Below are 54,593 nucleotides of genomic sequence, written 5' to 3' on the forward strand. Positions count from 1 at the left end.
TGCTTACGCTGATGAACACGCTGGGTCTGGTCTGCATAGTGCGGCGGCCCCGGCGGTACCGGTCCTGGCTCGGGCAGCCCGGCACGGTCGCCGAGAACGTGCTCAACCGCGAGTTCGGCGCCGAGGCTCCGGACACGAAGTGGGTCACCGACGTGACCGAGTTCCGGATCGGGGACCGCAAGGTCTACCTGTCACCCGTGATCGACCTGTTCGACCGGTCCGTCATCGCCTACTCCTGCGGACCCTCGCCGACGCTGGAGCTGACGAACTCCTCGCTGCGCGAGGCGATCGCCACCCTGCCCGCCGGGGCCGCGCCGCTGGTGCACTCCGACCAGGGCTTCCAGTACCAGCACGCCTCCTGGCGTGCCCTGCTGGCCGACGCGTGCCTGACCCAGTCGATGTCACGGCGCGCCAACTGTCTCGACAACTCGATCGCCGAGAACTTCTTCGGCCATCTGAAGGAAGAACTGTTCCACCACACCAGGTTCGACACCGTCGAGGAGTTCACCGTGGCTCTGCACGAGTACATCGACTGGTACAACACCACCCGTATCTCGACCACGCTCAAGGGCCTGAGCCCGGTCGAGTACCGAGCCCAGGCCCTCGCGGCCTAACCTTTACTTAGCCAGTCCAACTTCCGGGGACCAGTTCACATCCACCTCACGTGGGTGAAGGCGCCCTTCATCGAGATCACTTCAGGGCTTCGCGGGTCGCTTCTGCGATGGGGCGGCGGGGGCCTTCGTCGCCGAGCGTCAGGACGTGTTCGAGCGCCTTCTTGTAGGCGACGTCGAACGCCTCGTCCGCGGACACCGGGATGTGCGGGACCACGCCGACGCCCTCCCAGTTGGTGCCGGAGATCGGGTTGATCGCGCGGCCGTTGGGGATCGACGACTTGAGGTGCGGGCCGACGCGGTAGCGGTCGCCGGGGTGGGCGCCGCCCTTCGTGGTCTCTCCGATCAGGGTGGCGCGCTCGTTCTGCTGCAGGTTGTAGCTCAGCTCCTCGGCGCCGGAGAACGTGCGGCCGCTGGTGAGCACGTAGATCGGCTTCTTGCCGCCGAACTTCGGGCCCTGGACGTGCGGGAGGGTCCAGTACTGCTCGGTGGTGTCTTCGGGGCGGCTGTAGATGTCGTTGAGGTGCACGCGCTCGTCGAACAGGTAGCTGCAGATCAGCGCGACCGTGTTGGGGTCGCCGCCGCCGTTGTTGCGCAGGTCGATGATCAACGCGTCGGTGTGCGCGATCAGGTTCATGGCCGCAACGAACGCCGGCGTGGCGATCTCGGCGTCGTGCAGCAGGCGCAGGTCGAGCAGGCCGACGTTGCCCTTCAGGCGTTCGACCCTGGTGATGCCGAACGCGTCCAGCTCGGCTTCCTTCCGGTAGGCCACCGGATCCCACGCCGACACCTGGCCGGTCTCGGGGACCTCGTCGTGGCTGTACAGCAGGCGCAGGTGCTTGTCCCCGTTGACCGACTGCAGGTCAGCGGTGACGCGAGCGGCGAACTCCTGATCGTCCACATCGGAATAGGCGCCCTCGTCCAGACGGGCGCGCAGGACTTTCGCGATCTCGTTGGCCGTGTCCGGGAACACGTAGTAGGAGGCGAGCTGGGAGCACAGGAGTTCGATCTCTGGTTCGCGCACCGGCACACGATACGAGACGGTCGGCGAACCAACAGCGCATTTTCGGCGTGGGTAAAGACATGGAGCCCAACTGGCAGTTCGATCACATCGATCCGTTGCTGGCCAATCCGTTGAACGACGTCTTAGCCGGCTTGCGCGCGCAGTGTCCCGTCGTGCACTCCACCAAACACGACGGGTTCACGGCCGTGCTCACCTACGACGCGATCAGACAGGTTCTCGGCGACTACGACACGTACAGCTCGACGGACGGCATCGCCATCCCCACGGTCACCGTGACCGGCAAACCACCGATCGACTTCGACCCTCCGTTGCACACCTCGTACCGCAAGATCCTCCAACGGCACTTCACGCGCGCGGCGGTGGCGCAGTACGACGACGTGTTGCGCACGGCCGTACGGCAGCGGATCACCGAGTTGCTCGCACGAGGTGAAGCGGACCTGGTGCCGGAGCTCGCGCACTACCTGCCGCCGGCCGCGATCGCGTTGATCCTCGGCATGCCACCGGAGGACGGCGACAAGTTCCTCGGGTGGCTCGACCGGCTGTTCCTCGCGGCTCGCACCGGCGCGCGGGAGGACGGCGCCGCGGCGTTGCGCGAGTTCCAGGACTACGTCGCTGGCCAGCTCGACCGGCAGCGCGCGACCGGAGCGGACACGGTGGCGCTCGCGATCGCGGGTGGAACCGTCGACGGGCGGCCGCTCACCGTCGACGAGCAGATCGGCATGTTCGTCTTCCTGATCGTCGCCGGGCACGAGACGACCGTGCACGGCCTGAGCACACTGCTCTACTTCCTCGCGACCGTCGACGGTCTGCGCGCGCGGCTGCGCGACGAACCCTCGTTGCTGCCGAAGGTGATCGACGAGTGCCTGCGCATCGAGTCGCCCGTCGTCGGAGTGGCGCGGACGGCCCGCGGCTCGGCGCTGGTGCCGGACGGGCGGGTCCTGGCGGTGCTCAGCGCGGCCAACCACGACCCGGCGGTCTTCGAGCGTCCGGCCGAGTTCGACTGCGAACGCGAGCGGAACCCGCACCTGTCGTTCGGCTACGGGGTGCACCGGTGCGCGGGCGAGCACCTGGCGTTCCTGGAGATGCGCATCGTCGCCGAGGAGGTGCTCAACCTGATGCCGGACTACGAGTTCGCGCCCGGCTTCCGTCCACAGTGGAGCGGAGGGAAGCTGACCCGCGGCATCGAGTCACTTCCCGTTCAGCTGCGCTGATCCCGCGCCGAGGCGTAGAGGCACACCGCGGCGGCCGTCGCGAGGTTCAGGCTCTCCGCGGCGCCGTACAGCGGCACCTTCAGCGAGGTGTCCAGCTTCGCCACGACGTCGTCGGGCAGGCCGTGGGCCTCGCTGCCGAACACCCATGCCGTGGGCTGCTTCAGCTCGCCCCTGGCAGAGGCCTCGACGAGGTCGTCCTTCGCGTAGCCGTCGGCGGCGACGAGCTTCAACCCTGCCTGGCGGCACGCGGCGAGGGCCTCGTCCGCGTCACGAGATCGCGCGATCGGCAGGTGGAACAGCGACCCCGTGGAGGCGCGCACGCACTTGCCGTTGTGCGGGTCGACGGTGTCGCCCGCGAAGATCACCGCGTCCGCACCGGCCGCGTCCGCCACTCGCGTGACGGTGCCCGCGTTGCCGGGGTCGGAGACGCCGTGGAGCACGGCGACGAGACGCGGCGTGCCCCGCAGCGCCTCGCCGAGAGGCTGCGGCACGGCGTCGCAGACCGCGATGAGGCCCTGGGGCGTCACGGTTTCCGACAACGACGCGGCGGCCTTGTCGGTGACCTCGCTGATCCTGATGCCCGCGGCGGACGCGGTCTGGAGCAGCTCGGCGTTGCGTTCCGCGGCCGTGTCCGTCACGAAGAGCTCGTGGACCTGGCCGCCACGCCACGCCAGTGCCTCGCGCACGGCCTGCGCTCCCTCGACGAGGAAACGGCCTGCCTTGTCACGGCCCTGGCGGCGGGTCAGGTGGCGAGCAGCAACGACCCGAGGCGTCCGTTCGGTGAACGGAGCTGCCTCGGGTCGTTGCGCGCGTGACTGCTGGCTCAGGCCTTGTCCCCGGCCGGAGCGTTCACGTCGGTCGGGAGCGCGTTGCGCGCGATCTCGACGAGGGCCGTGAAGGCGGTGGCGTCGGTGACGGCGAGGTCCGCGAGGATCTTGCGGTCGACCTCGACGCCGCCGAGGCGCAGGCCCTGGATGAGGCGGTTGTAGGTCATGCCGTTCGCGCGGGCAGCGGCGTTGATCCGCTGGATCCACAGCTTGCGGAAGTCGCCCTTGCGCGCACGGCGGTCGCGGTACGCGTAGTTGAGCGAGTGGAGCACCTGCTCCTTGGCCTTGCGGTACAGCCTCGAGCGCTGGCCGCGGTAACCGCTGGCGAGCTCGAGGGTGGTACGGCGCTTCTTCTGGGCATTCACAGCCCGCTTGACGCGTGCCACGGGTCCATCCTGTCGATCTCAAGGGGACGGAAGTCGGGGTCCGTCCCGAAAGTTGCTAAGGGGGCGAGCGGTCAGAGACCGAGCAGCTTCTTCAAGCGCGGCGCGTCGGCGGGCGACACGACGGTCGTGCCGGCCATGCGACGCGTCTCACGGCTGGACTTGACCTCCAGGCGGTGGCGCTTGCCCGTCTTCTCACGGACGATCTTCCCGCTGCCGGTCACCCGAACTCGCTTCGAGGTGCCCTTGTGCGTCTTGTTCTTCGGCATTTCCGTCCTCGTCTCGTGCTACCCACCGGGTCGGGGGCGGGCGTGCGTCCTACTCGGCGGCGTCGTCGCCTTCGACGACGTCGTCCTGGTCCTGCTTGACCGGACGCGCCTTGATGTTCTTGTGCGGCGCCAACACCATGATCATGTTGCGGCCGTCCTGCTTCGGGTTGGACTCGACGAAGCCCAGCTCCGCGACGTCCTCCGCCAGCTTCTGCAGCAACCGGTAACCGAGCTCCGGGCGCGACTGCTCGCGGCCGCGGAACATGATGGTCACCTTGACCTTGTTCCCGTGCGACAGGAAGCGGGCCACGTGGCCCTTCTTCGTCTGGTAGTCGTGCGGGTCGATCTTCGGCCGGAGCTTCTGCTCCTTGATCACGGTCAGCTGCTGGTTACGGCGAGACTCACGAGCCTTCTGGGCGGTCTCGTACTTGAACTTGCCGTAGTCCATGAGCTTGCATACCGGAGGTCGAGCCTGCGCGGCGACCTCGACGAGGTCCAGATCCGCTTCCTGCGCGAGTCGGAGTGCGTCCTCGATGCGAACGATCCCGACCTGCTCGCCGTTCGGCCCGACCAGACGGACCTCAGGCACGCGGATGCGGTCGTTGATGCGCGGCTCGGTGCTCACGGGAGCACCTCGGTTCGAGGGACTTGTCATTCACGTCCTTTAAGACTCGTTTGCGCCAAAGACAAGAGCCCCGTCGTCGATGTCGACGACAGGGCCCGCTTCCGACCGATCTCGAACCCGGCTTCGGACACCTGCGTGTCCTGTACCGAGGAGACCGGACCCGGCCACCTCTTGAGGCGGTGAACGCGGGTGGGAGCGGGGCTCCACTTGCCGCTCTCGCACTAACGAGAGCTGGTCGCGTCGGAAATAGTAGCAGACGGCCTCGTCAACCCCCGAATCGCGGGCCTGTGACGTCGGCTTGCTTGAATGTCAGGCGTGACCGATCCGCTTGAAGACAGTATCCGTGACCTGGGCGATGTCCCCAGCATCGAGGTGATCAGCCGGGCCGCCGTGATGCTGCTGTCCGCCTCCGCGGAACGGCTGGGCCTCGCCGACCCCGACCCCGACAACTCCCCTCGCCGCGACCTCGACGAGGCCCGCCGCCTGATCACCGGCCTGGCCGGCCTGGTCACGGCCACGTCGGAGTACCTCGGCCCGCACGCCGCGCCGCTCAAGGACGGCCTGCAGTCGGTGCAGCGCGCGTTCCGCGAGGCCTCCGCCGTGCCGGACGAGCCGGGCCAGGGTCCTGGCGAGAAGTACACCGGTCCCGTCTACTGAGCAGGTAGCCGAACCTCCTGTCCGCTGCTGTTCTCGTTGGCGCGAAAAACCGGGCAGCAACGGATCGGACGTCGATACAGGCGCTAGTCCGCTCGGACGACGACGGGCTCCCACGGCTCCGCCCTGACCTGGAACACCGCGGAGGCGCGTTGCCCGGTGGCCGCCCGGAACGTGATGGCGGAGCCGTTGTGGAGCGGGCCCACGTCCAGGTGCTCGGCAGGGGGCTCGTCGTGCTGCGACAGCCCGAGCACCCTGCTGCCCGGCACCACGGACACCGTGAGCTGCTCGATGACGGCGGGTCCCCCGAAGTAGCTCAGCCGGAACTCGTCGGGCGCGCCGGGCGTGATCGCGAACGTCGGCATGCCCCTGCGGCTGCGTTCGGCGGCGAGGACCTCCGTGAGCTCGTTGACCTGAGCCGTCGCCTGCGCGGCGGTGAGCTGCGCCTCGTCGGCCAGCATCCGTGACGCCGTCGCCGCTTCCTCCGCCTGCGCCGCCGCCTTCCGCGCCTCCTCCGCCCCCTTCCGCGCTTCCTCCGCCGCCGTCTTGGACTGCAGAGCGCTGGACGTGGCCTGCTCGACGGCCCTGCGCGCGGCGCCCGCCTCCTCCTGGGCCCTGGCGGCTGCCTCGTGGGCCGCGCGAGCCGCTTCCTGCGCGTTCTTCGCCTCGCGCGCCTGCCACAACGACACGGCCACCGCGCACATCGCCACCACCGCGGCGATGACTGCCAACGCGATCATGCCTTCACCCCCAACGCTGCCAGCTGCCTGCGGGCCAGTTCGTCGATGACGTCGGTGTTCCCGGTCCGCCACCCGACCGCCGGGTCGTTCGGGAACTTCGCGAGCTGCCTGGGCGAGAGGCTGGTAAGCGCTCTCAGCGCGAGCAGGTCGGGCTTGTCCCTGAGCTTCGCGGTGTTGCCCGCCTTGCGCGCGTACCGCAGGCGCAGCGGCAACCAGGTGATGAGGAGGAACAGGACCGGAACGACGATCAGAGCGGCCGCGAGCCAGAACGCGGACTCCTCCACGACGCTGATCTGCGCGTGGCCCGCGTCGGTGAGGGTCTCGCCGGCCTTGGTGCCGTTGCCGAGTGCTCCCGCGAGGTCGTTGCCGACGAGCGGAAGCCCTCGGGCCTTGTTGGCGGCGTTGGTGAAGACGTCGCGGATGTTGCCGCCCGCGTTGACCAGGCCGTCTCCCGGAGCTCTCAGCTGGAGCACCCAGTCGTGGACGGTGGTGGCCACCCAGATCCAGAGGGCCACCCAGCCGACGGCGAGGAGGTCTGCGATCAGTTGACGCGTGAACCTGACAGGTCTGTCCGCGTACCACTTCATACGAGGATGTTGCCATGTGAAGCATTCGGTGCCGAGCGACCGGGTCAGTGCGCGGTGGTCATGAGCCGGGCCCAGTGCTCACCCGACTGCCGCCCGATCCAGCCGCCGTACAGCAGCGAGTACCGCCGGTCTGGCCGCGCCCAGAACGCGTTGACCTTCGCGATCGCCTCGTCACGCGGCAGTCCGAGGTCCTCCAGCGCGGTCGCGGTGTCGGCCATGACGCACAAGTGGTTGTCGTCACAGGGATACAGGAACTCGGCAGGCTCGTTGCTCAGCGCCAGCAACGGTCGTTCGTCGTTCTCGAACCCGGACGCGACGGGCGTCCCGAAGGTCACGGTCGTGGTCACCGGGACGGCGGCGTCGTGCGGCTCCGAGATGGAGAACATCGCCGTGGCGGGAAGATCGGACGCCGATAGACATGCTCGCGCGTACACGATCGACAGGCCCAGCAGTTCGGCGAGGTCGTCACCGCGCAGGTCGCGGTCGGGAGCTTCGCGCACGACGGCGGCGAGCTCCCGCGGCAGTTCCGGTTCGCCCGGCCTGATCGCGTGCAGCGCGGCCCGCATCCGGAAGTTGGCCTTCTCGGAGATCAACGGTGTCCTCCAACTGCCGAGGGCGCACCCCCGAGTGGAGGCACGCCCTCAGCAAAGCAGTTGGTGCCGCAACCGGCACGACCAGGTCAGTCGACGACGGCCAGCGCGTCGATCTCCACGAGCAGACCGGCCGGAAGTCCCACGTAGACGGTCGTGCGCGCGGGCGCCGGGTCCGTGACGAACTCGCCGTAGACCTCGTTGAGCTCCGCGAAGTGCGCGGTGTCGGTGAGGTAGACGCGGATCATCACCACGTCGTCGATGGACGCGCCGCCGGCGGCGAGCACGGCGTTGAGGTTCGCGAACGTCTGGCGCGTCTGCTCGGCCACGGTGGTGCCGACGATCTCACCGGAGGACGGATCGAACGCCACCTGGCCGGCCACCTGAAGGATGTTGCCCTTGCGCACACCCTGCGAGAAGCGGGCCACCGGCTGCGGAGCGTCGGCAGTCTTGATCTCAACCTTGGACAACGTGTTTCCCCTTATCTTGGAACATAACCGCATTCCACCGAAGCGGCTTCGGCGGTGGCGAGCAGGTCTGGCAGGTGGGACAGCAGACCGTCGTAGTCGAGCAGCACCTTCGGCACGGACATCGACACGGCCGCGAGCACCTCGCCCCGCGAGCCCTTGATCGGGGCGGCGATGCAGTGGATGAAGTCCTCGTGCTCGGCGTTGTCGACGGCGTACCCGTTGGCGCGCACGCGTTCCAGCTCGGCCAGGTACGCCGTCGGGCCGGTGATGGTGTTCGCGGTCAGGCGCGGGAACTCCATGCCCGCCAGCACCTTCTGCAACGCCGGTGCCGGCAGGTCGGCCAGCAGGACCTTCGCCACCGCCGTGCAGTGCAACGGCGCGCGGCGGCCGATCCGCGAGTACATGCGCATCTGGTGCCTGGACTCGTACTTGTCGATGTAGATCACCTCACCGTCCTCGTAGGACGCGAGGTGGACGGTGTGTCCCAGGCGGGAGTTGAGCTCGCGCAACGCGGGCTCGGCCGCACGGCGGACGTCGCGTTCCTCCAGGGCGCGGTTGGCGAGGTCGAACAGCGCCGTGCCGAGGCGGTAGTGGTGCACGCCGTCGCGTTGCACGAACCGGTGCGACTCCAGCGTGCGCAGCAGCCGCAGCGTCGTCGACTTGTGCACGCCGATCACGCCGGACAGCTCGTCCAGCGTCTTCGGGCCCGTCGCGAGCTCGCTCACCAGCGTGAGCGCGCGGTCGAGGCTCTGGCTCATCTACACCTCCAGGCGGGCGGACGCCCAGGTCTGCGGGTCGGCGTGCAGCAGCGGATCTGTCACGTCGTCCGGCAAAGGATCTCCGACGTCCTCCGCGGTCAGCAACGCGGACGCCGCCTGCAGGTGCCCGGCGCGCAGCCGCACCGACGACGACTGGTCCGCCAGCGTGGCCGCGAGGAACCCGGCCGCGAACGCGTCGCCGGCGCCGACCGGTTCCACGACCTCGACCTTCAACGCCGGTTCGAAGTGCGACGAACCGCCTTCGAGCAGGGTCGCGCCGTCCGCGCCGTGCTTGACCACCAGTGAGGCCGGGCCCGGCAGCAGCTGCCGCAACCTGGCCGGATCGCCGGTGCCCCACACCAGTTCCGCCTCGTCGGAGCCCGCGAGCACGATGTCGGCCAGGTCCGCGAGCTCCCGCAGCACGCGCGGGTCGCGGTCCGTCCACAGCGCGGGCCGCCAGTTCAGGTCGAACGAGATCCGGAAGTCCTGCCGCGGCCGGCGCAGCAGCTCGCGCATCAGCGCGAGGCACGAGTCGGACAGGGCGGCCGTGATCCCGCTGAGGTGTACCAGTTTCACCTCACCGAGGCCCAGCCGGTCGATCATCTCGAGCCCCATCCCGGACGCGGCGGACCCGCGCCGGTAGTAGCGCACCGGGCTGCCGTGCGGTGAGGCCTCCTTGACGTAGAGGCCGGTCGGGCGGGTCGCGTCGACGCGCACCCGTGAGACGTCCACGCCGAAACTCCCGACGGTGTCGAGCACCGCCAGCCCGAACGAGTCGTCGCCGACCGCGCCGACCCACGCCGCGTCGACACCGAGGCGCGTGAGGTGGCAGGCGACGTTGGACTCGGCGCCACCGATGGCGCGGTGCCAGGTCCGCACGAGGTGCACGGGACCGGGCTCAGCCGGAACCATCATCACCATGGTCTCGCCGAGGCAAACGACACCGCCGACGTGTTCGAACCGCATGCGTGCTCCAGAGGTGTTCGTTGACGGCGGCGCACCCGAATGCTACACACTCCAGCATCACATCGCGCAATGGGAGTTGCAAAATATGCAACAACTGATGGAGATGGACCTCGCGGCCGTCGCCGACATCCGTTCCGAACGGGTCAGCTGGCGGTTCAAGGGACTGCCGTCGGCCACGTTCGGCTCGACCATCGGCGAGGTCGCCGACCAGCGGCTCGACCTCTTCGCCGACGAGTTCGTCGGCCCGCTCGTCGTGCTGGACGCGGACGCGTTGACGCACAACCTGACGACGATGGCCAAGTGGTGTGACAACCACGGCGTCAAGCTCGCGCCGCACGGCAAGACGACGATGGCGCCGCAGCTGTTCCAGCGGCAGATCGAGCACGGCGTCTGGGGCATCACCGCGGCCAACGCCTCGCAGCTGCGGGTGTACCGGGCGTTCGGCGTGAGCCGGATCCTGCTCGCGAACCAGCTGCTCGACCCGGCCGCGCTGCGCTGGCTGGTGAGCGAGCTGGACCACGACTCGCGGTTCGAGTTCAGCTGCTGGGCCGACTCCGAGGCCGGCGTCGCGCTGATGACCGAGACGCTGCAGGAGCTCCAGCCGTCACGGCAGATCGACGTGCTGGTCGAGCTCGGCGCGCCCGGTGGACGTACCGGTGCACGCGATCTCGACACCGCGTTGTCCGTCGCGCGTGCCGTGGACCAGAGCCCGGTGCTGCGACTGGCCGGCATCAGCGGCTACGAGGGTGCACTGGCGCACGACGCGTCCGAGTCGTCGCAGCACATCGTGGACCGCTACCTGACCGATCTGCGGACGTTGGTGCTGCGCATGGCCGACGCGGGGATGCTCGACGAGCTGGGCGAGGTGATCGTCACCGCGGGTGGCAGCCAGTACTTCGACCAGGTGGCGGCGACGTTGACGCAGCCGTGGCCGGTGCCGGTGACGCCGGTGCTGCGCAGTGGCGCGTACATCACCCACGACGACGGCTTCTACCGCGAAATGTCGCCGTTCTCGCGCATCCAGGGCGTGGAGCCGTTCCGTCCGGCCTTCAGGGCTTGGGCCCAGGTGACGTCACGGCCGCAGCGCGACCTCGCGTTGCTGACGCTCGGCAAGCGCGACGCCTCGTACGACCTGGGTCTGCCGGAGCCGCAGCTGGTGCGCCGCAGGGACGGCGCGATCGCGCCGCTGACTCAGGCGAAGGTCACCGCGCTGAACGACCAGCACGCGTTCCTCTCCCTCGGCGCGGAGGCCACGGTCCGCGTCGGCGACTGGGTCGGGCTGGGTCTCTCCCACCCCTGCACGGTGTTCGACAAGTGGCAGCTCATCCCGGTCGTGCAGGGCACGACCGTGGTCGACCTGATCCGCACCTACTTCTAGAAGGAGCGCTCCGATGGACGACGTCGTCCTGCGCGGTCCACTGATCGCCGACGGCACGGGCAGACCCGCGTACCGCGCGGACGTGGCGATCAAGGGCGGCGTCATCTCGTCCATTGGTCAAGGGGCCACGGGAACACGAACGATCGACGCGGACGGGCTCGTGCTCGCGCCGGGGTTCATCGACATGCACTCGCACTCGGACCTGCGGATCCTGGCCGAACCGGATCACCTGGCGAAGGTTTCGCAGGGCGTCACGACCGAGGTGCTCGGCCAGGACGGCCTGTCGTACGCGCCGGTCAACGACGAGGTGCTCGCCACGCTGCGCGGCCAGCTCGCCGGGTGGAACGACGACCCGCCCGGCTTCGACTGGAACTGGCGCTCGGTCGGCCAGTACCTCGACCGCCTCGACCAGGGCATCGCGGTCAACGCCGCCTACCTGGTGCCGCAGGGGACGTTGCGGATGCTGGCCGTCGGCTGGGAGGACCGGCCCGCGACCGACGCCGAGATGCTCGTCATGAAGAACAAGCTCGCGAAGTCGTTGGTGGAAGGCGCTTTCGGCATGTCGTCCGGGCTGACCTACACGCCCGGCATGTACGCGGACACGTCCGAACTGGTGCAGCTCTGCGAGGTCGTGGGGAACTACGGCGGGTTCTACAGCCCGCACCACCGCAGCTACGGCGCGGGCGCGTTGGAGGCGTACGCCGAGATGGTGGACGTCTCGCGGAGGTCCGGCTGCCCGTTGCACCTCGCGCACGCGACGATGAACTTCCCGGTGAACGAGGGCAGGGCGCCGGAACTGCTGGCGTTGCTGGACGACGCGATCGCCGACGGCGCGGACATCTCGCTGGACACCTACCCGTACCTGCCGGGCGCGACGTACCTCTCGGCGCTGCTGCCGTCGTGGGCCACGGAAGGCGGGCCGGACAGCGCACTCGCGAGGTTGTCCGATGTGGACACCCGCGAACGGATCCGCGAGGAGATCGAGGAGATCGGCTCGGACGGGTGCCACGGCGTGCCCGTCGACTGGGACTCCATCGAGATCAACGGGGTGCGCCACGAGCACAACGCGCACCTGGTCGGCGCGAGCGTTCTCCAGTCGGCCGCGCGGCTCGGGCGCAACCCGGCCGACCTGTACTTCGACGTGCTGGTCGACGAACGCCTGGGCACGTCGTGCCTCATGCACGTGGGCCACGAGGAGAACGTGCAGGCGATCATGAAGCATCCGGCGCACACGGGCGGCAGCGACGGCCTGCTCGTCGGCGACCGGCCGCACCCGCGCGCGTGGGGGACGTTCCCCCGCTACTTCGCGCGCTACGTCCGCGAGCTGGGCGTGCTGAGCCTGGAGGAGTGCGTCGAGCACCTCACCGGCCGCGCTGCCAAGCGTTTGCGGCTCACCGACCGGGGTCTGGTCCGCGAGGGTTTCGCGGCCGACCTGGTGCTGTTCGACGCCTCGACGATCGCCGACACGGCGACGTTCGACCAGCCTCGGCAGCAGGCCGCCGGCATCCCGTACGTGTTCTGCAACGGGGTACCGGTGATCGACGACGGAACCGCCACCGGCGCATTGCCAGGCCATTCACTCAGGAGCCGCCCGTGATCAACTGGTTGCAACACACGACACCGGGTCTGCTGACCCTCGCGGTGGTGAGCATCGCGGTGTTGCTGCTCCTCATCATCAGGTTCAAGGTCGAGCCGTTCATCGCGCTGCTCGTCGTCGCGCTCGGTGTGGCCCTGGCCGCGGGCGTGCCGACGGAGACGCTGGTCGGTTCGGCGCAGAAGGCCTCGGACTCGTTGCTGGAGAAGGGCTTCGGCGGCATCCTCGGGCACATCACCGCGATCATCGGTCTCGGCACGCTGCTCGGCGCGATCCTCGAGGCGTCCGGCGGCGCGCAGGTGCTGATGGACAAGCTGATGAGCGTGTTCGGCGAGAAGCGCGCGCCCGTCGCGATCGGCCTCGCGGGTCTGATCTTCGGTGTGCCGGTCTTCTTCGACATCGGCATCTTCGTGCTGGCGCCGCTGGTCTACGTGGCGGCCAAGCGCAGCGGCAAGTCGATCGTGCTGTTCAGCATGCCGCTGCTCGCGGGTCTCTCGGTCATGCACGCGTTCATGCCGCCGCACCCCGGTCCGGTCGCCGCGGCGGGTCTGCTGAAGGTCGGCCTCGGCTGGATCATCATCATGGGCCTCGCGGTCGCGATCCCGTCGTGGTTCGTCGGCGGCGTCCTGTACTCGTACTGGATCGGCAAGCGCATCAACGTGCCGGTGCCGGAGGAGATGCTGGTCGCGGCCGAGCAGGCGAAGTCGGAGAACGGCGACCGCGAACCGCCGTCGCTCGGGCTGGTGCTCTCGATCATCGGCCTGCCGCTGGTGCTGATCCTGGCCGGCACGTTCGGCTCGATCCTGCTGCAGAAGGGGTCGCGGCCGTACTCGATCGCCACGTTCTTCGGCACTCCCGCCGTGGCGCTGACGATCGCGGTGCTGCTCGCGTTCTGGCTGCTGGGCTTCCGGCGCGGCATGACGCGGGACAAGGTCGCGGAGATGGCGGGCGCGTCCCTGCGGCCCGTCGCGATGATCCTGCTCGTGGTCGGCGCCGGCGGCTTCTTCGGCGCCGTGCTGGCCGCGACGGGCATCGGCAAGACCCTGGCCGGCGAACTCTCGGACCTCGGCCTGCCGGTGATCGCACTGTCGTACGTGATCAGCTGCGTCATCCGGATCGCGCAGGGTTCGGCGACAGTCGCGATCGTGACGACCGCGGGCATCGTGGCACCGGTGCTGGCGGACCTGAACTACTCGCAGCCGCAGCTCGCCCTGATCGTGATGGCGATCGCGTCCGGTTCGATCATCGCCTCGCACGTGAACGACGGCGGGTTCTGGATCGTCTCCCGCTACTTCGGCCTTTCGGTGAAGGAAACGCTGCAGTCGTGGACGGTCCTGGAAACCATCCTCTCCGTGGTCGGTTTCGTGGTCGCGGCACTGCTCAGCCTGGTCGTATAACCGGACACAACCAAACAAGTTCGCACGCTTGACAACGTGAGCCCCGCATCACAGGATCGGCGCAATGTTCATTTGTGTTTGATGTGGACGGGACCCGCATGAACAACACGGAGGTCGTGCACCTGCACGACCGCACCTCCAGCGTGGTGATCGACGTCCGGAGCGCCGGCCTGCCGGTCATCACGCACTGGGGACGCACGCTCGGCGACGTCGGCCAGGACGCTCTGCGCGTTCTGGCCGGCGCCGTGTCGGGAGTCGTCCCGAACAGCTCACCCGACCACGCGGTCGAGGTCGCGCTGCTGCCGGACGCGGGTGCCGGGCACTCCGGTCGTCCCGGCCTGCGCGGGCACCGCGGCGGTGAGCACTTCGCGCCCGCGCTGGCGGTGACGTCGTTCTCGGTGGAGGACTCGATCTTCCGCTACATCGCCGAGGACCCGGCGGCCGAGCTGGTCGTGACCGGCGTGGTGGAACTGGCGTCGTCCGGGATGCTCCGGCTGCGGCACACCGTGCGCAACGACGGCTCCACGCCGTACGCGCTCGAGGGCCTGGAGACCGCGCTGCCGACGCCCGCCCACGCCACCGAGCTGCTCGACTTCACCGGCCGGTGGGCTCGCGAGCGTTCGCCGCAGCGGCACCCGTTCCACTACGGCACGTGGGTCCGCGAGAACCGCCGCGGCCGCACCGGGCCCGACGCGACCATCGGGTTGCTCGCCGGGACGCCGGGGTTCTCGTTCCGCTCCGGCGAGGTGTGGGCGCTGCACGTCGCGTGGAGCGGGAACCACGTGACGTACGCGGAGAGCTTCCCCGACTCGACGCCCGTCCTGGGCGGCGGCGAACTGCTGCTGCCGGGCGAGATCATCCTGCGGCCGGGCGAGGAGTACGAGTCGCCGTGGCTCTACGCGGCCTACTCCGGCGAGGGCATCGACGGCATCAGCGCGGCTTTCCACCGCCAGCTGCGCGAGCGTTCCCTGCGTCCTCGTCCCGTCGTGCTCAACACGTGGGAGGCCGTCTACTTCGACCACGACCTCGCGCGGTTGACGGCGCTGGCCGACACCGCCGCCGAACTGGGCGTCGAACGGTTCGTGCTCGACGACGGCTGGTTCCGCCACCGCCGCGACGACACCGCGGGCCTCGGCGACTGGTACGTGGACGAGACCGTGTGGCCCGACGGCCTCACCCCGCTGATCAAGCACGTCCGCTCGCTGGGCATGGAGTTCGGGCTGTGGTTCGAGCCCGAGATGATCAACACGGACTCGGACCTGTACCGCGCCCACCCCGACTGGGTGCTCGGCCCGCGTCCCGGCGTGCTGCCGCCGTCGTGGCGCAACCAGCAGGTGCTGAACATCGCGCACCCCGAGGCGTACGCGTACATCCTCGACCGCGTGTCCTCCGTGTTGTCGGACAACGACATCGCGTTCGTGAAGTGGGACCACAACCGCGACCTGATCGGCGCGCGGGTGCACGACCAGACCGAGGCGTTCTACCGGCTGCTGGACGAGCTGCGGCTGCGGCATCCGCACGTGGAGATCGAGAGTTGCTCGTCCGGCGGGTCCCGGATCGACCTCGGCGTGCTCTCGCGCACCGACCGCGTGTGGACCTCGGACTGCAACGACGCCCTGGAACGCCAGCTGATCCAGCGGTGGACCGGCGTGTTCCTGCCGCCGGAGCTGATGGGCGCGCACGTCGGCCCGACGCATTCGCACACCACCGGCCGCACGCACGACCTGTCGTTCCGGGTCGCGACGGCGATGTTCGGGCACTTCGGCATCGAGTGGGACATCAACTCGGCGACCGACTCCGAACGCGCGGGCCTGCAGGCGGCGATCGAGTACTACAAGGACGTGCGTTCCTTGGTGCACAGCGGGGTTTCGGTGCACTCCGACCACCCGGACCCGGCGGCGTGGGTGCACGGCGTGGTCGCCGCGGACCGGTCCGAGGCTCTGTTCTGCTACGCGCAGCTCACGACTTCGGTGCAGCACAAGCCGGTGCGGGTGCGCTTCCCCGGACTCGACCCCGCACGGACGTACCGGCTGACGTTCGACGCGCCCGCCGGTCTGCCGAGGCTGATCGGGCGGGGAGGGAACTGGGAACCGATCTCGCTGCCCGGCTCGATCCTCGCCGACGTAGGAATCCAGCTCCCGGTGCTCGAACCGGAACAGGCAGTTCTGCTGCGGTTGCGCTAGATCGCGATGAACGGCGCATTCGTCCACCTGACGTGAACAAATGCGCCGTTCATCCTCCCTCTTACCGGCCGGCGCGACTTCCGTCGGCCTTCGTCGCCCACCACTTGCCGCCAACGCCCTGCCCGTTGGCATCGCCGCAGACCTTGTCACCTGAGAAGAGGTACTGCGGCCATCCGGCGATGGTGAGCTGTTTCTTCCCGTCCCGCTCGATCGTCCCCACGAGGGCGGAATCCACGCCCTGCACCTGGAAACCCTCGCTGACGTAAGCGGGCGGCCATTGCACCGCGCAGTCGCCGGAGCAAGTGCTCTTCGACGGGTCCGCGGTGTCGTTGTCGAACCGGTAGAGCGTCATGCCCGCGGAGTCCGTGGCGATGACGCCCAGATCCCCGACGGTCGCACTGGTGAGCGCGATCGCCTTGTTCTGCTGGGCCTTCTTGCCGTCGGTGGCGGTGGCGAACCACTTCGGCACCGTGACGCCCTTGGCCTCACCGGGCTTGGTGTCGTTCTTGAACGTGTACTGCGGCCAGTTCGCGACCGTGAGCTGTTTCTTGCCGTCCTTGCGGGTGATCGTGCCGAGCAGCTTCGGGTCGACGCCCTTCACGCGCGGCTGCTCGCCCTCCACGACGACCGGCGGCCAGCTCTCGGCGCACCCACCGTCGCAAAAGGACTCACCGGGCTTGTCGCCGTCGAACCGGTAGAGCGTGAGGCCCGCGTCGTTGGTCAGCACCGCGCCGAGTCCCGCGATGACCCCGGTGCGGGCGGCGAGCCGGGTGCGTTCACCGTTCTTGCCGGTGACGAACCACTTGCCCTGCAGGCCCTGCCCCTTGGTCTGGCCGGGTTCGGTGTCCTTGGCGAACCGGTACTGCGGCACGCCGTCGACGGTGAGCTGACGGCTGCCGTCCTTGCGGACGATGCTGCCGACCGCATCCACGCCCTCCGCCGTGAAGTTCTCGTCGGCGACGGTCGCCGGTGGCCACGCGGCGGCGCACTCACCGTCGCAAGTGGACTCGTTCGGCTTGTCGCCGTCGAACCGGTAGAGGGTGAAGCCCTTGGCGTCGGTGACGACCGGACCGAGGTCGTCGATCTCGGCGACCTTCAGCGCCACCACGCTTTCCTGCTTCTGCGCGACCGGCCTGCTCTCCGGGACGGCGGTGCAGGCGGTCAGCGGGACCAACCCCAGCGCGACGACCGCAACACCTTTGCGGATCATCATGAACCTCCTGGCTCTTGCCCTCCGACGCCAGACACACGCAGAGAACCCCAGAACGGTTCAATCTTTTTCCTCAGTCGCCCTGACCTGCGAACATGGCGCGTTTGAGGGCAGGAACGGCGCTCGCGGTCCGCAGCACGGTCTTGAAGATCGTCCGTGCGACCGGGCTGCCGTCGGCGAACTGACGGGCCGCCTTCAGCGAGGCGCGGACCGCCGCGAACCCGTAGTCGTACATCTGGGCTTCATACCTGGCGATCGAGTCACCGCCCTCGACGATGCACCGCGCGAGCAGTTGAGCGTCCCGCAACGCGACGTTCGCCCCGATGCCCATCATCGGCGTCATCGCGTGGATCGCGTCACCGAGCAACGTGACGTTCGTGGGCTGCCAGCGCTCGATCTGCTTCGCCGACCGGATGCGCCACTCGCTGACCGTCTCGACCGGCGAGGAGGACACGACCCGTTGCAGCTCAGGGCTCCACCGCGAGATCCGGTGGAGGACCTCGCGTTGCAGGTCCATCCCGTCGTGGATCTCCATGTCCGCGGCGGCGTAGGCCCACATCAGGTACGGCCGGACGTTGTCGAACAGCAGGCCCTCCGAGTCGGTGACGCCCAGTCCGTCGTGCGCGGCGAGGAACATCCCCGCCCGGCCCGCCGGGATGACCGAGTTGGCCCTGACGACCAGCTCCGACGGCAGCCAGGGGTTCTCGTCGAGGAACAGCTTCCCCGCGATCGCCGTGACGCCGACGTCCTCGGTGCCCGCGTGCGGCAGGTACTGCTTGCGCACGCGCGACCGGATCCCGTCCGCGCCGACCAGCACGTCGCACTCCGCCGTGGTGCCGTCCTCGAAGCAGAGCTTGATGTCGCCGTTCTGCTCGTACCGTTCGAACCTCTTCCCGAACTGGACGTCCAGGCCGTCCAGCAGCACCTGCCTGAGCGTGATGCGGCTCGCCGAGTAGTGCTGCTCCGTCTCCGGGTCCAGCACCAGCAACGGCTTGAGCTGGTCCGTCACGAAGCCGAACCCGTTGCCGCCGTGCCCCGCGCTGCGCTCGAACCGCGCCCAGTTCGCCGCGGGCAGGCACTCCCGCAGCGCAGCGGCACCGTGCGGGTTGATGTGCACCCGGTACCCCTGCTGGCGGTCCGTCCGCGACAGCTCGCGCTCGTACACCGCCACGTCCACGCCGGCCTTGCGCAACCCGTGCGCCAGGCACAGCCCGCCGATTCCCCCACCGACCACTGCGATTCTCATGTCGCCAAGTTTCAACCGCTTGGTTGATTAAGTCAACCCGTTGGTTGACACCGGCCGGTCGGCTACCGTGTGACGGTGGATCAACGCCGCTCTCCCAGCGCTTCCGAACGCAAGCGCGACCCGGAACGCACGCGGGCCCGCATCCTGGAGGCGGCCGCGGCGGAGTTCGGCGCGAAGGGCTACGCGGCCACGCGCACGACGGACATCGCGGCGCGCGCGGGCGTGAACAAGCAGCTGATCTCGTACTACTTCGGCGGCAAAGAGGGGCTGTACAAGGAGATCGCCACGAGCTGGCACAACGACGCGGCCGAGATGGCGAGCCAGGAGCAGCCGCTGGACCAGGTGCTCGCGAACTTCGTGGCGACCACGCTCACCGACCAGGGCCGGCTGTGGGCCTGGTCGAACCTCGCCGGTGACAGCCCGCCCACCGACGAGGCTTTTCTGCGCGCCCAGGTCGAGCAGATGCGGGACCGGCAGAAGGCGGGCGAGCTCCCGGCGGACCTGGATCCCGGTTTCCTGCTGCTGGTGCTGATGGCCGCGGCGTCCGCACCGTTGACCCTGCGGCACACCGCGAGCCAGATCACCGGAGAGGACCCGGCGACACCGGAGTTCGCGTCGAAGTACGCGGAACAGCTGGCGCTGCTGGTGCGCCACCTGTCCAGCCGGAGCTGATTTCTTTCCCGGCGGAACCTGACGGAACCACTCGCCGTCTACTCGCAGAACATGACGCGCAGGGTCCAGGGGGAACGCGGTGAAACGCTGGCTGGCGGCGGCAGGTGCCGTCGTTCTGGTGCTGGGACTGGTGATCGGTGGCCTGTGGGTGCACCTGACTCCTGACCACCGCACGACTTTTCTGGTCGACGCTTCAGAGTCGTCCGGCTTCGGTGAGGTGGCGGACGCCGTCGGCACCGCCGCGGCGAACATGTCCGGTGAGGATTCGTTGGCACTGCGCCGGTTCGGTGGCGCGTGCGACGGGTCGAACACCGCTGAGCTCGTCACACCGGGTACCGGGCAGGCGGGCGAGATCGGTGACGCGGCCCGTGCGATCAAGCCTGAGGGCAAGGCGACGTTGCTGAGCGGGATGCTCGCGGCGATCGACGACTTCGCGCGCACGTATCCGTTCCGCGGCTCTGTCTCGAATCGCGTCGTCGTGGTCGCGCGCGGTGGCGCCGACACCTGCGGCAAGAACGCCGACGAGATGCGGGCGATCATGCGGGACCACCTCTCGCGCACCGGCGTGAAGATCGACTTCCGGTTCGTCGGCCACCGGCTGACTCCGGAGCAGGTCAAGGTCCTCAACGCGGTCGCGGCCGCCGCCGACGCGCAGAAACCGCGGCTCACCAAGACTTCGGACGAGCTGGTCACGACGATGAAGGAGATCTCGGCACCCGCGAACCTGCCGGTCAAGACCGCGCCGTGCGACATGGTCTCCCCCGAGTCGCTCGCGGCCAAGTACCTGCCGGAGCCCGGCCTGACGTACTTCGACGTGAAGTGCGAGCAGGACCGCTACGTGCTCGCGACGCTGAACACGCCGAAGCGCGAGGCGCAGGACCTGCCGGTCGTGTTCGAGTTCGAGAACGACACGTGGCAGAAGACCATGGCGCAGACCGACCTGCCGTGCGGTCAGGTGCCGAAGGAGGTCTGGAAGGCGTGGAACTTCGACTGTCTCCAGGAACCGGTCATCTGCCGTGAGGGCCAGCGGAAGGTCACCGTCCTGAGCGGCCGGCTCGACTGCCCGGCCGCGCTCGACGTCGCGGACCGCTACAAGGTGGCGATCGACGCCGGTCAGGTGGCGGGACAGCTCCTGCTCTGGGAGTCCGGTGACTGGACCTGTTCCTGGCCGTACGAAGACGGGCTCGCACACGCGCAGGTGCCGCTGAAGTGCGCCCGGTCGAGCGACAAGGCCGTCGTCCAGATCGGTGACTACCAGCGGTGAGAAGGATTCGGATGAAGCGCTGGCCGGCGGCAGCGGGTGCCGTCGTTCTGGTGCTGGGACTGGTGATCGGTGGCCTGTGGGTGCACCTGACCCCGGACCACCGCACGACTTTCCTGGTCGACGCCTCCGAGTCGTCCGACTTCCGCGAGGTGGCGGACGCCGTCGGCACCGCCGCAACGACCATGCCGGGTGAGGATTCGTTGGCACTGCGCCGGTTCGGTGGCGCGTGCGACGGGTCGAACACCGCTGAGCTCGTCACACCGGGTACCGGGCAGGCGGGCGAGATCGGTGACGCGGCCCGTGCGATCAAGCCTGAGGGCAAGGCGACGTTGCTGAGCGGGATGCTCGCGGCGATCGACGACTTCGCGCGCACGTATCCGTTCCGCGGCTCTGTCTCGAATCGCGTCGTCGTGGTCGCGCGCGGTGGCGCCGACACCTGCGGCAAGAACGCCGACGAGGTCCGTTCGCTCGTCGAGCAGCACACCGCCAAGGCCGGAGTGAAGATCGACTTCCGGTTCGTCGGCCACCGGCTCGCCCCGGACCAGGTCAAGGCCCTCACCGCGATCGCCGCTGCCACCGAGGCGCAGCCCCCGCGTCTCACCAAGACCTCCGACGAGCTCGTGACCACTATGAAGGCGATCTCGGTGCCCGCCAACCTGGTGCCGCAGGAGACGCCCAAGCTGTGCGCGTCGGTGACCCTGGCGGTGCTCCAGCCGCTGCACCCGGTGAAGGACCAGCAGAAGCAGCCCGCGCGCCTCACCGAGCTCAACTGCCAGCAGGACCGGTTCGTGCTCGCCCAGGCGGACCTCGACCCCGGCACCGGCGTGTCGTTCCCGGTCATGTTCGAGTTCAAGGACGAGGCGTGGCACTACGTGGTCGCCAGCTACGAGATGTTCTGCGGCGACGTGCCCAGTGAGGTGTGGGCGAAGTGGGGCGTGGGCTGCGTGCGCTGATGCCGGGCTTTCGCCGCTACTGAGCCTCGCGGCGGCTCGCGGCCTGCGCCTCGAGCTGCTGCTTCAGGCCCTTGAGGCCACCGCGCATCATCAGGTCGTGGTTGCCGCGGAAGAACGGCCTGGCGATCAGCACCAGCCGCCGCAGCAACGCCTTGTTGACCACGACCTCCTGGTCGAACAGGAGGTCCGTGCCGCCGTCCTTGCCGATGATCTCCCAGCTGGCGAAGCCTTCGAGATCACCGGACAACGTGGCGCGCAGGAGACCGGCCTGCTGGTTCCTGATGCTGTGCTTGACCTGCACGACGAGGTCGAACGGCAGGAACGAACGGCACCGGAGCTCGCCGGTCTCGTCGTCGATCTTGGTGGCCGCGCGCACCTCCGGCCACCACACCGGGTAGTTCGCGATGTCGGACAGCACCTCGTACACGGCGAACGGAGGCGCGTCGACGTGCCACACGCTGCGGAAGCGATAGCGGTTGAGTGACACGGCCGCCATCATCCCGGATAGCTCGTTCGAGTGACAGTTTCTCGACCAAACTCACAGGATCGGGAAATTCCTCACGGCGTGGGATCCGGCTCAAGCGGGCCTCGAGCGTCCCACCAGGCCGTTCGTGTTCACTTGCCGGCGAGGCGGGGGAACCGTTCCAGGGTCCGCACCCAGCCGACAGCCGCGGCTCGGCGGAGTGCCTGCTCCGACGAGTCGAGCACCTCAACGAGGTTGACGCGTCGCGCCGTGGGCTCACCGCGCGACGCCTGAAGGATGCGCTCGCGGTGGGCCAGCGCATCGAGTGGAATCATCACCCTGCCGCCGACACCTCCTCGTTCTCGAGCACCTGCAGCAGGAACTGCCCCGTGTAGCTCTTCTCGACCGCGGCGACCTGCTCGGGTGTGCCCTCTGCCACGACCATACCGCCGCCGGAGCCACCTTCGGGACCCATGTCGACGATCCAGTCGGACGTCTTGATGACGTCGAGGTTGTGCTCGATGACGATGACGGTGTTGCCCTTGTCCACCAGGCCGTTGATGACGCCCAGCAGCTTGCGGATGTCCTCGAAGTGCAGACCCGTCGTCGGCTCGTCGAGGATGTAGACCGTCTTGCCCGTCGACCGCTTCTGCAGCTCCGACGCGAGCTTCACGCGCTGCGCCTCACCACCGGACAGCGTGGGCGCCGGCTGGCCCAGCCGCACGTAGCCCAGACCGACCTCGACCAACGTCTTCAGGTGGCGGTAGATGGCGTTGATCGGCTCGAAGAACGTGGCCGCCTCCTCGATCGGCATGTCGAGGATCTCGGAGATCGTCTTGCCCTTGTAGTGCACTTCCAGCGTCTCGCGGTTGTACCGCGCGCCCTTGCACACCTCGCAGGGGACGTAGACGTCCGGGAGGAAGTTCATCTCGATCTTGATCGTGCCGTCGCCCGCGCACGCCTCGCAGCGGCCGCCCTTGACGTTGAACGAGAACCGGCCCGGCTGGTAGCCGCGGACCTTCGCCTCGGTGGTCGCCGCGAACAGCTTGCGGACGTGGTCGAAGACGCCGGTGTAGGTGGCCGGGTTCGACCGCGGCGTGCGGCCGATCGGCGACTGGTCGACCCGCACGAGCTTGTCGACCTCGTTCAGGCCGTTGATGCGGGTGTGCCGGCCGGGGACCTGACGCGCGCCGTTCAGCTTGTTCGCGAGCACCGTGGCCAGGATGTCGTTGACCAGCGTCGACTTGCCGGAGCCGGACACGCCCGTCACCGACGTGAGCGTGCCGAGCGGGAACGACACGTCGATGCCGCGCAGGTTGTGCTCGCGCGCGCCGACGACCGTGAGCTGGCGCTTCTTGTCGATCTTGCGGCGCTTGGCGGGCATCGGGATCTGCTTGCGGCCCGACAGGTACGCGCCGGTGATCGAGTCCTTGTTCGTCAGCAGCTTCTTGTACGGGCCACTGTGCACGACCTTGCCGCCGTGCTCACCGGCGCCGGGGCCGATGTCGACCACCCAGTCCGAGGTGCGGATGGTGTCTTCGTCATGCTCGACGACGATCAGTGTGTTGCCGAGGTCGCGCAGCCTGGTCAGCGTCTCGATCAGCCGGTGGTTGTCGCGCTGGTGCAGGCCGATCGACGGCTCGTCCAGCACGTACAGCACGCCGACCAGACCCGAACCGATCTGCGTGGCGAGGCGGATGCGCTGCGCCTCACCGCCGGACAGGGTGCCGGACGCGCGGTCCAGCGACAGGTAGTCGAGGCCCACGTCGAGCAGGAAGTGCAGGCGGGCCTGGATCTCCTTGAGCACCGCGCCCGCGATCATCGACTCGCGCTTGCCGAGCTTGAGCCCGTCGAGGAAGTCCGAGCACTCCGCGACGCTCATCGCGCAGACCTCGGCGATGGACCTGTCGCCCTTCTTGCCGTGGTGCAGCGTGACCGCGAGGATCTCCGGCTTGAGCCGCGTGCCGGCACACGCGGGGCACGGGACCTCGCGCATGTAGCCCTCGTACTTCTCCCGCATGTACTCGGACTCGGTCTGCTCCTGGCGCCGTTCGAGGAACGGGATCACGCCCTCGTAGTTGGCGTAGTAGGAGCGCTCACGGCCGTAGCGGTTCTTGTAGCGGACGTGCACCTGCTCGTCGATGCCGTGCAGGATCGCCTTCTGCGCCTTGGCGGGCAGCAGCCGCCACTGCTGGTCCATGCGGAAGCCGATGGTCTCGCCGAGCGACTGGAGCAGGCGGGTGAAGTACTCGGCGGTCTGCCCGCCGGCCCACGGCGCGATGGCGCCCTCTTCGAGGGTCAGCTCGTCGTCCGGGACCACGAGCTCGGGGTCGACCTCCTTGCGCACGCCGATGCCCGTGCAGACCGTGCACGCGCCGTACGGCGAGTTGAAGGAGAACGACCGCGGCTCCAGGTCCTCGATCGCGAGCGGGTGGCCGTTGGGGCACGCGAGGTTCTCGGAGAAGCCCCTGATCCGCTTCGGGTCCGTCTCCGGAAGATCCACGAACTCGAGCTCGACCAGGCCGTCCGCCAGCCTCAGCGCCGTCTCGACCGAGTCGGTGAGGCGCTGCTTCGACGACGCCTTGACGCTGAGCCGGTCGATGACGACCGCGATGTGGTGCTTCTCCTGCTTCTTGAGCTTGGGCACGTCGGCGAGCGCGTAGACGACGCCGTCGACCTTCGCGCGCGAGTAGCCCTGCCCCTGCAGGTTCTGGAAGAGGTCGAGGTACTCGCCCTTGCGGCCGCGGATGACCGGCGCGAGCACCTGGAACTTGGTGCCCTGCTCCATCGCGAGCACCTGGTCGACGATCTCCTGCGGCGTCTGCTTGCCGATCGCCTCGCCGCACTGCGGGCAGTGCGGCTTGCCGGCGCGCGCGTAGAGCAGGCGCAGGTAGTCGTAGACCTCGGTGATGGTGCCGACGGTCGAGCGCGGGTTGCGGCTCGTGGACTTCTGGTCGATCGAGACCGCGGGCGAGAGGCCCTCGATGAAGTCGACGTCGGGCTTGTCCATCTGCCCGAGGAACTGACGCGCGTACGCCGACAGCGACTCGACGTAGCGGCGCTGACCTTCGGCGAAGATCGTGTCGAACGCGAGGCTCGACTTGCCGGAGCCGGACAGCCCCGTGAAGACGATGAGGCTGTCCCGCGGCAGGTCGAGATCCACGCTGCGCAGGTTGTGCTCGCGGGCGCCGCGAACGACAAGACGGTCTGCCACTGGGGTCCCTTCGGCTGCGATCGGCGGGTCACTCACGCCACACTCTTCCGAACAAGCGTTCGAAGCGTACTAGCATCGTTCCGGAGGCTGCGACCGACCCGCCGACCATGCTAGGGGCGACCCCTGACAAAAACGGTTCCGGGCGCTGTCGCATTCCCCTGAGCTGGGTTTACTCCTAGGCTGGTCACTTCGATCAGAAGCCTCAACGTCGGGGAGAGGCAACACATGACCTACACGCCGTCCACGCAGCACACGTCGGTACCTGCCCCGCGAGGTGTGCCGGACCGGCACATCAACGCGGTGCGCCAGGCGACGGACGTGCTGTACGAGGTCGTCGAGGAGCTGGACGAGGCCGCGATGCGCGGCCGGAGCCTGCTCCCCGGCTGGACCCGCGGACACGTCATCACCCACCTCGCGCGCAACGCCGACGCGCTGGTGAACCTGCTCACCTGGGCGCGGACCGGGGTCGAGCACCAGGCCTACGCGTCGCGGGCGGACCGCGACGCGGACATCGAGGAGGGCTCCCGCCGGATCCTGCAGGTGATCAAGGCGGACCTGGACTCCGCGTGCCTGCGGTTCGAGGCCGCGTGCCGCGAGATGCCCGCGCACGCGTGGCGTTCCGAGGTCACCGCGCCCAAGGGCCAGGCGATCCCGGCGTCCACGGTGCCGTTGTTCCGGCTGCGGGAGATCTGGATCCACCTGATCGACCTGAACGCCGGGGTCGGGTTCGACGACCTGCCCGCCGACTTCGTGGAGGAGTTCCTCGACGACGCCGTGAAGCAGTTCGAGGGCAGGGTCGACCCGATCAGCATCGAGGTGACCCTGCCCGACGGTGCTCAGCGCATCTGGAAGGTCAACGGCCCGGCGAGCCGCAGCTCGGTGAGCGGGTCGGCGAGCGCCGTCCTCGGGTGGCTGACCGGCAGGACGGACGGCGCCGGCCTGCGCGGTGAACTGCCGGAGCTGCCCGACTGGCTCTGAGTCAGGAGCCTGTAGGCGGGTCGTTCGACGAACCTGGTCATCGCCCAGCCGAGCACCAGCGCCGAGGTGAAGAACCCGGCGATCAGCCACCAGGACCGCAGCCCAACGGCGTGCATGCGGTCCATCACCACGGTGCCGATCTGCTCGTGCACGAGGTAGACCCCGTACGAGATGCCGGCGAGCCAGGTGATCGGCTTGGCGATGGGTTCGAAGAACACCCAATCGGGTCCAGCGGCCGCTGCGCACACCATGAGTAGCAACACAGCGAAGCCGAGCGTAGATCCGTACTCGGTCGTGTGAATCGCCTGGGCTATCAGGGTGGCGACGAGCAGCGCCACGAGGTGCGGGGTCTTCAGGCGGTGCTTCGACCACAGCCAGATGGCGATCCCTGCGGCGAACAACTGCGCCCTGTGCAGCGCGAAACCGTTGTAGACCGTGAAGAGCGTGTGCGAATGGTTCAGCAACGGGCGCAGCAGCAGCGGCGTGATGATGAGCGCCCAAAGGAAGACACGGAGCTTCGTACCTCTTAGGAACTTCACGAGCACCGCACCGGCGATGAACGCCGCGATCTGCACCGGCACGGTCCAGTAGGCGAAGTCGACGATGTTGACGTCCGGGAACCACTGGTTGATCAGCAGCAGGTTGTAGACGACGTCTCTGCTGTCGAGCTGGCTCCACCCCTCCGGCGCGACCCACCGCTGCACCGAGTACGTGAGCAACACCGCCGCCATGTACGCCGGCAGCAGGCGCGCGAGTCTTCTCCACAGGAACTGCGCCGGCTTGCCGCTGTTGAGCGACGCACACGCGAAGAACGCCGAGACGACCATCAGCGTGCTGGCGCCCATCGACATGGGGAACGTGAACGGCAGCGGGCCGAGATCGGGGTGGCTGCTGACGCTGACGAGCGTCGCGTGGTGGAGCAACACGCACCCGATGGCGACGACGCGAAGGACGTCCCAGCTGACCCTGCGGGCCGTCCGGGGCTTTGCTCGTTGCGCTGGAATCACGAGAGGCGGGGACCTGTTCGTTGGTTCTTTCGGCGTACTCGGGGGTCGGAGCTTGATCCTTACTTACCCTATGAGTGAGACCTGTATGCAACCTGAAGGTGTGCGTCTCGCCGCATCGAGCGACTACCGTCTGCCACCGTGGACGTACTCGAGAACTACACCGGTCACGTCGATCCAGAGGGCCCCGCCGCCCGTCGCACGCTGGACGCGCTGACCATCACGAAGATCTCCGTCGGACCGATGGACAACAACGCCTACCTGCTGGTTTGCCGGTCCACGAACGAGGCGTTGCTCATCGACGCGGCCAACGACTACGAGCGCCTGTCCGACCTGCTCGGCCACATCCCGTCACGCCCGCGCCTGCGCACGATCGTGACGACGCACCAGCACGCCGATCACTGGCAGGCGCTGGGAGCACTGGCCGGCGCCCACGGTTCGAACACGGTCGCCCACGAGCTCGACGCCGCCGTCCTGCCCGTCCCACCGGACGTCCAGGTGGAGCACGGCGACACCATCAACGTGGGCGAAGTCCCGTTGTCGATCATCCACCTGCGCGGCCACACCCCTGGCTCGATCGCGGTGCTCTACGACGACCCGAACGGCCACCCGCACCTCTTCACCGGAGATTCACTCTTTCCGGGGGGTGTGGGGAAGACCACGTCCGCGGACAACTTCGCGTCCCTGATCAACGACGTGGAGGACCGCCTGTTCGCCGTCCTGCCCGACGACACGTGGTTCTACCCGGGCCACGGCGACGACTCGACGCTGGGCAAGGAACGCCCTTCACTCGCGGAGTGGCGCGCCCGCGGCTGGTAGTCGCCTCACCCGAAGTGGCTCCCGCGTGAAACGACGCCGGGAGCCACATCGGCTTCGGCCTTGGATTTCACCCGTCCGGTGGGCCACGCCCCGATTCGCAGCCCAGCATGATCGAAGCTGACGCTGCGGAGGGGGCTGCGCCATGTCCTTCAAGCCTTTGATCGCGATGAAGAGCAAGATGGGCGAGTTCGAATCCCTGCTCAACCTGACCGGCCGGAGCAGTCCCAGGGTCGTCGTCGAACTGCTCGACTCCGTTGCGCCCGAAGGCCGTGGGCGACTCATGAAAGCACTGGTCGACGCCTCGGTTCTCCTGGCGCAACGCCTGCGACCCGTGTGGATCGACCTGCACCTGCTCAGCCCGGCGGCGCCGCTCTCCCAGTGCCCCGGCGGCCCGTTCGAGCACCTCGACAACCGCATCGAGCAGGCGCTGCTCGACGAGTGCGGTCTGCTCGCCCCCGACGTCCCGGCCTTGATCCCCGTCGTCTCCGATCTGGCGACGGACGACGAGCTGGGCAGGGTCGCGATGCTCCAGGAGCACCGGCCACGACCGGTCGTGATCCGTTTCCGGCACCTCGACCTCTCCGCGGACCAGCTCGACGACCGCCTCCGGCGGATCGTCCGCGGTGCGCGGATCGACGACAACCCCGTGCACGCGATCATCGACCTGGGCCACGTGGAAGCCGTGCAGCCGCGGCAGGCCCAGGCGGCGCTGTCGCTCGCCAGATCGCTCACCGCGCGCCTCGGACCGTCCTCGACGACGCTGCTCGCCGGGTCGATCCCGGCCGACCGGCACGGGTTCGTGACGGCGGTCCGAGACCGGCCGGAAGTCCTGCTGTGGCGGGAGATCGCGAGCCGCGTGGACGGCGCGGAACTCCACTACGGCGACTACGGCGTGGTCCACGCCCGCCCTCCCGCGCAGGGCACGCCCGGACCGCGCACGATCAACCCGTACCTCTACTACACGGTGCCGAACTGCGTGATAGCGATGCGCCGGCAACTCGCCAGAGACGGCGGCAAGGTGGCGCCGGGCGCGGCCGCCGAGGCCTTCACCGACCTGGCCGACGAGCTCGTCTCCCGGCCGGAGTTCGCCGGACGTGACTACTCCTGGGGCGACGGCGAGCTGGCGGGGTGCAGAAGAGGTGGTGGGAGGACCGCGAGCACGGTGTCACGATGGGTCGCGATCGCGATGTCGCACCACCTCGAACACCTCGCCCGGCGCGCACCGTCCGAGCTGTGACCTGTGCTACTTCACGTCCAGCAGGTCGAGGTACCCGGTGGTCGTGCGCCACAACGCGTCCGAGTACGGCGTGAGCTTGCCCGGAGCCCAGCGGCGGTCGGTGTAGTCCTGGTTCGCCCTGCGCAGGGCGGCCAGGCTCACCGCCAGCTCGTCGTCGACGCGCCGGCGGAGCTCCTCCGGCGTCGGCGCGGCCTCGCGCACCAGCTCGGCGGTGCCGTCGCTGACCGCGACCAGAGCTTCCTGGTTGATGCCGTCCGCGGCGCTCCAGATCAGCGCGGGCCGTTCGATGTAGTGGTTCCACACCGGTGCCTCGTTCGACCGCCACAACGCGTGGATCGGGTTGCGCGACAACCGGGTCGAGTTCGCCCAGTGCTCAGCACCGAGTGGCTCGGTCATCCACGGCACCTCGTCCAACGGCAGGTCGGTGACCAGCGCGACCTCGATGACCTCGAGGTCTCTCGGCACGTCGAGCAGGTCGCCGAACGCCCACAGTTCGACGACCTGGAACCGGAAGAACCCGCTGGGTTGCTCGGCGCACTTCTCCGCGAGCTCAGCCAGGTGGTGCACAGCGCGAGACCATTTCACGGGGTGGATGATGCCTGACCTGGTTGCCGAGGCTCTGGCCCGGTTGGAGGACGTGGAACCGGTGCTGTGTGCGTTCCACACGGTCTTCGACTCCTTCCCCGCGGTGGACCCGTCGCTGCCGCTCGCAGGCACACCCATCGCGGTGAAGCACGGCGAGCGCCGCAGCCACCGTGAAGCACTCATGGCGCTCGGCTGCGTTCCCATCGGTCTGACCACCACGCCCGATGGCACGACCCCCTGGCAGACGTGGGGCCGCAACTCTCGTGGCGTCACACGGAACCCATGGAACCTCGACCGCACACCGGGCGGTTCGTCGGCGGGTTCGGCCGTCGCGGTGGCCTCGGGTGTCGTGCCGCTGGCCACGGGCGTCGACGGCGCGGGCTCGATCCGCGTCCCGGCCGCGTGGTGCGGCGTGTTCGGGCTGAAGACGACCTCGTCGGAACGGGCTGCGGTCGGCGTGTTCACCCGCGATCCCGCCCTGCTGGCGACCTATCTGGGCACGTCGGAGGTCAGCTCGCCCACCGCCGTCTGGTCGCCTGACCTGGGCTTCGCGTCCGTGGACGACGAACAGGCCGAGATCGCGTTCGAAGCAGCGGCACCGTTGCGGCCTCGGTCCGTCGCGCTGACGCTGCCGGATCCCGCCGAGGACTGGTTCGCGGGCCGCTGCGGCCCGAACCCGGCGCTGGACGAGCTGTTCGAGCACGCGGACCTGCTGCTCACGCCGACGACGCCCGGACCGCCGCACGGCCACGACGGTCCGGGCGCGCGGATCAACACCGCGCTGACCTGGGCGTTCAACCTGAGCGGGCACCCGGCGATCAGCATCCCGGCCGGCTTCGACTCCTGCGGCCTGCCGGTGGGCCTGCAGGCCGTGGCGAGGCACGGCCGGGAAGCCGACCTGGTCGCCGCCGCACGCCTGGTCTCGGGCGCGGTGGAGGCCGCGCCCTGGCCACCGCGCTAGGCCGCCACCGCCCGCACCGACCTCAGCGCCGACGCCCACGCCACCAGTTCGTCGAGCATCGCGTTGAGCTCGTCGTGCTGCTGCAACCCCTCCTGCAGCGCGCCACGCCCCAGCACGACCTGAGTGCGCACGGTCGCCACCTTCAGTTCCGCCAGCACCAGGCGCAACTGCTCGACGGCGCGCAGGCCACCGCCTCCGCCCAGGCCCACGAACCCGGCGGCCTTGTCGTTCCACTCCGCGTACAGGTAGTCCAGAGCGTTCTTCAGGACGGCCGGGAACGAGTGGTTGTACTCCGGCGTGATGAACACGAAGCCGTCGTACGACGCGATGCGTGACGCCCACTCTCGTGTGTGTGCGTTGGCGTACTCGCCGAAGAGGGCCGGCACGGGCTCGTCGAGGAACGGCAGGTTCACCTCCGCCAGGTCGATGAGCTCGAACGTCGCGTCGGTCCGGGTGTTGGCGATGTTCAGGACCCACTGCGCCACGGCCTCGGAACGACGGCCGGGACGCGTGCTCCCCAAGATCACTGCGATTCGCATGGCGGCCAAAGTACAACGCTCGTGGTACTTAGTGCAACGGTCGTTGTACTACGATGGCTCCATGCGACCGGACAAGCGGCAGGCGATCCTGCGCGGGGCGTTGAGCGTGTTCGCCAGGGACGGCTACTCGCGGGCGAGCATCGACGCCATCGCGAAAGAGGCCGAGGTCTCGACGCGCACTCTCTACAACCACTTCGCGGACAAGGCCGACCTCTTCCGCAACGTCATCCAGACCAGCTCCAGCCAGGCCGCGGACGACCAGATCGCGCTCATCGAGCGACACTTCCACAAGATCACCGACCTGGAGCAGGACCTGGTCGCGTTCGGCAAGGCCATGGGCGCGCAGCAGGGCAACGCCGAGCACTTCGCGCTGGTGCGGCAGATCAACGCCGAGCTCACGCACATCCCCGCCGACGCGATCGAGGCGTGGCAGGAGACGGGACCGCGCAAGGTGAGGCAGGTCCTCGCGGCGGAGCTCGAGAAGCTCGGGTTCAAGGACCCACAGCGTGCGGCAGTGCATCTGATGGTGCTCACTCTGACCGGAGAGCCCAGCATCAGGGGTATACGTCCCAACGACGACGACATCGCGGCCGGAGTCCGTGTGTTCCTGTACGGGCACGATGTCGAGAAACGGCGAATGGCGGCGACATAGGGCTATGAACACCGACACGCGCGTTGACGACTACATCGCAGGGCTGCCCGAGTGGCAGCAGGACGTCTGCCGCGAGGTCCGCAGGCTCGTCCACGAGGCCGACCCGGACGTCGAGGAGACGATCAAGTTCACGAACCGGCCGTACTTCGTGCTGGACGGCAACATCTGCGCGTTGCTCGGCACCAAGGACCACGTGAACGTGATGCTCTACGACAAGGCGGCCGTGCCGGACCCGGAGAACATCATCACGAGCGGCCACGGGAACAAGACCGCGCGCATGATCTCCGTGTACCGCGACCAGCCGATCAACGCGCCGGCGCTGGTCGAGATGTTCCGCCACATCATCGCGAACAACCGTCGGCGAAAGAGTGTCGGACCCCGTCGGTAGCCTCATGTCGCATGGAGGTCGAGATCTACACCGACGGTGCGTGCAGCCCCAATCCCGGTCCGGGCGGCTGGGGCGCCGTGCTGCGCTACGGCGAGCACGAGAAGGACATGTACGGCGGTGACATCGGCCCCACGACGAACAACCGCATGGAACTGATGGCGCCCATCGTGGCGTTGGAGAGCCTCACGCGACCGTCCACCGTGAAGCTCTACACGGACAGCACGTACGTCCGGAATGGAATCACTTCGTGGGTGCACGGGTGGAAGGCGAACGGCTGGCTCACGAAGGCCCGTGAGCCGGTCAAGAACGCCGACCTGTGGCGCCGCCTGGAAGAAGCCGCCAACAGGCACGAGGTGGAGTGGCACTGGGTGAAGGGCCACGCGGGCCACCCGGAGAACGAGCGCGCCGACCGGCTGGCCGTGCGCGGAGTGGAGGAGGTGACGGGGCGGGAAGTCACGCAGCCCCAGGCAAAACCGAAGAAGGCGGCCAAGCCGAGGCAGCCGCGCGAGCTGAGCGGCGAACCGTGCGGCGCGCCCACCAAGAAGGGCACGCCCTGCCCGATCACGGCCGGCGCGAACGGGCTGTGCCACGTGCACGACCCGGCGTTGCAGTGCGGTGCCCTCACGAAGAAGGGCACGCCCTGCACGATCGCGACCGGCGGCGGGCGCTGCGAGTACCACGAGGACGCGCTCGAGCTGTTCACGTGACCGCAGGAAGGGCCTGTGGCGGCGACGCTCCACCCACCCCCGCGCTGGTCACCTGACCGCAGGAAGGGCCGGCGGTGGCGACGCTCCACCCGCCCCCGCGCCGGTCACGTGACAGCGAGACACCCAGCGGCCGACTCCGCCGGCCACCACCCGCCGTTCACGTGACAGCCAGCGAAGCCAGCAGTCGCAGGGCCTCCTCCGACGGGCTACCAGGTGCCGCCACGTAGGTGACCAGCACCTGCCCCGCGTCCGAGGTCAGCGGTTCCGCGGCCAGTTCCAGCGGCCCGAGCTGCGGGTGGTTCATGCGCTTGAACATCGGCCCGCGCTCACGCACCGGGTGCTCGGCCCACAGCGTGCGGAACAACGGCGACACCTCGGAGATCTCCTCGACCAGCGCGAGCAGCGCCGGGTCGTCGGGGTGCACGCCGTAGTCGGCACGCAGGTAGCCGACGTTCTCGCGCGCGCAGTCCATCCAGCCGACGAACAGTTCCTGCGCGGCCGGGTCGGTGAACATGTACCGCACCATGTTCCGCTGCTCGCGGAAGTCCGTCACCAGCGCCGCGGCGAGCGGGTTCCACGCCAGCACGTCGAGGCGCCTGCCGAAGACCATCGCGGGCACGCCGTGGATCGCGTCGAGCAGCCACCGCAACGCCGGCCGCACCTCCTCCGACGGCACCTCGACCCGCGTGGGCCGCGCCAGCCGGTACAGGTGCGTGCGCTCGGCGCCGTCCAGGCCGAGCGCCTGCGCCAACGCGTCCAGTATCGAGTCGGACGCGTTCGAGGCGCGTCCCTGCTCCATGCGCGTGTAGTAGTCGACGCTGATCCCGGCCAGCTGCGCCAGCTCTTCCCGGCGCAGCCCCGGAACGCGGCGCCGGGACGCCCGTTCCGGCGGATCCAGTGCCGCACGGCGGGCGCGCAGGAACTCCCCCAGTTCGTTCACGGACCCCATCATGCCGGTATCGCTCCGACCAGACCGCCGTCGACGATGAAGTCCTGCCCCGTCACGTAGGCCGCGCGGTCGGACAGCAGGAACGAGACCACGTGCGCCACGTCCTCCGGCTCGCCCAGCCGTCCCATCGGCACCTGCCGGCGGAACGGCTCGGCGTCGTCGGTGTTGTCGCGGAACATGTCCGTCGCGATGTAGCCGGGGCTCACCGTGTTCACGCGAACGTGTGGCATCTCCGCACCGAGTGTGCGCGCCAGGCTGTGCACCGCCGCCTTGCTGGCCGTGTAGAGGGACGCACCCGCGAACCCGCGATGGACCGTCCACGACGCGTTGATCACGACCGACGCGCCGGGCTTGAGACGCGCCTGCTGCACCGTGAAGTACACGCCTTTGAAGTTCGTGGCCAGCACTCGGTCCACGTCCTCCTCGGTGATCTTCGCAAACTCCGCGAACACCCCGATCCCGGCGTTCGCGAACACCCCGTCGACCTCGCCGACCTGCTCCGTCAACGCCTCGACGTCGGCGAGCCTCGACACGTCGGCCACCACGGTCTCGACGCCGAGTCCCTTGCGCGCCAACGCCAACCGCTCCTCCGAACGCCCGGCCAGCACGACCCGAGCGCCCTCCTCCACCAACACCCGTGCCGTCGCCAGGCCGATGCCGCTACCGCCACCCGTGATCAGAAACGTCTTCATGGCGACAACGATCGGCCCGTCCGCGAGGCCGAACCAGACTCGCTGTTTCCTGGGTCTGCCAAGACCAGGCTGAACCACGCGAACCGGCGTAGCGTCTCTCCGTATGCTTCCCGAATCCGCCAGGGCGGTGCTGGAGTCCAACGCACTCGGCCACCTCGTGACACTCGGCCCGGACGGCTCCCCTCAGGTCACGATCGTCTGGGTGGGCCTGGACGGCGACGAGATCGTCTCCGGCCACCTCGCCGCGCACCAGAAGGTCCGCAACATCCGCAACGACGGCCGCGTGGTCCTGTCCGTCGAGACGCCCAAGATCAACGAAATGGGCCTGCAGGAATACCTCGTCGTCTACGGCACCGCGCGCATCACCGAGGGCGGGGCGCCGGAGCTGCTCCAGCGCCTCGCACACACCTACCTCGGCCCAGACGTGAAGTTCCCGCCGATGGACAACCCTCCACCCGGCTTCGTCACGCGCATCACGGTCGACCGCGTGGCCGGCGTCGGCCCCTGGGTTCAGCAGGGCTCGTAGCGGGGGTGGACGGCGGGGAGACGTGGTGATCGACCAGGGCCACCCCGGTCATCGTCACGTCCTCCCGCACCGCAGCGCGAAGTCGCCCCGTTCACGGTTCATCGCGCAGTTCGCGACGACCTCCGCAACGCCTCGTCGCCGAGCAGGCTAACCTCAGCACCTTCGCCAGTCGCGCCATGCCCTCCGCGATCTCCTCCGGTGTGTTGGTGGTGAACGACATCCGGAACGTCGCGTGATCTGGCGTGGTCGCGAAGAACGGCGCGCCTGGCACGAAAGCGACGTCGTGGCGCAGTGCCTCCTTGAGCAGCGCCGCGCTGTCCGCTTCGCCGGGCAGCCGCAGCCACACGAACATGCCGCCGTCCGGATCGCTCCACGTCGTGCCGACGGGAACCGTGCCGGGCAACGCGGAGATCATCGCGTCCCGGCGTGCGCCGTACTCGACGCACAGGCGTGCGACGTGTGCGTCGAGATCGTTGTGCTCGAGATATGCCGCCGCAGCCGCCTGGTCCACAGTGGACGTGTGCAGGTCGGCGGCCTGCTTCACGATCACCAGCGTGCGGAGTAGATCCGCGGGTGCCCGCAGCCAGCCCAGGCGCATGCCGGGAGCACCGATCTTCGAGAAGCTGCCGAGATAAACGGTTCTGTCGCTGATGGAAGCGAGCGGGGCGACCGCCGAGCCCCGGTAGCGGAGCTCGCCGTAGGGATCGTCCTCGACGACCCACAGGTCGTGTTCGGCGGCGATCTCCGCGATCTCCACGCGGCGTTCGGCCGAAAGAGTTCGCCCGGTCGGGTTCGCGAACGTCGGCACCAGGTAGAGCAGGCTGGGCTTCTCCGAGGCCACGACGGACCGCAGCGAGGACGGATCCAGGCCGTCGGCGTCGCCGGCGACGGGCACGATGCGCGCGCCGGCCATCTGGAAGCACTGCAACGCGGCCAGGTACGTGGGTTCCTCCACCGCCACCACGGCGCCCGGTTCCAGCAGCGCGGTGGCCACCAGCGTCAGGGCCTGCTGCGAGCCGGTGGTGATCAGGACGTCCGATGTGGGCAGTCCACGGCCCGTCAGACGGTCCGAAACCAGCGCCCGAAGAGCCGGGTTTCCTTCTGTGGGCGCGTATTGCAGCACTGACCGGTCCCGCAACGCGAGGTCGTAGGCGGCGCGCACACCGTCCAGGTCGAACAGTTCGGGAGCGGGAAGCCCGCCGGCGAAGGAGATCACCTCGGGACGCGAGGTCAGCGCGAGCAGGTCGCGCACCGGGGAGCTGGCCACGGAGAGGGTGCGGTGCATGAACTTCACGGTAATCGGAGGCGCCTCCAGTCAGACGCGGATTTTCTGTCGGTGCCCGCGGCTACCGTGACGACATGGACATCGAGACACGCGCAGCCCAGCCCTACGCCGCCGTCAGGGCCACTGTGACGACGGAGACGTTCGCCAAGGTCGCCGACCGCCTGCCCGAGGTCATGCAGTGGCTGGCCGACCGCGAGTTACCCGTTCTCGGCGCACCGTTCCTGCGGTACTTACGCGTGACCGGCGAGGAGTTCGAGGTCGAGGCGGGCATTCCGACCATCGCGGAGGTGCCCGCCGACGGCGACGTGTTCACGGCAACGCTGCCCGCCGGCCAGTACGCGGTAGCGCTGCACGAGGGCAGCCCGGACGGCCTGGCCGCCGTCACCGACCGGATGCTCGCCGGCACCGCGCGGTTCGACCGGGATGGCGACAGGTGGGGCGCACGCCTCGAAACGTACTTCACCGACCCGGCGGTGCAGCCGGACCCGAGCAAGTGGACCACGGAGGTGGCGATTCGCCTGGCCGACTCGTAGCACACGAGGTGAGGTGGCGCACGGGGTACGCGACCACGGCAGTCCGGCGTCACCAGGCAGCGCTGCATCGGCGGGCAAGCTGTGCCGGTCGAGCGGCGCCGTGCCGATGGGCAGTGCTGTGCCGGTGGGCAGCGCCGTGCCGGTCGAGCGGCGTCTTGGGCGGGCAGTGCTGTGCCGGTGGCAGCGCCACGCCGGTGGGCTGCGCAGTGCCGGTGGCCAAACGCCACGCGGGCGGGCAGCGCCACACCAAGGGCAACACCACACCGGAGGCGACGCTGTGTCCGCAGGCAACGTGACGCGAGTGGGGGCACCACACGGGTAGCGCCATGCGGGCGGGGAGGGCCTGGCCGATGCTCGCCTCTACGACCTTGCCCACCCGGCACGACCTCGCCCACCCAGCGCGGCGTGACCAACCAGCGGCGTGCCCACCTGGCGCGGCGTGGCCCGAGGTTCACTGGCATCGCACGGTCCGCTGTCGGGGCGCGGTTCGTCGTCGGGGGGACTCCGCTGTCTGGACGCGGTTCGCTGTCTGGGCGCGGTCCGCTGTTGGGACACAGCCCTCCGTGTAGCGCCCCGCAGCCGATCACCCACCACTCACCATCGAGGTGGCAGCACTCGACACCTATATGCCAGTCGAGCTATATTGCCCGCATGGCATCTACATTCGCCGTCCTGGCGGATCCGAGCCGCCGGGAGATCCTCGACCTCCTGCGTGACCGCGAGCGCCCGGTCGGCTACCTGGTCGACCGGATGACGCTCACTCAGCCGACCGTCTCGAAGCACCTCAAGGTGCTGAGGGAAGCCGGCCTGGTCGAGGTGCGCACCGACGCCCAACGGCGCTGGTACCGGCTCTCCCCCGGGCCGCTCGCGGAGATCGACGCCTGGCTCGCGCCCTACCGGCGGATGTGGGAGAAGAGCCTGGACGCGCTCGAACGGCGACTCGACGAGATCGAAGGGGACTGACCCGTGGACGTCGAACTGCGGATGATCGAGGGCAGGCCCGTCCTGCGCTTCGAGCGCAGGTTGCGGCACTCGCCGGAGAAGGTCTGGCGGGTCGTCACCGATCCGGCCGAGATGAAGCACTGGTTCCCGGCCGAGGTCGAGATCGACGGCCGGAAGATGCGCTTCACGTTCCCCGAGGCGGCGCCGGTCGACTCCGACGGCGGCGAGGGCGAGTTGCTCGAGTCCGATCCGCCGAAGGTGTTCGCGTTCCGGTGGCTCAACGACGTGCTGCGCTTCGAGATCCTGCCCGACGACGAAGGCTGCCTGCTGGTCTTCACGGCGGTGGTCACGAACAGGCTGTCGGTCGGCCGCGACGCACCCGGCTGGATCACCTGCCTGGACGCGCTGGTCGCTCACGCGGACGGCACGAAGTTCGAGCCGCCGGCGGAATGGCTTCCGCGCATCGAGCACTACGTCAGGAAGTTCGGCCTCGACGAGGGCGTCGACACCCCCACGGGCGTGAAGTTCGTGCGCGACCTCGTCTGGAAGCCGCTCGACGACGTGTGGCAGGTCCTCGCCGAAGGCACCGAGGACGCTGTGCCTCCCAGGGCCGCGCATCCCGGCCTCACACCGGGCGATGTCATCAGGTTCGAGCCGCCGCGCCTGCTGGAGTACGAGTGGCTCCTCGACGGCGAGGCGAAGGGCGTGGTGCGCTGGGAGTTCGAGCACGTGCCGTTGCAGGGCACCACGGTCACGCTGGTCCAGGAGAACGCCCACGGCCCCGAAGCCCTGGCCGCGTGGCACGTGCACCTGGAGCTGTTCTTCGCCGCCACGCAGGGCGAGATCCGCTGCCCCTGGCCTGCCGACCGGGAGGAGGAACTCGCCAAGCGCTACGCCGAGAAGTGACTCACGCGTACCGCACGCTCTCGACCAGGAAGCGCCAGTCCCGAGGGCATCGGCGCCCGAAACGCCGTGCGCTCGCCCGTTCGTACTCCAGCACGGCCCTGCGCAGGGTCCGGGGGTCCGCGGTCAGGTCCTCGAGCTCCTCGATGTCGGCGGCGGTGAGCCTGACCTCGGTGATCCTCGCCGGGTCGAGCCGGGCGATCGACCACCAGCAGGTGGCTGCGGCGTAGTCGTAGCCCAGACCGCGGAACTTCTCCTCTGCCACGAGGAGGTCGCGGACGGCGCTCGCCCTGTCACGGCTGCCGAGCGAGAGTTCCGCACGGACCTGGTGCGACCTCGCCACCGCTTCCGGATATGCGTCGGCCTCGATGACACCGGTGACGAACTCCTTGCCCTCGTTGTACTTGCGAGCGGCATGGCAGAGACGTGCGCGCAACACCATCAGCCACGAGTACCGCTCACCGCCGGGTGTCAGCAGGACTTCCGCGGTCGTCGCCTTCTTCACCGCGACGGTGAGGTTCGCCCGGTCACCGGTCAGCTGGAAGCGCGCCAGCCACCACTCCGCGCTCAGGGAGGCGCACATCCCCGCCTCCTCGCTCGCACGGCCGGAGATCGTGCAGAACCGCTCGATCGCCTGCAGCAGAAGCAATTCGCTCTTGCGCAGGTAGAAGTCACGATCGAACGCCACACCCTCGGCCGCCATGCGCAAGAACACCGTTGCGTGACAGAGGATTCCGCGCGCCGCCGTGTACAGGTCGCGGTACTTCTCCGCGATCTTCGTGCCGTCCTCCGCGGCAGCCGCGGCCCGCACCAACCGGTGCTCGCGCAACAGGTACCACGCCTGCCCCTCGATGAGGATCTTCGCCTCCAGCGCTCCCTCACCGCGCAGGCGCTCGGTCGCGGACAGCGTGCGCAGGCACATCTCGGACGTGCGCCGCACCAGGTCCACGTCACCGTGTGCCTTGGCAGCGCCTACCACCGAGTCGAACGACCTGGCGAGCTCGATGTCCCCCTCACCGATCTCGACCAGCCGCAGCGCCAGCGCGTGCGCCGCCGGCTCGGCCGGATCGAGATCTTCCAGGTCCCGCAACAGTTCCCGCACGCTCGGCGACGCCGTGGACGATTCCACGCTCATCGTCACACCACCTTCCCCACCCCCCGCGCCCGAGAGCGCTTTCACCAGCACCTCGAGCCCGGCTCCGGTGGCCGGGTCGAAGGTGTGAATCACCAGCGACTGCAACACCGCGGGCAACTGGTTCTTGTCGAACCGCGGTGGCACCACCGGCACGACACCGCACCGGTAGGCCTCGTCGTGGTGGTAGAGCTTGTGCCGCAACAACCTCGCCTCGTACCTGATGCCCCTGCGCTCGACGAAACCGTTGGACTCCAGGGCCCTCAGTCCGGCGAGACGACCACGAGCACGGTGCGGTCGCGGAACCCCTCTTCCATCCACGACGTGATGGCCAACGGCCGGACGGCGGGCAGATCACCGTCCCACCACACGTCGAACCCCCGTGACCGCAAGCCGGCCACCAGCGCGGAGGCGGCACAACCGCCGTCGCTGTTGCTGTAACTAACGAAGAGGCCGTTCATCGCCACTCCCCCGCGTCGCGGCGATCCAGCGGGGGGACGAGGTGGGTCGTCTGGTGCTCATGAGGGCCTCCTGGTGGGCGGGGGGTGACCTGCGGCCACCGATCACTCTGGATCGATGAGGCGAGGCCATCGCGCCGGAAGGGCCCTGATGGCGGAAGTCAGAACCGGTCGAACGTCATACGCTGACGACGGCGTTGTCCACTCGCCTCACTTTGCGCTGTGGTGCGGGATAGCGGCGTTGCCACCGGACGGGTGTCTGTTGGCGCAGGCACCCGTCCGACTTCGAGCTGGTCAGCCTCCCAGGTGTTTGAGCCGCTCGTCGATGACGCGCGGCGTTTCGCTGGCGGGCAGTGCGAACTTCTCGAGCTGGAAGAAGTACGTGAGGTACTCCCGCACGACTTCCGAGTCGACCTGGAGCAGCGACGGGCGGTACAGCTCTTCGAGGAACAACGAGTAGTCCTCCTCGTCCTCGCTGATCTCGAGGATGGAGAAGGACCCCTTCATGGCGGGGTGCAGGCCCGCCCCGAACGGGACGATCTGAACGGTCAGCTGGTCGGTCGCAGCCAGGTCCTTGATGTGGAGGAGCTGTTCTCGCAGCACCTCGGCACCGCCGATCACGCGGTGCAACGCCGATTCATCGATGACGAAGAACATTTCCGGCCCGTCCGGGCCAATCAGGTTCTGCCGGTGCATGCGGATGTCGACACCGCGCCGCACGTCCTCAGCATCGTCGCCACCTGCGGCCACGATCGCGTTTGCGTAGCGGCGCGTTTGCAACATGCCTGGAATGACCGACGTCTGGACGTACCGGCAGCGGATCGCCACCGACTCGAGTTCGATGAACTGGGCGAACCCCTTGGGCAGCCCCCGGTACTTCGCCATCCACGCAGGCCGCTTGGTCGCACGGGCGAGGTCGACCAGCTCGTCCACGCGAGCGGGCTCCGTGATGCCGTAGTGCAGCAGCAAAGCCCTCAAATCGGTGACCGATATGCCGCTTTTGCCCTGTTCGATGCGGATGACCTTCGAAGTGGACCAGTCGAGCGCTTCCGCGACAGAGTCCTGGGTGAGCTTCCGGGCCTCGCGGGCCTGCCTCAGCTCACTCAGCAGCTTCCTCTGCTGTGCAACGGGATTTCCCTTAACGGTCAAGGCGCAGCGCTCCCTCTGCGGCACGGATGACTGGCGTGCCTGCCACCATTCTGCCACCTAGCAAGTTGAGTGCAAGTAGTATGCCTGCGGGCAAAGTGAACGTCCTTAAACTGACATGTTTTACACCGACAGGCGTCAAGACACTACATGCCAACAAGATCAAGACAGGCCTGGGCGGGTTCGCCCGATCGAGCGAACCTACGGGCGGAGTGCGTCAGAACGACGAGGCAAGCACCACGAAAGCGGACCACGCGGACGCAGAGAAGCCGAGCAATGCTCCAGACCGATCTTTGCTGTCCCGGACCAGGACGGTTTCCCGCACGTCAACAGCAAACTCAACGCACGAGCTACCAGAGTCACCGCTGTAGGAGCTTCGGATCCACCTGAGCTCTGCCGCCATCGCCGTCCTCCTCGCAGGTCCCCGACAGCCCGACGAGGCCACCTCTGAGGTTAGGTACAACAAGTTGATCGACACACCGCCAGAGGTGCCCAGCGCAGTAGACAGAAAGGTGTCATTTCAAGGACACGCCACGAGCGGAACCTGTTGGCATGACATGGAATCAGAGCGTGGCGAAGCGGTCAACGCCCACGCCGCTGATCAACAACCGCTCCTTGCGGTTCCCCGTCAGCCGCTGCGTCCAGTCGACGAACCCGCCGTCGCCGATTTCCACGCCGTCGAGGAAAACCTTGAAGCACAAGCCCTTGTAGTACCCGGTGCGGCGAGAGGCATCGGACGGCAGGTCGCCGCGCACCACCTCGAACCGAGGATCCAGCACAGTCACACGGATCTCGACGTCCCCACACCCCTCCCGCAAGAACGCGATGTGCTCAGCAAAGTGCTGACGTTCAAAGGCCAGCGACCCCCGGTCACGCCCCGCGGACACCAGCGCGAACAACGTGAAGTGGGCGAACCTCCCGGCACCGCTGAACAACTGCGCCCGCACCACGCGCTGCACCGCCGCCAGCCGCACGTCGTCCGGACCGGTCTGCCTGCGCACCGCGGCTTCCAGCGCCAGCGCGTTCGTCGGGTCGGCGGCCACCTCCGTGCCGCGGATCGTCGACAGCACGTTGTTCTGGTCCATCTCCGCCACGGCCGAGCAGGTTCCCAGCGGTGCCACGGGAGCGAGGCCCAGCACGGAGAACGACGGCGGCAGCGCGGCTAGCAGCCGGTCCTCCGCCGCCCTCAACACACCGAACGGCACGGAGGACGGTGCCACGAAGCGGTCGGAGCGGTACTGCCGCAACACGTCCGGGCCGGACAGCGCGTCCGCGCGCCGCCGCATCAACGCGAGCAGCACGCTGGTGAGGTCGCTGCCCGGCAGACGCGCGAGCCGGTCCAGCGCCTCTTCTCCGCCCAACGCGCGCAGCACCCGCTTCAAGACACCCATGTCCACCATGGTCCGCATCCGGGCGAGCGGATTTCCTGGCTACGGTTGGTCCATGACCGATGCCACGCCAGAGGGTGAACTCTGGGGCCGCAGGGCCGCGCAGCGAGCCGCGCTCGGCGCGAAGATGTCCATGCCCGCGTGGAAGACCGCCGTCGAACGCACGAACATCGGGCAAGGCACCAGAGTCCTCGACCTGGCGTGTGGCAGCGGCGAGTTCTGCGCCCTGGCAACGGAAGCGGGGGCGCGCGCCACCGGGATCGACGCGTCGAACGAGATGATCAGGCTGGCCCGGCGAGCCGCGCCCGCCGCGGAGTTCCACGTGCGTGCTCTGGGGCCGTTGCCTTGGGAGGACGGCACGTTCGACGTCGTGACGGCGTTCAACGCGCTGTTCTTCGCACCTGACCCCGAAGCGGCGTTCGCGGAGGCCGTCAGGGTCAGCAAGGACTACGTGGTCGTGTGCGACTGGCACCCCGAGCACACGAGCGACGTCCTCGCCGTCGGGTGGGCGATCAGGGGACCCAGCGGTCGCCGGCGTCCCGAGATGCCGGAACCGCACGAGAACCTCACGATCGACATTCCTCAGCACTATCCGGATGAGGACACGATGCTGCGAGCCTTCCTGAGCACAGGCGGCTACCAGCGCATGATCGAGAGTGAGGGTGAAGAAAGCGTCGCGGAGAAGATCAAGGCCGCGACAGAACCGTACCGAACCCCAGACGGTGGCTATCAGCTCGAGAACAAGTACCTGATGTCAATCTTCCGCAAGAACGAGATCCCCGGGAATTGAGAATCAGGCGGCGTCGAGCAACGCGTGGCCGGCGCTGGTCAGCGCGGCGGGGCCGGGACGGGTGCTGATCAGGCCCGCGGAGGTCAGGCGCAGGCCGATGAACTGGTCGGCGCAGCACAGGCCGTCGACGAGGAGGGAGCTTCCGGCGATCTCGCACCTGCCGTCGGCAACTGCTCTGAGAACTGCGCGGTCGCGGTGTGTGAGCGATGAGGCGGTCATCTTCTTCTCCTAGCGGTAAAGCGTGTACTTACTAGTACGTCGAAGAAGAAGCACTCGGTTCGACACGATCCTCAGAGAATTCCGCGCGTACCCCCAAAAGACGTACCGCGCGGCCGTGCTCGAAGCGGTCGAGCACCTCCAGGGCGGCCGCCGCCAGCTCCGAAGCCGAGGACGTCGGCGCAGGCAGCTTCATCGCGCGCACCTTGGTGAAGAACGGCACGAAGCGCACCTTCACGCCGACGCGCACCGCAGGGCGTCCCTCGGCGACCACGTCCGCGGCGACCTGATGGGCCAGTGCCACGACCTCGCGCCGGATGTCCTCCAACGACGCGAGGTCCTGCTGGAACGTCTTCTCGTGCGAACGTGACTTCACCACCCACGGCGTCGCGCTCACGACCGTGTCGCCCGCGCCCAGAGCGACCGTGCGGAAGTACGGACCCATCCGCGGCCCGAACCGCTCGGCCAGCGCGTCCACGGGCGCCGACGCCAGGTCGGTGACGGTCGAGATGCCCAGCTCGGAGAGCTTGCGCTCGGTCTTGCCGCCGATCCCCCACAGCGCGGACGTCGGCCGGTGCCCCATCACCTCGACCCAGTTCTCGCGGGTGAGCTGGAAGACGCCGGCGGGCTTGCCGAACTCGGTCGCGATCTTGGCGCGCAGCTTGTTGTCGCCGATGCCCACCGAGCAGTGCAGCCCGGTCGCGTCCAGGACCGCCGCCTGCAGCGACCGGGCCAGTTCGAAAGGATCAGCGCAGGACGCACCGACGAACGCCTCGTCCCAGCCCATCACCTCGACGACCACCGGAAACGACCGCAGCACGGCCATCACGTCCGCGGACGCCGCCTCGTACAACGCGTGGTCCGCGGGCAGGAACACGGCGTCCGGGAGCTTCTTGAACGCGGTCCGCAGCGGCATCCCGGACCGCACCCCGAACTCGCGCGCCTCGTAGGACGCCGTGGCCACGACGGCGCGCTCGGTCGGGTCGCCGTTGCCACCCACCACCACGGGCTTGCCGCGCAACGACGGATCGCGCAGGACCTCAACCGCCGCGATGAACTGGTCGAGGTCCACGTGCAGGACCCAGTCCGCCATGCTGAACAGTATGAAACGGTCCGCCGGAATCCTGCTCTTCAGACGAACCGAGCAGCTGGAGGTACTTCTCGGGCACATGGGCGGCCCGTTCTGGGCCCGCAAGGACGCCGGCGCGTGGTCGGTGCCGAAGGGCGAGTACACCGACGAGGAGGTGCCGGAGGCCGCCGCGCGCCGCGAGTTCGAGGAGGAGCTCGGGCTGCCGGTGCCGGAGGGCGAGCTGATCCCGCTCGGCGAGGCCAAGGGCTCCGGCAAGGTCATCACGGTGTGGGCGCTCGAAGGCGACCTCGACCCGGCGACGGTCACGCCCGGCACGTTCGAGCTGGAGTGGCCGCCGAAGTCGGGTCAGCGCAAGACGTTCCCCGAGGTCGACCGCGTGGAGTGGTTCAGCGTGGAAGAGGCGAGCGCGAAGATCGTCTCCGCGCAACGCCCCTTCCTCGAACGACTCACGGCCAGATAGCGGCGACCCACTCCGGGTGGTCGATGAACGGGTTGCGGTTGTGCTGGTAGCTGGTGTCGATCACGTTGTTGCGGTTCTTCTCGAACGCGTCCGGCGGGTCCTCCAGGCTCCACTGCTTGAGCACCGACAGCTTGCCCATGTACGGCGCGGTCCCGTTGTTGACGGAGTTGTTGAGCTCGAGGTTCGCGAAGCCGTCGGTGCCCTCGTAGCGCACGGCCATGTAGAAGATCATGCGCGCGACGTCGCCCTTCACGGCTTTGCGCGGCTCGAACGAGTCACCGTCGTAGAAGCTGCCGGACGCCTCGGGAACGGCGGAGCCGCCGATGTCGAAGTCCAGGTTGCCGCGGGTCGCGTTCACGTTGACGTCCTCCGGCCGCAGGTGGTGGAGGTCGGTGCCGGGACCGGTGGCGGTGCCGAAGTCACCGTGCGACTTGGCCCAGACGTGCTCGCGGTTCCAGTTGTCGTTGCCGCCGCCGTTCAACGACTTCGCCCGCGAGATGCCGCTGTACAGCAGGATCACGTTCGAGGAGTTGTTCGGGTCCTGGTCGGTGACCTTCAACGCGTCCCAGACCTGCTCGTAGCTGAGCTTGGTCTGCTTGCTGATGATGGTGTTCAGAGCCGACTTGAGCGTCGCTCCGCTCTTGCCGCACGCCGTCGTGTAGTAGGCCTCGCAAGACGACGGCGGCGTTGTCGTTGTTGTTGTCGTCGTTGTTGAGGTCGTGGGCGGCGGTGTTGTGCCGGCGAACGCGAACGCCGTGGACGAGGTCAGACCGGGGTGCGAGAAGTACGCGCTCAGGGTGCCCGTCACGTCGATCTGCTTGCCCAGCAACGACGGGTTCGACTTCATGCCCCAGGACGCGCGGAACGCCGACGGGATCTGCACGTAGATCATGCTCGGCGGGTTCGTCGCGCCGGCCGCGTCGGACAACGCGAGCGCGTAGTCGCTCGGGTAGTTCGACGTGACGACCGTGTTCGTGGCAGTGGGCTGGCCGACGACGTACCCCCTGACCGTCTTGGCCGTCCCGTCCTGCTGGCCGATCGCCTGGGCCACGGTCAGCGGCCCTTCCGCGGAAGCGGCGGTCGCCCCGTACAGGCCGACCGCCGCCAACAAACCGATGACTAACGCCAGTGGGTTCCACCGGACCATGAGTACTCCCCGATCGTGTGAATGTTGTGCACACGATCGGTGGACATGGTCAACGCGCGGTTAACGCTTGATCACGGCACCAGGACGACCTTGCCCGTGGTCCTCCTCGACTCGACGAGCTCGTGCGCCTTCGCGGCGTCGGCGAGCGGCACGACGTGGTCGAGCTGCACCCTGAGCTGCGGCAACGCGGCCAGATCGGCACCGGACGCGGAGACGCTGCCGAAGAGTTCGAACCGGACGCCGAGGTCCACAGCTCGGTCAACGTCAAAACCCGGATTGCCGGGAATGATCGACACGAGCACGCCACCGGGCTTCAGCACCGCGGCGGAACGCTCCGCGTACTCCCCGCCGATCGTGTCGAACACGACGTCGACGGGGTCGATCTCGGTGAAGTCCTCGTGCCGGTAGTCGACGAGCTCGTCCGCGCCGAGCGAGCGCAGGAAGTCGTGCTTGGCCGCCGACGCCGTGCCCACCACGTACGCGCCACGCGCCTTCGCGATCTGCACCGCCACGTGCCCGACACCTCCGGCAGCGGCGTGGATCAGCACGCGCTGACCCGCGGACAGCCCGCCCCTGCCGACGAGCGCCTGCCACGCCGTCAGCGCCACCAGTGGCACCGCGCCCGCCTCCTCGACGGTCAGGTGAGCGGGCCGGAGCACCAGGTCGGCGGCGTTCGCCACGACGTACTCGGCGTAGCCACCGCCCGTGCCGGGGAACGGCAGCAGCCCGTACACCTCGTCGCCGACCGCGAACTCCGCGCCCTCACCGGCCTGCTCGACGGTGCCCGCGACGTCCCAGCCCAGCGTGAACGGCGGCTCCCCGAGCGCGGGGAACGCACCGGCGCGGATGTAGGTGTCGACCGGGTTCACCCCGGCCGCCCCCACCTCGACCAGCACCTGACCGGCACCGGGCACCGGCTTCGCCACCTCCGCGACCTCCAGCACGGACGCGTCGCCAACGGTCTTCTGCGTGATGACTCGCATGATGATCCCCTTCGAAATGATCTCGATGGACACCATCTTGCAGTTAGCGCCAACTTCTAGAAAGTAGGCACTTCGAGGTGACTAACTCTCCCTCAGATACAGGTCGCGCAGCAGCGCGATCTCCGCGGCGTGGTGGATGACCTCCCGGTTGATGTGCAGCACCAGGGTCGCCATCGGCTCCTCCGCGAACGGTCCTTCCGCCGGGCCCACCGGAAGCGAGAGGTCGGCCTTGCGCGCGCCTTCCGTCCACGCCTCGTAGGCGTCGTCGAGCTGCTTCAACGCCTCGTCCGCAGTCGTCGCGTACCGCCACGTCGCGTAGTCGGCCGGCGGTCCGCCGAAGTGCGATGCCGTGCGCATGTTGAACACGCCCACGATGAGGTGCGCCATCCGCCACGCGATCGTGGTGACCGGCGCGGGCTCGGGTACGGGGTACTGCCAGTCGATCGAGTTGTCCCGGTGCACGTTCCACGCGTCCGGCACGGGTTCCCAGAAGTACTCGTCGTCGGTCAGCCCTTCCAGCCGAGGCCGGGCCTGCACCCGCCAGTGGAAGTCGAGCTGGTCCGTCAGCTGCTTGTTCCAGTCCATGCGGATGACGGTAAAACCGTTTGCGGACAACCACTGCCCTGGAAACACTCGGCCGAGTGGACATTCGCACCTCGCGCCCGGAAGACCTCGCCCAGATCGAGAAGCTCGTGGTCTCACGGATGGACCCCAGCGACGGCGTGGACGCCCGCCTGCTGATGACCGACCCGGACGCGGGCTGCGACTGGGTCGGGGTCGCCGCCGACGGAGACCGGATCGTCTCCACCCTCACGCTGATGGACGAGGTCGTGACGCTCGACGGCGTCGACCTCCCCGCCGGGCAGATCGAACAGGTCGCCACCGACACCGAGTACGAGGGCAAAGGCCTGGTGCGCCGGCTGATGGACTGGGCGCACGACAGGTCCGCCGAACGCGGTCACCTGCTCCAGTTCGTGATGGGCGTCCCGTACTTCTACCGCCAGTTCGGCTACACCTACTCGATCCCGATCAAGCAGACCCGCCGGCTCGTCGAAAAGCCCGAAATCGTTGCGGGACACACGATCCGGCGCGCGACCGAAGCCGACATCCCCGTACTCCAGCAACTCCAGGACGACGCCCAGCTGAGCGCGGACCTGCGGGTCCGCCACACCACGCCGTGCTGGCGCTGGCTGATCAACCGCACCGGGTCGGTCACCTGGATCGTCGACCGCGCCGGCACCCCGGTCGCCACGGGCCGCAGCACACCGGAAGAAGAAGGCGACGTGGTGCTCGGCGAGATCGCCGGCGTCGACGACGACGCCGTGAAGGCGTTGGTGGCACTGACGAATCCGGCGGAGGTCGTGGAACGGCACCCGGCACTGGAGGGTCACCTGGAGGCCAGGCGGCCGGAGCTCGAGCAGTACCTGGTGCGCATCCCCGACATCCCGAAGCTGTTCGAACACCTCCGCCCGGTCTTCACGCAACGGTTGCGGGGCCACGAACCCGACGACGTGCTGCTCAGCTTCTACCGCACGCACGTCCGCTTCCGCTGGGACGGCGAGGAGATCGGCCCGTACGAGTGGGGCGGCACGATGCTCGGCCCCGGCGCGCAGGGCGGTGCGGGAATCGCCCCGGACCTGCTGGCGCCGCTGCTGTTCGGCCCGCACGGCATCGACGGGCTGCGCCGGATCTTCTCCGACGTCTACCCCGGCCCGAAGTTCGAGCTGATGAACAGGCTGTTCCCGCCGGTCACGAGCGATCTGCTCACCTTCTACCTGCCATGACACCAATAAACCGAGCGCTCGGTCTAGTATTGGACGCATGACGACGGTGCAGGAGACCGCGGCGGTCCGGTACGGCATCTGGGTGCTCTGCCCGGCCGTGGGAGCGGCGGCGGTGTGGGGGCTCAAGCTGGCGGCCGCGTGGATCACGACGCTGAAGTGGTTTCCGTTCCAGGGCGTGTTCGCGCTGGTCACGGACATCCCGGAGCCGTGGGCCACGATCGCGGCACTCGGCATCGGCGCGGTCGCCGGTGCCGTGCTCGCGTTGCTGTGGGCCGCGGAGATGATGTCGGTCGACGTCGCGCACGACCGGGTCGTGCTGCGCAAGGACGACCTGGTCTTCGACTTCGGCCGCGCCCAGGTCGAGTCGGCGTTCGTCGACGGCAAGCAGCTCGTGCTGCTCTCCCCCGGCGGCGCCGAACTCGCCCGCGAGACCAGCGACCTCAGCAGGACCAGGCTCGAGCAGGCCTTCACCGGGCAGGGCTACCGGTGGCGGGACGCGGACCCGTTCGCGAGCGAGTTCAGGATGTGGGTCGAGCACGCGCCCGAGCTGCCGGCGGAGGTGAACGCGCTGTTCACCGCCCGCAGGAAGGCCATCTCGTCGTACGAGCACGAGGAGGCCGCAGAATTGGCGCGGGAGATCCGCAAACGCGGCGTCTCGGTGCGGGACGAGAAGAAGAGGCAGTACTACAGGTGCGAACGGTAGACCCGGTCAAGCACGCCGAGAAGAAGCGGCACATCACCGACACCGCCGCGGGGTTGTTCGCGCTGAAGGGTTTCGACCGCACGACCGTCGCGGACATCTGCAAGGCCGCCGACATCAGCACGGGCAGCCTCTTCCACTACTTCCCCACCAAGCGGGCCATCTTCCTGGAGATCTTCGAGCAGGACGGCAGGGACAACGCGGCGGTGTTCGCGCAGGCCCGCGAGCTCAGCCCGTGGGACGGCGTGCTGGTGGTGGTCGACCACCTGTGCGTGCCCGCGCTGGACCGGACCGTGGCAGGGCTGGTGCTGGAGGTCGTCGCGCAGGCGAGCCGCGACCCCGAGCTGTGGAACCTCGTGGCCCGCAACGAACAGGTGGTGCGCGACGAGCTGGCCGCCCTGCTCCAGCAGGCGCACGACGCCGGCCAGATCGCACTCCCGGTGAGCGCGGTGACGGCGGCGATCTGGACGCAGGGGCTGGTCGACGGACTGTTCGGCAGGCTGGTCGACCCGGACTTCGACGCAACCGTTCAGGTGAGCACCCTCCGGTTGATCCTTTCCCGATTCGTGGGTGCTCAAGCACCATGAGGGCATGGCTTACGACGTCGCCGCCGTTCGCGCCCACTTCCCGGCGTTGCGCGAGGGTGCCGCGCACTTCGACGGACCCGGCGGCGCGCAGGTGCCCGACGTGGTCGGCGAGGCCGTCAGGGCGACGCTGACCTCGGCGATCGCCAACCGGGGCTCCGTCACGGCCGCCGAACGCAAGGCGGAGGAGGTCGTGCGGACCGCGCGCCGCACGATGGCCGAGTTCCTCAACGCGGGCAGCATCGTGTTCGGCCGCAGCATGACCCAGCTGACCTACGACTTCTCCCGCACGCTCTCGAAGAACTGGCGGCCGGGCGACGAGATCGTCGTGACCAGGCTCGACCACGACGCCAACGTGCGGCCGTGGGTGCAGGCGGCCGAGGCGGCACGGGCGACGGTCCGGTGGGCGTCGTTCGACCGCACGACCGGCGAGCTGCCCGTCGAGTCGGTGACGAAGCTGCTGTCCGACCGCACCCGCGTCGTCGCGATCACCGCCGCGTCGAACCTGCTCGGCACCCGTCCGGACGTGGCGGAGATCGCGAGGGCGGCGCACGAGATGGCGGCGTTCGTCTACGTCGACGGCGTGCACTACACCCCGCACGTGCCGGTGGACGTCGAGGCGATGGACGCGGACTTCTTCGTGTGCTCGCCGTACAAGTTCCTCGGCCCGCACCTCGGCGTGCTGGCGGCCGCACCGGAACTGCTGGAGACGTTGCGCCCGGACAAGCTGCTGCCGTCGACCAACGCCGTGCCGGAGCGGTTCGAGCTGGGCACGCTGCCGTACGAGCTGCTGGCGGGAACGACCGCCGCCGTGGAGTTCATGCGGGGGCTCGACGGGCTGGAGGAGCACGAGCTCGCGTTGCGCCACCAGCTGGAGAACGGGTTGCAGGAGCTCGGCGTGCGCATCTACAGCAAGGCCTCCTCGCGCACGCCCACGGTGTTGTTCTCGGTCGACGGGCTGGAACCCGCCGAGGTCTACCGCAGGCTCGGTGCCGAGGGCGTGAACGCGCCGGCCGGCCACTTCTACGCCATCGAGGCCTCGCGCTGGCTCGGGCTGGGCGACAAGGGCGCCGTACGGGCGGGCATCGCTCCGTACACCGATGAGTCCGATGTGGACCGTCTGCTCAAGGCCGTGGCACGCCTCAGATGACCGCCCACAGCACCGCGTAGGCCACACCGACGAACACACCGACGTTCAGCTTGCGGGTCACGCGCTCGCCGGGGTGGTCGGCGATCAACGACCGGGCGCGCGCCCACATCAGCTTCTCGCCCGCCTGCGGGTCCGGCAGGTGCGGGGTCGTCAGCACGTCGCCGTGCGGGCCGAACGCGAGCATGAGCTGCGGCCCGGTCCTGCGCACCCCGTGCAGCTGCGCCCACGGCACGCGGTAGGTCCAGATGCCGGTGTAGAGCACGACCGAGTTGTGGTCGAGCCGCAGCATCGGCTGGAACCGGGTGACCGCCGACAGCACGCACTGCACGCCGAGGAACCCGAGCACGATGAGGTCCGGGTAGTACTTCACCGCGATCAGCGCACCGGCGGCGCCGAGCAGCAGGAGCACGCCCTCGGTCCGCCTGCGGTCGCCCGGCCACACCGCGGACGGCAGCTCGACCGGCGTGCCCGCAGTGACCGGTTCGCCCGGCAGGTGTGCACTGTGGACGGTGTGGCGCGGGCGGACCCGGCTCAGCGTGCTGGTCGCGACCACCTCGCCCTCGACCACGAGCGCGACCTGGCCGCCGTGGTGCCACTCGCCCGCGACGAGGATCTCCACCGGGTCGAGCTGCACCGGTGGGTCCTCCTCACCGCGCCAGACCCGTCCGAACTGGTCGGTGTCGTGGTAGAGCGGCTCCTCCAGCCCGAGGTCGGTGAGCGTGGCGACCGTCGCGATGTCGGCCTTGTTGTGCCGCAACATGATCCGGCGCGGACCCACCGGGTGCGCCTGCACCCTGATCGCCTTCACCGGTCCCGTCCACAACGCGCGGCGGCGGCGTTCCCGCGCGGCGAACACGATCGCGAGGAACACGGCGGCGCCGCCCAGCGTCAGCCACCACGTGACGTCCTCGGGCTCGTTCACCATCCGCACCCACGTGCCGTCCGCGAGCACCGGCACCGCGTCGCCGACCTGGTAGGTCTCCGGCGCGAGCGGCTCGAAGCTCGCCCGCTGCCGGTCCGGCAGCTCCACCCACACCTCGTAGGTGTTCTTGACCTCGACGACCTCGGCCTCGACCCTGCTGGCCTTCGCGACGTGCTGCTCTATCTCGCCGTTGATGATGTTGTACTGCACGAACGTCAGGAACCCGAAGACAACCAGCAGCACCGCGATGATCCGGAGAACTCCGCGTTGTGGCGGCATGTCCGGCAACGTGACGAGCGTCGCGCCCGCGGCCTCGTGCTGGTCCGCGCGCGACCTGATGGTCCACGCCGCCACCACGGCACACGCACCGGCGTGCAGGCCGAACGCGACGTTCGCCGCCGCACTGCCGTCGAGCACGATGTCCAACGCACCGAACAACACGCCCATCGCGCAGCCGGTGAGCACACGCCCGAACAACAACAGCAACGGCGTTGCCAGCAACGGCACCACGGCGAGAGAGAACAACGGATCCGGCACGCACGGTTGTGCGGCCGTGCACGGTGCATCGTTCGCGCTCGCGGCGAAGTAGAACGCGACGATCCACCCGCCGACGAGCCCGACCTTGGTCACCCACCACGGAACCGCGGCCGCTTGCCAGCGCTGGACGTCCACAGAGGGATCATGGCACGTCCGTTGCTCCAAACGGCGCGGTTCGCCACTAACGAAACGGGTATCCGCAGGTCAACTATCCATCACGGAGGTGGACACCATGCTGGCCATCATCGCCGCGATCTCGTTCGGCCTCGCGCTCATCCTGGATCTCGCGAAGGTCGCGCTCGGTGACGTGATCACCGTCAACACGCTCGTCGTGCTCGGGTTGCTGCTGCTCGCCCTGCACCTGGCCGGTGTGGGTTCGAGCACCCGTTCGTGGAGCTGGCGCCGTGCCCGCAGGTAACACCCTCGAGAGCCCCACCAAGTTGCCGAAGGGCGCTTGGTGGGGCGTTCTCAAACGGACGGTCAAAGAGTTCAACGACGACAACCTGACGGACTGGGCCGGCGCACTCACCTACTACGCGGTGCTGTCGTTGTTCCCCGGCATCATCGTGCTGACGTCCGTGCTCGCGCTGCTCGGCGACACGACGACGCAGGAGCTGATGAAGTACGTCGACCAGGTGGCTCCCGGCCAGGCCGGTGAGCTGGTGAAGTCGTCGATCGAGGAACTGCAGAAGAGCCAGAACGCCGCCGGAGTGCTCGGCATCATCGGTCTGCTGACCGCGTTCTGGACCGCGTCGGGCTACCTCGGCGCGTTCATGCGCGCGTGCAACGCCGTCTACGACGTGGAGGAAGGCCGCCCGTTCTGGAAGACGGTGCCGCTGCGGCTAGCGCTGACGCTGGGTTCGGTCGTGCTGGTGTCGCTCACGCTCGGCGCGCTCGTGCTGACCGGCGGTGTCGCCGACGCGGTCGGCAACGCCATCGGGCTCGGCGACACGGTCGTCACCGTGTGGGACTTCGTGAAGTGGCCGGTCATCCTGCTGCTCGTGGCGCTGGCGTTCGCGGTGCTCTACTGGGCGGCGCCGAACGTGCGGCAGCCGGGCTTCCGCTGGGTCACGCCGGGCAGCCTGCTCGCCATCGTGCTGTGGGCGCTCGCGACCGT

At 68.7% G+C, this 54,593-nt stretch carries 60 protein-coding genes and 2 pseudogenes (1 of these 62 running past the window's edge); 29 read left to right on the top strand and 33 right to left on the bottom strand.

The genetic code is table 11. The features are described from left to right. Window positions 1-614 (top strand): IS3 family transposase (locus AOM45_RS30280; RefSeq protein ID WP_059362803.1); only part of this gene is annotated, 614 nt, incomplete at its 5' end. A gap of 76 nt (window positions 615-690) precedes the next feature. Here AOM45_RS30280 and AOM45_RS30285 read toward each other — a convergent pair. Further along, entirely contained in the window at window positions 691-1,635 is a 945-nt protein-coding gene (locus AOM45_RS30285; RefSeq protein ID WP_156094487.1) for a S41 family peptidase, read from the bottom strand. Window positions 1,636-1,694: 59 nt separating this feature from the next. Between AOM45_RS30285 and AOM45_RS30290 the strand changes: the two genes are divergently transcribed. Continuing rightward, window positions 1,695-2,846, top strand: a complete 1,152-nt coding sequence (locus AOM45_RS30290; RefSeq protein ID WP_030474136.1) for a cytochrome P450 — start codon at window positions 1,695-1,697, stop codon at window positions 2,844-2,846. Here AOM45_RS30290 and AOM45_RS30295 read toward each other — a convergent pair. The 4 genes from AOM45_RS30295 to infC form a co-directional block, all read right to left on the bottom strand. After that, complete coding sequence (locus AOM45_RS30295; protein ID WP_081902850.1) at window positions 2,834-3,673, bottom strand: TrmH family RNA methyltransferase; 840 nt, start codon at window positions 3,671-3,673, stop codon at window positions 2,834-2,836. The genes AOM45_RS30290 and AOM45_RS30295 overlap by 13 nt on opposite strands. Beyond that, entirely contained in the window at window positions 3,670-4,059 is a 390-nt protein-coding gene (rplT, locus tag AOM45_RS30300; protein ID WP_030474134.1) for a 50S ribosomal protein L20, read from the bottom strand. Before rplT ends, AOM45_RS30295 begins: the two co-directional genes overlap by 4 nt. Before the next feature lie 71 nt (window positions 4,060-4,130). Then, on the bottom strand, window positions 4,131-4,325 hold the full coding sequence (gene rpmI, locus AOM45_RS30305) for a 50S ribosomal protein L35 (RefSeq protein WP_030474133.1): 195 nt from the start codon (window positions 4,323-4,325) through the stop codon (window positions 4,131-4,133). A gap of 49 nt (window positions 4,326-4,374) precedes the next feature. Beyond that, complete coding sequence (infC, locus tag AOM45_RS30310; RefSeq protein ID WP_030474132.1) at window positions 4,375-4,980, bottom strand: translation initiation factor IF-3; 606 nt, start codon at window positions 4,978-4,980, stop codon at window positions 4,375-4,377. Between the two features lie 276 nt (window positions 4,981-5,256). On the opposite strand from infC, the gene AOM45_RS30315 reads away from it, so the two are divergent. Continuing rightward, a complete protein-coding gene (locus tag AOM45_RS30315; RefSeq protein ID WP_030474131.1) occupies window positions 5,257-5,607 on the top strand; it encodes a DUF1844 domain-containing protein in 351 nt (116 codons plus the stop codon). 83 nt (window positions 5,608-5,690) lie between these two features. Here the strand turns inward: AOM45_RS30315 and AOM45_RS30320 are convergent, their stop codons facing one another. The 6 genes from AOM45_RS30320 to AOM45_RS30345 form a co-directional block, all read right to left on the bottom strand. Then, window positions 5,691-6,344, bottom strand: a complete 654-nt coding sequence (locus tag AOM45_RS30320; RefSeq protein ID WP_051784850.1) for a hypothetical protein — start codon at window positions 6,342-6,344, stop codon at window positions 5,691-5,693. Next, window positions 6,341-6,931 carry a hypothetical protein gene (locus AOM45_RS30325; RefSeq protein WP_030474129.1) on the bottom strand — a complete coding sequence of 197 codons (591 nt, stop codon included), beginning with the start codon at window positions 6,929-6,931 and terminating at the stop codon, window positions 6,341-6,343. Before AOM45_RS30325 ends, AOM45_RS30320 begins: the two co-directional genes overlap by 4 nt. Before the next feature lie 44 nt (window positions 6,932-6,975). After that, window positions 6,976-7,524 (bottom strand): hypothetical protein, encoded by a 549-nt coding sequence (locus AOM45_RS30330; protein ID WP_030474128.1) that lies wholly within the window; start codon window positions 7,522-7,524, stop codon window positions 6,976-6,978. Between the two features lie 86 nt (window positions 7,525-7,610). Then, a complete protein-coding gene (locus AOM45_RS30335) occupies window positions 7,611-7,991 on the bottom strand; it encodes a RidA family protein (protein ID WP_030474127.1) in 381 nt (126 codons plus the stop codon). An 11-nt stretch (window positions 7,992-8,002) separates the two neighbouring features. Then, window positions 8,003-8,749, bottom strand: coding sequence for an IclR family transcriptional regulator (locus AOM45_RS30340; protein ID WP_030474126.1), 747 nt, complete (start codon window positions 8,747-8,749; stop codon window positions 8,003-8,005). Next, on the bottom strand, window positions 8,750-9,715 hold the full coding sequence (locus AOM45_RS30345) for a sugar kinase (protein ID WP_030474125.1): 966 nt from the start codon (window positions 9,713-9,715) through the stop codon (window positions 8,750-8,752). It lies immediately after the preceding gene. Window positions 9,716-9,812: 97 nt separating this feature from the next. Between AOM45_RS30345 and AOM45_RS30350 the strand changes: the two genes are divergently transcribed. The 4 genes from AOM45_RS30350 to AOM45_RS30365 all read left to right on the top strand — a co-directional run bounded on the left by AOM45_RS30350 (window position 9,813) and on the right by AOM45_RS30365 (window position 16,267). Beyond that, on the top strand, window positions 9,813-11,093 hold the full coding sequence (locus AOM45_RS30350; protein ID WP_372497507.1) for an amino acid deaminase: 1,281 nt from the start codon (window positions 9,813-9,815) through the stop codon (window positions 11,091-11,093). A 13-nt stretch (window positions 11,094-11,106) separates the two neighbouring features. Continuing rightward, entirely contained in the window at window positions 11,107-12,690 is a 1,584-nt protein-coding gene (locus AOM45_RS30355; protein WP_030474123.1) for an N-acyl-D-amino-acid deacylase family protein, read from the top strand. After that, a complete protein-coding gene (locus tag AOM45_RS30360) occupies window positions 12,687-14,084 on the top strand; it encodes a GntP family permease (RefSeq protein ID WP_030474122.1) in 1,398 nt (465 codons plus the stop codon). The genes AOM45_RS30355 and AOM45_RS30360 overlap by 4 nt, the downstream gene beginning before the upstream one ends. Before the next feature lie 98 nt (window positions 14,085-14,182). Continuing rightward, on the top strand, window positions 14,183-16,267 hold the full coding sequence (locus AOM45_RS30365) for an alpha-galactosidase (protein WP_030474121.1): 2,085 nt from the start codon (window positions 14,183-14,185) through the stop codon (window positions 16,265-16,267). Between the two features lie 61 nt (window positions 16,268-16,328). Here AOM45_RS30365 and AOM45_RS30370 read toward each other — a convergent pair whose 3' ends face one another. Both AOM45_RS30370 and AOM45_RS30375 read right to left on the bottom strand, forming a co-directional pair. Then, the gene (locus AOM45_RS30370; RefSeq protein ID WP_162185779.1) at window positions 16,329-17,477 is read right to left on the bottom strand and encodes a hypothetical protein; all 1,149 of its coding nucleotides are present in this window, start codon (window positions 17,475-17,477) and stop codon (window positions 16,329-16,331) included. A gap of 73 nt (window positions 17,478-17,550) precedes the next feature. Then, window positions 17,551-18,723 (bottom strand): FAD-dependent oxidoreductase, encoded by a 1,173-nt coding sequence (locus AOM45_RS30375; RefSeq protein ID WP_030474119.1) that lies wholly within the window; start codon window positions 18,721-18,723, stop codon window positions 17,551-17,553. 75 nt (window positions 18,724-18,798) lie between these two features. Between AOM45_RS30375 and AOM45_RS30380 the strand changes: the two genes are divergently transcribed. From AOM45_RS30380 to AOM45_RS30390, 3 genes are all read left to right on the top strand, one after another. Beyond that, on the top strand, window positions 18,799-19,395 hold the full coding sequence (locus AOM45_RS30380) for a TetR/AcrR family transcriptional regulator (protein WP_236703888.1): 597 nt from the start codon (window positions 18,799-18,801) through the stop codon (window positions 19,393-19,395). 79 nt (window positions 19,396-19,474) lie between these two features. Beyond that, window positions 19,475-20,659: a vWA domain-containing protein gene (locus AOM45_RS30385; RefSeq protein WP_059362767.1), complete on the top strand. Its 1,185-nt coding sequence runs from the start codon at window positions 19,475-19,477 to the stop codon at window positions 20,657-20,659. A gap of 11 nt (window positions 20,660-20,670) precedes the next feature. Beyond that, window positions 20,671-21,612 carry a vWA domain-containing protein gene (locus AOM45_RS30390; RefSeq protein ID WP_059362770.1) on the top strand — a complete coding sequence of 314 codons (942 nt, stop codon included), beginning with the start codon at window positions 20,671-20,673 and terminating at the stop codon, window positions 21,610-21,612. Between the two features lie 16 nt (window positions 21,613-21,628). Here the strand turns inward: AOM45_RS30390 and AOM45_RS30395 are convergent, their stop codons facing one another. From AOM45_RS30395 to uvrA, 3 genes are all read right to left on the bottom strand, one after another. Next, a complete protein-coding gene (locus AOM45_RS30395; RefSeq protein WP_156093693.1) occupies window positions 21,629-22,099 on the bottom strand; it encodes an SRPBCC family protein in 471 nt (156 codons plus the stop codon). 128 nt (window positions 22,100-22,227) lie between these two features. Continuing rightward, on the bottom strand, window positions 22,228-22,410 hold the full coding sequence (locus tag AOM45_RS30400) for a hypothetical protein (RefSeq protein WP_030466492.1): 183 nt from the start codon (window positions 22,408-22,410) through the stop codon (window positions 22,228-22,230). Beyond that, window positions 22,410-25,289, bottom strand: coding sequence for an excinuclease ABC subunit UvrA (gene uvrA / locus AOM45_RS30405; RefSeq protein WP_030466493.1), 2,880 nt, complete (start codon window positions 25,287-25,289; stop codon window positions 22,410-22,412). Before uvrA ends, AOM45_RS30400 begins: the two co-directional genes overlap by 1 nt. A 225-nt stretch (window positions 25,290-25,514) precedes the next feature. Here uvrA and AOM45_RS49970 point away from each other — a divergent pair, with 225 nt between their 5' ends. Continuing rightward, window positions 25,515-26,267 (top strand): maleylpyruvate isomerase family mycothiol-dependent enzyme, encoded by a 753-nt coding sequence (locus AOM45_RS49970; RefSeq protein WP_030466494.1) that lies wholly within the window; start codon window positions 25,515-25,517, stop codon window positions 26,265-26,267. 47 nt (window positions 26,268-26,314) lie between these two features. Here AOM45_RS49970 and AOM45_RS30410 read toward each other — a convergent pair. Further along, window positions 26,315-27,274, bottom strand: a pseudogene (locus AOM45_RS30410) (acyltransferase family protein); the annotation flags it as partial. A gap of 138 nt (window positions 27,275-27,412) precedes the next feature. Between AOM45_RS30410 and AOM45_RS30415 the strand changes: the two are divergent. Together AOM45_RS30415 and AOM45_RS30420 are read left to right on the top strand one after the other, a co-directional pair. Further along, window positions 27,413-28,090, top strand: coding sequence for an MBL fold metallo-hydrolase (locus AOM45_RS30415; RefSeq protein ID WP_030466496.1), 678 nt, complete (start codon window positions 27,413-27,415; stop codon window positions 28,088-28,090). 142 nt (window positions 28,091-28,232) lie between these two features. Beyond that, window positions 28,233-29,327: a beta family protein gene (locus AOM45_RS30420; protein WP_030466497.1), complete on the top strand. Its 1,095-nt coding sequence runs from the start codon at window positions 28,233-28,235 to the stop codon at window positions 29,325-29,327. A 6-nt stretch (window positions 29,328-29,333) separates the two neighbouring features. On the opposite strand, the gene AOM45_RS30425 is transcribed toward AOM45_RS30420, so the two are convergent. Further along, on the bottom strand, window positions 29,334-29,912 hold the full coding sequence (locus AOM45_RS30425) for a DUF7711 family protein (protein ID WP_156093694.1): 579 nt from the start codon (window positions 29,910-29,912) through the stop codon (window positions 29,334-29,336). Between the two features lie 10 nt (window positions 29,913-29,922). On the opposite strand from AOM45_RS30425, the gene AOM45_RS53865 reads away from it, so the two are divergent. Continuing rightward, window positions 29,923-30,873, top strand: a complete 951-nt coding sequence (locus AOM45_RS53865) for an amidase family protein (protein WP_369406703.1) — start codon at window positions 29,923-29,925, stop codon at window positions 30,871-30,873. Here AOM45_RS53865 and AOM45_RS30435 read toward each other — a convergent pair. Continuing rightward, entirely contained in the window at window positions 30,870-31,412 is a 543-nt protein-coding gene (locus AOM45_RS30435) for an NADPH-dependent FMN reductase (RefSeq protein ID WP_030466500.1), read from the bottom strand. The two genes, AOM45_RS53865 and AOM45_RS30435, sit on opposite strands and share 4 nt — an antisense overlap. A 61-nt stretch (window positions 31,413-31,473) precedes the next feature. Here AOM45_RS30435 and AOM45_RS30440 point away from each other — a divergent pair, with 61 nt between their 5' ends. From AOM45_RS30440 to rnhA, 3 genes and pseudogenes are all read left to right on the top strand, one after another. Beyond that, complete coding sequence (locus AOM45_RS30440) at window positions 31,474-32,064, top strand: TetR/AcrR family transcriptional regulator (RefSeq protein ID WP_035909660.1); 591 nt, start codon at window positions 31,474-31,476, stop codon at window positions 32,062-32,064. Between the two features lie 4 nt (window positions 32,065-32,068). After that, window positions 32,069-32,452 carry a DUF1801 domain-containing protein gene (locus AOM45_RS30445; protein WP_030466502.1) on the top strand — a complete coding sequence of 128 codons (384 nt, stop codon included), beginning with the start codon at window positions 32,069-32,071 and terminating at the stop codon, window positions 32,450-32,452. Window positions 32,453-32,463: 11 nt separating this feature from the next. After that, window positions 32,464-32,907, top strand: a pseudogene (gene rnhA, locus AOM45_RS30450) (ribonuclease HI); the annotation flags it as partial. A gap of 409 nt (window positions 32,908-33,316) precedes the next feature. Here the strand turns inward: rnhA and AOM45_RS30455 are convergent. Both AOM45_RS30455 and AOM45_RS30460 read right to left on the bottom strand, forming a co-directional pair. Beyond that, window positions 33,317-34,108, bottom strand: a complete 792-nt coding sequence (locus tag AOM45_RS30455) for a helix-turn-helix transcriptional regulator (protein WP_030466504.1) — start codon at window positions 34,106-34,108, stop codon at window positions 33,317-33,319. Beyond that, window positions 34,108-34,800 carry an SDR family NAD(P)-dependent oxidoreductase gene (locus AOM45_RS30460; RefSeq protein WP_030466505.1) on the bottom strand — a complete coding sequence of 231 codons (693 nt, stop codon included), beginning with the start codon at window positions 34,798-34,800 and terminating at the stop codon, window positions 34,108-34,110. The genes AOM45_RS30455 and AOM45_RS30460 overlap by 1 nt, the downstream gene beginning before the upstream one ends. Window positions 34,801-34,903: 103 nt before the next feature. Between AOM45_RS30460 and AOM45_RS30465 the strand changes: the two genes are divergently transcribed. Beyond that, window positions 34,904-35,326 (top strand): PPOX class F420-dependent oxidoreductase, encoded by a 423-nt coding sequence (locus tag AOM45_RS30465; RefSeq protein WP_030466506.1) that lies wholly within the window; start codon window positions 34,904-34,906, stop codon window positions 35,324-35,326. A 91-nt stretch (window positions 35,327-35,417) separates the two neighbouring features. Here AOM45_RS30465 and AOM45_RS30470 read toward each other — a convergent pair whose 3' ends face one another. Further along, window positions 35,418-36,611 carry an aminotransferase-like domain-containing protein gene (locus AOM45_RS30470; protein WP_051783026.1) on the bottom strand — a complete coding sequence of 398 codons (1,194 nt, stop codon included), beginning with the start codon at window positions 36,609-36,611 and terminating at the stop codon, window positions 35,418-35,420. Between the two features lie 74 nt (window positions 36,612-36,685). Between AOM45_RS30470 and AOM45_RS30475 the strand changes: the two genes are divergently transcribed. The 3 genes from AOM45_RS30475 to AOM45_RS30485 all read left to right on the top strand — a co-directional run bounded on the left by AOM45_RS30475 (window position 36,686) and on the right by AOM45_RS30485 (window position 38,992). After that, window positions 36,686-37,144 (top strand): GyrI-like domain-containing protein, encoded by a 459-nt coding sequence (locus tag AOM45_RS30475; protein ID WP_030466508.1) that lies wholly within the window; start codon window positions 36,686-36,688, stop codon window positions 37,142-37,144. Window positions 37,145-37,795: 651 nt separating this feature from the next. Further along, on the top strand, window positions 37,796-38,107 hold the full coding sequence (locus AOM45_RS30480) for an ArsR/SmtB family transcription factor (protein WP_030466509.1): 312 nt from the start codon (window positions 37,796-37,798) through the stop codon (window positions 38,105-38,107). A 3-nt stretch (window positions 38,108-38,110) separates the two neighbouring features. Further along, a complete protein-coding gene (locus AOM45_RS30485) occupies window positions 38,111-38,992 on the top strand; it encodes an SRPBCC family protein (protein ID WP_236703889.1) in 882 nt (293 codons plus the stop codon). 1 nt (window position 38,993) lies between these two features. Here AOM45_RS30485 and AOM45_RS30490 read toward each other — a convergent pair whose 3' ends face one another. From AOM45_RS30490 to AOM45_RS30505, 5 genes are all read right to left on the bottom strand, one after another. Next, entirely contained in the window at window positions 38,994-40,442 is a 1,449-nt protein-coding gene (locus AOM45_RS30490; RefSeq protein WP_162185622.1) for a hypothetical protein, read from the bottom strand. Further along, window positions 40,385-40,582 (bottom strand): toll/interleukin-1 receptor domain-containing protein, encoded by a 198-nt coding sequence (locus AOM45_RS30495; RefSeq protein WP_156093695.1) that lies wholly within the window; start codon window positions 40,580-40,582, stop codon window positions 40,385-40,387. The genes AOM45_RS30490 and AOM45_RS30495 overlap by 58 nt, the downstream gene beginning before the upstream one ends. 291 nt (window positions 40,583-40,873) lie before the next feature. Further along, window positions 40,874-41,728 (bottom strand): helix-turn-helix domain-containing protein, encoded by an 855-nt coding sequence (locus AOM45_RS30500; protein WP_162185623.1) that lies wholly within the window; start codon window positions 41,726-41,728, stop codon window positions 40,874-40,876. Window positions 41,729-41,942: 214 nt separating this feature from the next. Beyond that, window positions 41,943-42,128 (bottom strand): DUF397 domain-containing protein, encoded by a 186-nt coding sequence (locus tag AOM45_RS49975; RefSeq protein ID WP_081901957.1) that lies wholly within the window; start codon window positions 42,126-42,128, stop codon window positions 41,943-41,945. A 160-nt stretch (window positions 42,129-42,288) separates the two neighbouring features. Then, window positions 42,289-43,116 carry a hypothetical protein gene (locus AOM45_RS30505; protein ID WP_156093696.1) on the bottom strand — a complete coding sequence of 276 codons (828 nt, stop codon included), beginning with the start codon at window positions 43,114-43,116 and terminating at the stop codon, window positions 42,289-42,291. A 52-nt stretch (window positions 43,117-43,168) separates the two neighbouring features. Between AOM45_RS30505 and AOM45_RS30510 the strand changes: the two genes are divergently transcribed. After that, complete coding sequence (locus AOM45_RS30510; protein ID WP_030466515.1) at window positions 43,169-43,903, top strand: class I SAM-dependent methyltransferase; 735 nt, start codon at window positions 43,169-43,171, stop codon at window positions 43,901-43,903. Between the two features lie 3 nt (window positions 43,904-43,906). Here the strand turns inward: AOM45_RS30510 and AOM45_RS30515 are convergent, their stop codons facing one another. Next, window positions 43,907-44,122, bottom strand: a complete 216-nt coding sequence (locus AOM45_RS30515; protein ID WP_030466516.1) for a hypothetical protein — start codon at window positions 44,120-44,122, stop codon at window positions 43,907-43,909. Between the two features lie 31 nt (window positions 44,123-44,153). Beyond that, a complete protein-coding gene (locus AOM45_RS30520; RefSeq protein ID WP_030466517.1) occupies window positions 44,154-45,212 on the bottom strand; it encodes a DNA polymerase IV in 1,059 nt (352 codons plus the stop codon). 10 nt (window positions 45,213-45,222) lie between these two features. Here AOM45_RS30520 and AOM45_RS30525 point away from each other — a divergent pair, with 10 nt between their 5' ends. After that, window positions 45,223-45,669, top strand: coding sequence for an NUDIX hydrolase (locus tag AOM45_RS30525; protein WP_236703890.1), 447 nt, complete (start codon window positions 45,223-45,225; stop codon window positions 45,667-45,669). On the opposite strand, the gene AOM45_RS30530 is transcribed toward AOM45_RS30525, so the two are convergent. From AOM45_RS30530 to AOM45_RS30540, 3 genes are all read right to left on the bottom strand, one after another. Continuing rightward, window positions 45,656-46,816, bottom strand: a complete 1,161-nt coding sequence (locus AOM45_RS30530; RefSeq protein WP_030466519.1) for an endonuclease — start codon at window positions 46,814-46,816, stop codon at window positions 45,656-45,658. The genes AOM45_RS30525 and AOM45_RS30530 overlap by 14 nt on opposite strands. Window positions 46,817-46,887: 71 nt before the next feature. Beyond that, entirely contained in the window at window positions 46,888-47,799 is a 912-nt protein-coding gene (locus AOM45_RS30535; protein WP_030466520.1) for an NADP-dependent oxidoreductase, read from the bottom strand. Window positions 47,800-47,880: 81 nt separating this feature from the next. Beyond that, a complete protein-coding gene (locus AOM45_RS30540) occupies window positions 47,881-48,384 on the bottom strand; it encodes a DinB family protein (protein ID WP_030466521.1) in 504 nt (167 codons plus the stop codon). A gap of 56 nt (window positions 48,385-48,440) precedes the next feature. Here AOM45_RS30540 and AOM45_RS30545 point away from each other — a divergent pair, with 56 nt between their 5' ends. From AOM45_RS30545 to AOM45_RS30560, 4 genes are read left to right on the top strand one after another with little or no spacing between them, the layout of a single operon-like run. Then, a complete protein-coding gene (locus tag AOM45_RS30545; protein WP_030466522.1) occupies window positions 48,441-49,583 on the top strand; it encodes a GNAT family N-acetyltransferase in 1,143 nt (380 codons plus the stop codon). Window positions 49,584-49,620: 37 nt separating this feature from the next. Then, complete coding sequence (locus AOM45_RS30550) at window positions 49,621-50,286, top strand: YqeB family protein (RefSeq protein ID WP_030466523.1); 666 nt, start codon at window positions 49,621-49,623, stop codon at window positions 50,284-50,286. Then, window positions 50,274-50,870, top strand: coding sequence for a TetR/AcrR family transcriptional regulator (locus tag AOM45_RS30555; protein WP_030466524.1), 597 nt, complete (start codon window positions 50,274-50,276; stop codon window positions 50,868-50,870). The genes AOM45_RS30550 and AOM45_RS30555 overlap by 13 nt, the downstream gene beginning before the upstream one ends. Before the next feature lie 4 nt (window positions 50,871-50,874). Further along, window positions 50,875-52,017: a cysteine desulfurase-like protein gene (locus AOM45_RS30560; RefSeq protein ID WP_030466525.1), complete on the top strand. Its 1,143-nt coding sequence runs from the start codon at window positions 50,875-50,877 to the stop codon at window positions 52,015-52,017. On the opposite strand, the gene AOM45_RS30565 is transcribed toward AOM45_RS30560, so the two are convergent. Next, window positions 52,010-53,611, bottom strand: coding sequence for a hypothetical protein (locus tag AOM45_RS30565; protein ID WP_030466526.1), 1,602 nt, complete (start codon window positions 53,609-53,611; stop codon window positions 52,010-52,012). The two genes, AOM45_RS30560 and AOM45_RS30565, sit on opposite strands and share 8 nt — an antisense overlap. A gap of 97 nt (window positions 53,612-53,708) precedes the next feature. Between AOM45_RS30565 and AOM45_RS30570 the strand changes: the two genes are divergently transcribed. Together AOM45_RS30570 and AOM45_RS30575 are read left to right on the top strand one after the other, a co-directional pair. Then, entirely contained in the window at window positions 53,709-53,894 is a 186-nt protein-coding gene (locus AOM45_RS30570; protein WP_030466527.1) for a hypothetical protein, read from the top strand. Further along, a protein-coding gene (locus AOM45_RS30575; protein ID WP_030466528.1) for a YihY/virulence factor BrkB family protein crosses the window boundary here: on the top strand, window positions 53,881-54,593 show its 5' portion. Its footprint extends 208 nt past the window's final position; only the first 713 of its 921 coding nucleotides appear in the window; the start codon lies at window positions 53,881-53,883; its stop codon lies off the right edge, out of view. The genes AOM45_RS30570 and AOM45_RS30575 overlap by 14 nt, the downstream gene beginning before the upstream one ends.

The organism is Lentzea aerocolonigenes, from assembly GCF_000974445.1.
Taxonomy (GTDB): Bacteria; Actinomycetota; Actinomycetes; order Mycobacteriales; family Pseudonocardiaceae; genus Lentzea; species Lentzea aerocolonigenes.

Bases quoted from the DNA above. Each gene is read 5' to 3' on its own strand.
- AOM45_RS30525 (WP_236703890.1), top strand. From the start codon at position 45,223: ATGAAACGGTCCGCCGGAATCCTGCTCTTCAGACGAACCGAGCAGCTG.
- AOM45_RS30470 (WP_051783026.1), bottom strand. From the start codon at position 36,611: ATGCACCGCACCCTCTCCGTGGCCAGCTCCCCGGTGCGCGACCTGCTC.
- AOM45_RS30570 (WP_030466527.1), top strand. From the start codon at position 53,709: ATGCTGGCCATCATCGCCGCGATCTCGTTCGGCCTCGCGCTCATCCTG.
- AOM45_RS30465 (WP_030466506.1), top strand. From the start codon at position 34,904: ATGCTTCCCGAATCCGCCAGGGCGGTGCTGGAGTCCAACGCACTCGGC.
- AOM45_RS30550 (WP_030466523.1), top strand. From the start codon at position 49,621: ATGACGACGGTGCAGGAGACCGCGGCGGTCCGGTACGGCATCTGGGTG.
- AOM45_RS30510 (WP_030466515.1), top strand. From the start codon at position 43,169: ATGACCGATGCCACGCCAGAGGGTGAACTCTGGGGCCGCAGGGCCGCG.
- AOM45_RS30345 (WP_030474125.1), bottom strand. From the start codon at position 9,715: ATGCGGTTCGAACACGTCGGCGGTGTCGTTTGCCTCGGCGAGACCATG.
- AOM45_RS30420 (WP_030466497.1), top strand. From the start codon at position 28,233: ATGTCCTTCAAGCCTTTGATCGCGATGAAGAGCAAGATGGGCGAGTTC.
- AOM45_RS30320 (WP_051784850.1), bottom strand. From the start codon at position 6,344: ATGATCGCGTTGGCAGTCATCGCCGCGGTGGTGGCGATGTGCGCGGTG.
- AOM45_RS30400 (WP_030466492.1), bottom strand. From the start codon at position 22,410: ATGATTCCACTCGATGCGCTGGCCCACCGCGAGCGCATCCTTCAGGCG.
- AOM45_RS30340 (WP_030474126.1), bottom strand. From the start codon at position 8,749: ATGAGCCAGAGCCTCGACCGCGCGCTCACGCTGGTGAGCGAGCTCGCG.
- AOM45_RS30515 (WP_030466516.1), bottom strand. From the start codon at position 44,122: ATGACCGCCTCATCGCTCACACACCGCGACCGCGCAGTTCTCAGAGCA.
- AOM45_RS30495 (WP_156093695.1), bottom strand. From the start codon at position 40,582: ATGAACGGCCTCTTCGTTAGTTACAGCAACAGCGACGGCGGTTGTGCC.
- AOM45_RS30505 (WP_156093696.1), bottom strand. From the start codon at position 43,116: ATGGGTGTCTTGAAGCGGGTGCTGCGCGCGTTGGGCGGAGAAGAGGCG.
- AOM45_RS30375 (WP_030474119.1), bottom strand. From the start codon at position 18,723: ATGAGAATCGCAGTGGTCGGTGGGGGAATCGGCGGGCTGTGCCTGGCG.
- AOM45_RS30560 (WP_030466525.1), top strand. From the start codon at position 50,875: ATGGCTTACGACGTCGCCGCCGTTCGCGCCCACTTCCCGGCGTTGCGC.
- AOM45_RS30520 (WP_030466517.1), bottom strand. From the start codon at position 45,212: ATGGCGGACTGGGTCCTGCACGTGGACCTCGACCAGTTCATCGCGGCG.
- AOM45_RS30370 (WP_162185779.1), bottom strand. From the start codon at position 17,477: ATGATCCGCAAAGGTGTTGCGGTCGTCGCGCTGGGGTTGGTCCCGCTG.
- AOM45_RS30475 (WP_030466508.1), top strand. From the start codon at position 36,686: ATGGACATCGAGACACGCGCAGCCCAGCCCTACGCCGCCGTCAGGGCC.
- AOM45_RS30290 (WP_030474136.1), top strand. From the start codon at position 1,695: ATGGAGCCCAACTGGCAGTTCGATCACATCGATCCGTTGCTGGCCAAT.
- AOM45_RS30440 (WP_035909660.1), top strand. From the start codon at position 31,474: ATGCGACCGGACAAGCGGCAGGCGATCCTGCGCGGGGCGTTGAGCGTG.
- AOM45_RS30445 (WP_030466502.1), top strand. From the start codon at position 32,069: ATGAACACCGACACGCGCGTTGACGACTACATCGCAGGGCTGCCCGAG.
- AOM45_RS30365 (WP_030474121.1), top strand. From the start codon at position 14,183: ATGAACAACACGGAGGTCGTGCACCTGCACGACCGCACCTCCAGCGTG.
- AOM45_RS30540 (WP_030466521.1), bottom strand. From the start codon at position 48,384: ATGGACTGGAACAAGCAGCTGACGGACCAGCTCGACTTCCACTGGCGG.
- AOM45_RS30460 (WP_030466505.1), bottom strand. From the start codon at position 34,800: ATGAAGACGTTTCTGATCACGGGTGGCGGTAGCGGCATCGGCCTGGCG.
- AOM45_RS53865 (WP_369406703.1), top strand. From the start codon at position 29,923: ATGCCTGACCTGGTTGCCGAGGCTCTGGCCCGGTTGGAGGACGTGGAA.
- AOM45_RS30535 (WP_030466520.1), bottom strand. From the start codon at position 47,799: ATGCGAGTCATCACGCAGAAGACCGTTGGCGACGCGTCCGTGCTGGAG.
- infC (WP_030474132.1), bottom strand. From the start codon at position 4,980: ATGACAAGTCCCTCGAACCGAGGTGCTCCCGTGAGCACCGAGCCGCGC.
- rpmI (WP_030474133.1), bottom strand. From the start codon at position 4,325: ATGCCGAAGAACAAGACGCACAAGGGCACCTCGAAGCGAGTTCGGGTG.
- AOM45_RS49975 (WP_081901957.1), bottom strand. From the start codon at position 42,128: ATGGCGGCAGAGCTCAGGTGGATCCGAAGCTCCTACAGCGGTGACTCT.
- AOM45_RS30325 (WP_030474129.1), bottom strand. From the start codon at position 6,931: ATGAAGTGGTACGCGGACAGACCTGTCAGGTTCACGCGTCAACTGATC.
- AOM45_RS30530 (WP_030466519.1), bottom strand. From the start codon at position 46,816: ATGGTCCGGTGGAACCCACTGGCGTTAGTCATCGGTTTGTTGGCGGCG.
- AOM45_RS30390 (WP_059362770.1), top strand. From the start codon at position 20,671: ATGAAGCGCTGGCCGGCGGCAGCGGGTGCCGTCGTTCTGGTGCTGGGA.
- AOM45_RS30350 (WP_372497507.1), top strand. From the start codon at position 9,813: ATGGAGATGGACCTCGCGGCCGTCGCCGACATCCGTTCCGAACGGGTC.
- AOM45_RS30355 (WP_030474123.1), top strand. From the start codon at position 11,107: ATGGACGACGTCGTCCTGCGCGGTCCACTGATCGCCGACGGCACGGGC.
- AOM45_RS30480 (WP_030466509.1), top strand. From the start codon at position 37,796: ATGGCATCTACATTCGCCGTCCTGGCGGATCCGAGCCGCCGGGAGATC.
- AOM45_RS30455 (WP_030466504.1), bottom strand. From the start codon at position 34,108: ATGGGGTCCGTGAACGAACTGGGGGAGTTCCTGCGCGCCCGCCGTGCG.
- AOM45_RS30315 (WP_030474131.1), top strand. From the start codon at position 5,257: ATGTCAGGCGTGACCGATCCGCTTGAAGACAGTATCCGTGACCTGGGC.
- AOM45_RS49970 (WP_030466494.1), top strand. From the start codon at position 25,515: ATGACCTACACGCCGTCCACGCAGCACACGTCGGTACCTGCCCCGCGA.
- AOM45_RS30435 (WP_030466500.1), bottom strand. From the start codon at position 31,412: ATGCGAATCGCAGTGATCTTGGGGAGCACGCGTCCCGGCCGTCGTTCC.